This is a genomic window from Psychrobacter sp. ANT_WB68 (assembly GCF_008369115.1).
Classification (GTDB): domain Bacteria; phylum Pseudomonadota; class Gammaproteobacteria; order Pseudomonadales; family Moraxellaceae; genus Psychrobacter.
Genome location: NZ_VOAZ01000006.1, coordinates 1 through 57,671, shown reverse-complemented (window position 1 = coordinate 57,671; position 57,671 = coordinate 1). Strand labels below are relative to the sequence as shown.

52 protein-coding genes (1 of these 52 running past the window's edge) are annotated in these 57,671 nt (G+C 43.0%); 28 read left to right on the top strand and 24 right to left on the bottom strand.

The annotated features are described in order from the left end of the window. The 4 genes from FQ084_RS13015 to FQ084_RS13000 all read left to right on the top strand — a co-directional run. Positions 1-143: the final stretch of an alpha/beta fold hydrolase gene (locus FQ084_RS13015; RefSeq protein ID WP_149491050.1), read on the top strand. Its footprint begins 841 nt before the window's first position; only the last 143 of its 984 coding nucleotides appear in the window; its start codon lies beyond the left edge, outside the window; its stop codon occupies positions 141-143. A 167-nt stretch (positions 144-310) separates the two neighbouring features. Then, entirely contained in the window at positions 311-1,357 is a 1,047-nt protein-coding gene (locus FQ084_RS13010; protein ID WP_149491049.1) for a bifunctional nicotinamide-nucleotide adenylyltransferase/Nudix hydroxylase, read from the top strand. Between the two features lie 133 nt (positions 1,358-1,490). Continuing rightward, complete coding sequence (locus FQ084_RS13005; protein WP_149491048.1) at positions 1,491-2,888, top strand: nicotinate phosphoribosyltransferase; 1,398 nt, start codon at positions 1,491-1,493, stop codon at positions 2,886-2,888. Further along, on the top strand, positions 2,882-3,742 hold the full coding sequence (locus FQ084_RS13000; protein ID WP_149491047.1) for an SGNH/GDSL hydrolase family protein: 861 nt from the start codon (positions 2,882-2,884) through the stop codon (positions 3,740-3,742). The genes FQ084_RS13005 and FQ084_RS13000 overlap by 7 nt, the downstream gene beginning before the upstream one ends. 139 nt (positions 3,743-3,881) lie before the next feature. On the opposite strand, the gene FQ084_RS12995 is transcribed toward FQ084_RS13000, so the two are convergent. After that, a complete protein-coding gene (locus FQ084_RS12995) occupies positions 3,882-4,163 on the bottom strand; it encodes a type B 50S ribosomal protein L31 (protein WP_149491046.1) in 282 nt (93 codons plus the stop codon). 512 nt (positions 4,164-4,675) lie between these two features. On the opposite strand from FQ084_RS12995, the gene FQ084_RS12990 reads away from it, so the two are divergent. Beyond that, entirely contained in the window at positions 4,676-5,299 is a 624-nt protein-coding gene (locus tag FQ084_RS12990; RefSeq protein WP_149491045.1) for a YceI family protein, read from the top strand. A gap of 169 nt (positions 5,300-5,468) precedes the next feature. On the opposite strand, the gene FQ084_RS12985 is transcribed toward FQ084_RS12990, so the two are convergent. Beyond that, on the bottom strand, positions 5,469-5,903 hold the full coding sequence (locus tag FQ084_RS12985) for a hypothetical protein (protein WP_149491044.1): 435 nt from the start codon (positions 5,901-5,903) through the stop codon (positions 5,469-5,471). Positions 5,904-6,483: 580 nt separating this feature from the next. Between FQ084_RS12985 and FQ084_RS12980 the strand changes: the two genes are divergently transcribed. Then, positions 6,484-8,031 carry an FAD-dependent oxidoreductase gene (locus tag FQ084_RS12980; RefSeq protein WP_149491043.1) on the top strand — a complete coding sequence of 516 codons (1,548 nt, stop codon included), beginning with the start codon at positions 6,484-6,486 and terminating at the stop codon, positions 8,029-8,031. 108 nt (positions 8,032-8,139) lie between these two features. On the opposite strand, the gene FQ084_RS12975 is transcribed toward FQ084_RS12980, so the two are convergent. Beyond that, entirely contained in the window at positions 8,140-8,817 is a 678-nt protein-coding gene (locus tag FQ084_RS12975; RefSeq protein ID WP_149491042.1) for a TIGR00730 family Rossman fold protein, read from the bottom strand. Between the two features lie 401 nt (positions 8,818-9,218). Here FQ084_RS12975 and FQ084_RS12970 point away from each other — a divergent pair, with 401 nt between their 5' ends. Continuing rightward, entirely contained in the window at positions 9,219-10,109 is an 891-nt protein-coding gene (locus FQ084_RS12970; RefSeq protein ID WP_149491041.1) for an alpha/beta fold hydrolase, read from the top strand. 39 nt (positions 10,110-10,148) lie between these two features. On the opposite strand, the gene FQ084_RS12965 is transcribed toward FQ084_RS12970, so the two are convergent. Beyond that, positions 10,149-10,838 (bottom strand): putative quorum-sensing-regulated virulence factor, encoded by a 690-nt coding sequence (locus FQ084_RS12965; RefSeq protein ID WP_149491040.1) that lies wholly within the window; start codon positions 10,836-10,838, stop codon positions 10,149-10,151. A gap of 195 nt (positions 10,839-11,033) precedes the next feature. Between FQ084_RS12965 and FQ084_RS12960 the strand changes: the two genes are divergently transcribed. Then, complete coding sequence (locus FQ084_RS12960; RefSeq protein ID WP_149491039.1) at positions 11,034-11,642, top strand: M23 family metallopeptidase; 609 nt, start codon at positions 11,034-11,036, stop codon at positions 11,640-11,642. Positions 11,643-11,720: 78 nt separating this feature from the next. On the opposite strand, the gene dtd is transcribed toward FQ084_RS12960, so the two are convergent. Further along, entirely contained in the window at positions 11,721-12,173 is a 453-nt protein-coding gene (gene dtd, locus FQ084_RS12955; RefSeq protein WP_149491038.1) for a D-aminoacyl-tRNA deacylase, read from the bottom strand. A 129-nt stretch (positions 12,174-12,302) separates the two neighbouring features. On the opposite strand from dtd, the gene asd reads away from it, so the two are divergent. Then, the gene (gene asd / locus FQ084_RS12950) at positions 12,303-13,139 is read left to right on the top strand and encodes an archaetidylserine decarboxylase (protein ID WP_149491037.1); all 837 of its coding nucleotides are present in this window, start codon (positions 12,303-12,305) and stop codon (positions 13,137-13,139) included. A 169-nt stretch (positions 13,140-13,308) separates the two neighbouring features. Here asd and FQ084_RS12945 read toward each other — a convergent pair whose 3' ends face one another. After that, complete coding sequence (locus tag FQ084_RS12945; protein ID WP_262880795.1) at positions 13,309-13,974, bottom strand: HD domain-containing protein; 666 nt, start codon at positions 13,972-13,974, stop codon at positions 13,309-13,311. Positions 13,975-14,233: 259 nt separating this feature from the next. On the opposite strand from FQ084_RS12945, the gene FQ084_RS12940 reads away from it, so the two are divergent. Next, entirely contained in the window at positions 14,234-15,475 is a 1,242-nt protein-coding gene (locus FQ084_RS12940; RefSeq protein ID WP_188032974.1) for a CynX/NimT family MFS transporter, read from the top strand. Between the two features lie 113 nt (positions 15,476-15,588). Here FQ084_RS12940 and FQ084_RS12935 read toward each other — a convergent pair whose 3' ends face one another. From FQ084_RS12935 to fadB, 3 genes are all read right to left on the bottom strand, one after another. Then, the gene (locus FQ084_RS12935) at positions 15,589-16,164 is read right to left on the bottom strand and encodes an isochorismatase family protein (protein ID WP_149491035.1); all 576 of its coding nucleotides are present in this window, start codon (positions 16,162-16,164) and stop codon (positions 15,589-15,591) included. A gap of 262 nt (positions 16,165-16,426) precedes the next feature. Continuing rightward, complete coding sequence (fadA, locus tag FQ084_RS12930; RefSeq protein ID WP_149491034.1) at positions 16,427-17,599, bottom strand: acetyl-CoA C-acyltransferase FadA; 1,173 nt, start codon at positions 17,597-17,599, stop codon at positions 16,427-16,429. 143 nt (positions 17,600-17,742) lie between these two features. After that, positions 17,743-19,902: a fatty acid oxidation complex subunit alpha FadB gene (gene fadB, locus FQ084_RS12925; RefSeq protein WP_149491033.1), complete on the bottom strand. Its 2,160-nt coding sequence runs from the start codon at positions 19,900-19,902 to the stop codon at positions 17,743-17,745. Positions 19,903-20,673: 771 nt separating this feature from the next. Between fadB and FQ084_RS12920 the strand changes: the two genes are divergently transcribed. The 3 genes from FQ084_RS12920 (at position 20,674) to FQ084_RS12910 (ending at position 23,269) form a co-directional block, all read left to right on the top strand. Next, on the top strand, positions 20,674-21,768 hold the full coding sequence (locus tag FQ084_RS12920) for a polyprenyl synthetase family protein (RefSeq protein ID WP_149491032.1): 1,095 nt from the start codon (positions 20,674-20,676) through the stop codon (positions 21,766-21,768). 41 nt (positions 21,769-21,809) lie between these two features. Further along, on the top strand, positions 21,810-22,628 hold the full coding sequence (locus tag FQ084_RS12915) for a DUF72 domain-containing protein (protein WP_149491031.1): 819 nt from the start codon (positions 21,810-21,812) through the stop codon (positions 22,626-22,628). A 68-nt stretch (positions 22,629-22,696) separates the two neighbouring features. After that, complete coding sequence (locus tag FQ084_RS12910) at positions 22,697-23,269, top strand: hypothetical protein (protein ID WP_149491030.1); 573 nt, start codon at positions 22,697-22,699, stop codon at positions 23,267-23,269. 98 nt (positions 23,270-23,367) lie between these two features. Here the strand turns inward: FQ084_RS12910 and FQ084_RS12905 are convergent, their stop codons facing one another. Then, positions 23,368-23,997 carry a superoxide dismutase gene (locus tag FQ084_RS12905; protein ID WP_149491029.1) on the bottom strand — a complete coding sequence of 210 codons (630 nt, stop codon included), beginning with the start codon at positions 23,995-23,997 and terminating at the stop codon, positions 23,368-23,370. Positions 23,998-24,531: 534 nt separating this feature from the next. On the opposite strand from FQ084_RS12905, the gene rdgB reads away from it, so the two are divergent. The 7 genes from rdgB to FQ084_RS12875 all read left to right on the top strand — a co-directional run bounded on the left by rdgB (position 24,532) and on the right by FQ084_RS12875 (position 32,378). After that, positions 24,532-25,218, top strand: coding sequence for an RdgB/HAM1 family non-canonical purine NTP pyrophosphatase (rdgB, locus tag FQ084_RS12900; protein ID WP_149491028.1), 687 nt, complete (start codon positions 24,532-24,534; stop codon positions 25,216-25,218). Positions 25,219-25,521: 303 nt separating this feature from the next. Beyond that, the gene (locus FQ084_RS13405) at positions 25,522-25,647 is read left to right on the top strand and encodes a hypothetical protein (protein ID WP_262880794.1); all 126 of its coding nucleotides are present in this window, start codon (positions 25,522-25,524) and stop codon (positions 25,645-25,647) included. A 53-nt stretch (positions 25,648-25,700) separates the two neighbouring features. Beyond that, positions 25,701-27,044 carry a trigger factor gene (gene tig, locus FQ084_RS12895; RefSeq protein ID WP_149491027.1) on the top strand — a complete coding sequence of 448 codons (1,344 nt, stop codon included), beginning with the start codon at positions 25,701-25,703 and terminating at the stop codon, positions 27,042-27,044. A gap of 487 nt (positions 27,045-27,531) precedes the next feature. Beyond that, positions 27,532-28,209 carry an ATP-dependent Clp endopeptidase proteolytic subunit ClpP gene (clpP, locus tag FQ084_RS12890; protein WP_149491026.1) on the top strand — a complete coding sequence of 226 codons (678 nt, stop codon included), beginning with the start codon at positions 27,532-27,534 and terminating at the stop codon, positions 28,207-28,209. 153 nt (positions 28,210-28,362) lie between these two features. Continuing rightward, the gene (gene clpX / locus FQ084_RS12885; RefSeq protein WP_149491025.1) at positions 28,363-29,676 is read left to right on the top strand and encodes an ATP-dependent protease ATP-binding subunit ClpX; all 1,314 of its coding nucleotides are present in this window, start codon (positions 28,363-28,365) and stop codon (positions 29,674-29,676) included. A 222-nt stretch (positions 29,677-29,898) separates the two neighbouring features. After that, positions 29,899-30,936 (top strand): SDR family NAD(P)-dependent oxidoreductase, encoded by a 1,038-nt coding sequence (locus FQ084_RS12880; RefSeq protein WP_149491024.1) that lies wholly within the window; start codon positions 29,899-29,901, stop codon positions 30,934-30,936. 458 nt (positions 30,937-31,394) lie between these two features. Further along, positions 31,395-32,378 carry a c-type cytochrome gene (locus FQ084_RS12875; protein ID WP_149491023.1) on the top strand — a complete coding sequence of 328 codons (984 nt, stop codon included), beginning with the start codon at positions 31,395-31,397 and terminating at the stop codon, positions 32,376-32,378. Positions 32,379-32,479: 101 nt separating this feature from the next. On the opposite strand, the gene FQ084_RS12870 is transcribed toward FQ084_RS12875, so the two are convergent. The 3 genes from FQ084_RS12870 to argS form a co-directional block, all read right to left on the bottom strand. Next, complete coding sequence (locus FQ084_RS12870; RefSeq protein WP_262880793.1) at positions 32,480-33,577, bottom strand: PTS transporter subunit IIC; 1,098 nt, start codon at positions 33,575-33,577, stop codon at positions 32,480-32,482. 197 nt (positions 33,578-33,774) lie between these two features. Continuing rightward, positions 33,775-34,593, bottom strand: coding sequence for an SPOR domain-containing protein (locus FQ084_RS12865; RefSeq protein ID WP_149491022.1), 819 nt, complete (start codon positions 34,591-34,593; stop codon positions 33,775-33,777). 80 nt (positions 34,594-34,673) lie between these two features. Continuing rightward, positions 34,674-36,503, bottom strand: coding sequence for an arginine--tRNA ligase (argS, locus tag FQ084_RS12860; protein ID WP_149491021.1), 1,830 nt, complete (start codon positions 36,501-36,503; stop codon positions 34,674-34,676). Between the two features lie 415 nt (positions 36,504-36,918). Between argS and FQ084_RS12855 the strand changes: the two genes are divergently transcribed. Beyond that, a complete protein-coding gene (locus FQ084_RS12855) occupies positions 36,919-37,137 on the top strand; it encodes a DUF2788 domain-containing protein (protein WP_149491020.1) in 219 nt (72 codons plus the stop codon). Positions 37,138-37,170: 33 nt separating this feature from the next. Here the strand turns inward: FQ084_RS12855 and FQ084_RS12850 are convergent, their stop codons facing one another. The 3 genes from FQ084_RS12850 to cmoA all read right to left on the bottom strand — a co-directional run bounded on the left by FQ084_RS12850 (position 37,171) and on the right by cmoA (position 40,328). Continuing rightward, positions 37,171-38,337: a DUF1176 domain-containing protein gene (locus FQ084_RS12850; RefSeq protein WP_262880792.1), complete on the bottom strand. Its 1,167-nt coding sequence runs from the start codon at positions 38,335-38,337 to the stop codon at positions 37,171-37,173. Positions 38,338-38,387: 50 nt separating this feature from the next. Beyond that, complete coding sequence (cmoB, locus tag FQ084_RS12845) at positions 38,388-39,443, bottom strand: tRNA 5-methoxyuridine(34)/uridine 5-oxyacetic acid(34) synthase CmoB (protein ID WP_149491019.1); 1,056 nt, start codon at positions 39,441-39,443, stop codon at positions 38,388-38,390. 66 nt (positions 39,444-39,509) lie between these two features. Continuing rightward, entirely contained in the window at positions 39,510-40,328 is an 819-nt protein-coding gene (gene cmoA / locus FQ084_RS12840) for a carboxy-S-adenosyl-L-methionine synthase CmoA (protein ID WP_149491018.1), read from the bottom strand. A 270-nt stretch (positions 40,329-40,598) separates the two neighbouring features. On the opposite strand from cmoA, the gene msrA reads away from it, so the two are divergent. From msrA to FQ084_RS12825, 3 genes are all read left to right on the top strand, one after another. Continuing rightward, positions 40,599-41,120 (top strand): peptide-methionine (S)-S-oxide reductase MsrA, encoded by a 522-nt coding sequence (gene msrA / locus FQ084_RS12835; protein ID WP_149491017.1) that lies wholly within the window; start codon positions 40,599-40,601, stop codon positions 41,118-41,120. A gap of 121 nt (positions 41,121-41,241) precedes the next feature. Then, the gene (gene tmpT / locus FQ084_RS12830) at positions 41,242-41,919 is read left to right on the top strand and encodes a thiopurine S-methyltransferase (RefSeq protein ID WP_149491016.1); all 678 of its coding nucleotides are present in this window, start codon (positions 41,242-41,244) and stop codon (positions 41,917-41,919) included. Between the two features lie 210 nt (positions 41,920-42,129). Then, the gene (locus FQ084_RS12825; RefSeq protein ID WP_149491015.1) at positions 42,130-43,614 is read left to right on the top strand and encodes a lytic murein transglycosylase; all 1,485 of its coding nucleotides are present in this window, start codon (positions 42,130-42,132) and stop codon (positions 43,612-43,614) included. A 118-nt stretch (positions 43,615-43,732) separates the two neighbouring features. On the opposite strand, the gene FQ084_RS12820 is transcribed toward FQ084_RS12825, so the two are convergent. The 4 genes from FQ084_RS12820 to FQ084_RS12805 all read right to left on the bottom strand — a co-directional run bounded on the left by FQ084_RS12820 (position 43,733) and on the right by FQ084_RS12805 (position 47,473). Further along, positions 43,733-44,032, bottom strand: coding sequence for a hypothetical protein (locus FQ084_RS12820; protein ID WP_149491014.1), 300 nt, complete (start codon positions 44,030-44,032; stop codon positions 43,733-43,735). A gap of 260 nt (positions 44,033-44,292) precedes the next feature. Further along, positions 44,293-45,324: a DUF4062 domain-containing protein gene (locus FQ084_RS12815; protein ID WP_262880791.1), complete on the bottom strand. Its 1,032-nt coding sequence runs from the start codon at positions 45,322-45,324 to the stop codon at positions 44,293-44,295. A gap of 219 nt (positions 45,325-45,543) precedes the next feature. Next, positions 45,544-46,578: a glutamate racemase gene (gene murI / locus FQ084_RS12810; protein WP_410477348.1), complete on the bottom strand. Its 1,035-nt coding sequence runs from the start codon at positions 46,576-46,578 to the stop codon at positions 45,544-45,546. A gap of 157 nt (positions 46,579-46,735) precedes the next feature. After that, complete coding sequence (locus FQ084_RS12805; RefSeq protein WP_149491013.1) at positions 46,736-47,473, bottom strand: DUF1285 domain-containing protein; 738 nt, start codon at positions 47,471-47,473, stop codon at positions 46,736-46,738. 546 nt (positions 47,474-48,019) lie between these two features. Between FQ084_RS12805 and FQ084_RS12800 the strand changes: the two genes are divergently transcribed. Next, positions 48,020-49,726: an electron transfer flavoprotein-ubiquinone oxidoreductase gene (locus FQ084_RS12800; protein WP_149491067.1), complete on the top strand. Its 1,707-nt coding sequence runs from the start codon at positions 48,020-48,022 to the stop codon at positions 49,724-49,726. 137 nt (positions 49,727-49,863) lie between these two features. Here FQ084_RS12800 and FQ084_RS12795 read toward each other — a convergent pair whose 3' ends face one another. Continuing rightward, the gene (locus FQ084_RS12795; RefSeq protein WP_149491012.1) at positions 49,864-51,360 is read right to left on the bottom strand and encodes an alanine/glycine:cation symporter family protein; all 1,497 of its coding nucleotides are present in this window, start codon (positions 51,358-51,360) and stop codon (positions 49,864-49,866) included. A 1,119-nt stretch (positions 51,361-52,479) separates the two neighbouring features. Here FQ084_RS12795 and FQ084_RS12790 point away from each other — a divergent pair. The 3 genes from FQ084_RS12790 to FQ084_RS12780 all read left to right on the top strand — a co-directional run bounded on the left by FQ084_RS12790 (position 52,480) and on the right by FQ084_RS12780 (position 55,454). Beyond that, positions 52,480-52,740, top strand: coding sequence for a DUF4212 domain-containing protein (locus tag FQ084_RS12790; protein WP_011514563.1), 261 nt, complete (start codon positions 52,480-52,482; stop codon positions 52,738-52,740). A 4-nt stretch (positions 52,741-52,744) separates the two neighbouring features. Next, entirely contained in the window at positions 52,745-54,613 is a 1,869-nt protein-coding gene (locus FQ084_RS12785; RefSeq protein WP_149491011.1) for a sodium:solute symporter family protein, read from the top strand. Positions 54,614-54,908: 295 nt separating this feature from the next. Continuing rightward, entirely contained in the window at positions 54,909-55,454 is a 546-nt protein-coding gene (locus FQ084_RS12780) for a hypothetical protein (RefSeq protein WP_149491010.1), read from the top strand. An 89-nt stretch (positions 55,455-55,543) separates the two neighbouring features. Here the strand turns inward: FQ084_RS12780 and FQ084_RS12775 are convergent, their stop codons facing one another. The 3 genes from FQ084_RS12775 to FQ084_RS12765 all read right to left on the bottom strand — a co-directional run. After that, positions 55,544-56,149, bottom strand: coding sequence for a rhomboid family intramembrane serine protease (locus FQ084_RS12775; protein ID WP_149491009.1), 606 nt, complete (start codon positions 56,147-56,149; stop codon positions 55,544-55,546). A 36-nt stretch (positions 56,150-56,185) separates the two neighbouring features. Beyond that, positions 56,186-57,238 carry a 5'-nucleotidase gene (locus tag FQ084_RS12770; protein WP_149491008.1) on the bottom strand — a complete coding sequence of 351 codons (1,053 nt, stop codon included), beginning with the start codon at positions 57,236-57,238 and terminating at the stop codon, positions 56,186-56,188. Positions 57,239-57,489: 251 nt separating this feature from the next. Further along, a partial coding sequence (locus FQ084_RS12765) for a TRAP transporter large permease subunit (RefSeq protein ID WP_149491007.1) occupies positions 57,490-57,671 on the bottom strand: 182 nt, incomplete at its 5' end.

Here is a 57,671-nt window from a genome sequence, read left to right as displayed (position 1 = left end):
ATTCTACGAACGTTTTTCGCGAATACTCACTCAGTAATGGCGATTTAGACGATTATAGTCATAGTCGTATCCTGAATAGCCGCCCGGCCGCCAAAGAGATTTGGCCAACAGTCGCCGCGTGGATTGATAAGCATGCCAATTAAAAGAGTCGTATACTTCTTTGTCTGAACAAACTTGAATACAGATAAATAGCCAATGATGATACACCCTTAAACATCTTTGCACTTGTCAGCAACTCCTATGCTGTGTCAGTATTGGCGGCATTACTTTTTTTAATCAATGAAATATGAGCAGTAGGAAAGTGGCGTATATGAGTGATTCATCAGAGCAGCATTCAGATAAAAATAAACACTATCGTTATTTGGTATTTATCGGTCGTTTCCAGCCGTTTCATTGTGGTCATAAAGCAGTGGTCGATGAAGCGTTAAAACGAGCAGATAACGTCATTATGCTGATCGGTTCTGCCAATCTACCTCGCAGTCTGCGTAATCCGTTTAGCGTCGATGAACGCGCGATGATGATAAAGAATGCCTACTCGCCAGCAGAAGCAGCACGTATTCACTGCGTTGGGCTCGATGATGCACTCTATAATGACACGCGCTGGCTACAATATGTGCAAGCGGGCGTCAAATCTGTCACTGGCGACTTGCAAACTGACATTGGATTAATTGGCCATTCGAAAGACAGCTCATCATATTATTTGTCGTTATTCCCAAGCTGGGCGTCGATTTCTGTACCCAATTATCATAACTTATCCGCCACCCCTATTCGTGACAGTTATCTGATGGGCGCCACGCCAACGCCTGAGCGCACCCCTGAGTCAACCCGTAAGGTCCTTAACGATTTTAAAAAGACTGACACTTATCAAAACCTGCATGAAGAAGCTGATTTTGTCGATAAGTATAAAAGACAATGGGAATCTGCTCCTTATCCACCAACCTTTATGACCGCTGATGCGCTAGTCGTACAATCAGGGCATATTTTACTGGTTGAGCGCCGCAGTATGCCGGGACGCGGGCTGTGGGCATTACCGGGTGGTTTTTTGAATCCCAAAGAAACTTTGTTTGATGCCTGTATCCGCGAGCTACGCGAAGAAACTCGCCTTAAAGTGCCTGAACCGGTACTACGCGGCTCTTGTCACAGTCAGCATACCTTTGATGATCCTTATCGCTCGGCGCGTGGGCGTACGATTACCCAAGCCTTTTACTTTCAGCTTAAAAATGATCCAAAAGGTTTGCCAAAAGTAAAAGGCGGCGACGACGCTGCCAATGCTTTTTGGCTACCCTTGGCTGAGCTTGATGCCACCATGATGTTTGAAGACCATTATGCGATCATCACCAAAATGGTTGGCTTGTAGGTTTTTATCAGGTAACTATTCAATCTCTTATTGACAATTTTCCACGCCAGCGCCGATAGACGGCAATGGCTTAGCGCCGCAACTGTTTTTTCATTAAGGCAGCTGCGGCATCTCAAAGCAGAGGAGTTCTGTGATGTATACCAGTAATTTAAACAATTTAATCCTAAATAGTGACAGCTATAAAACCTCACATTGGGTGCAATATCCAAAAGGTAGTGAATATCTCTCAAGCTATATTGAGGCGCGTAAAGGCGATTACGATGTGGTGTTTTTCGGCTTACAAGCTTTTATCAAAGAATACCTAAGCACGTCGATTACTCATCAAGATATCGATGAAGCCGAAATGGTCATTCAAGCACATGGCTTGACCTTCAACCGTGCTGGTTGGCAGCTGTTGGTCGATAAGCATGGCGGCTATCTGCCACTACGCATTGAAGCCATTGCTGAAGGTAGCGTGGTGCCAGCATCCAATGTGGTCTGTCAGATTATCAATACGGACCCTGAGTTTTATTGGCTACCAAGCTATATCGAAACGGCACTACTGCGGGCGATTTGGTATCCGTCAACGGTCGCTAGCGTCTCGCATTATTGCAAAGGTATCATACGCCAGGCACTAGAAAAATCTGCCGACAATACCGAGTCGCTGATTTTCCGTTTGCATGATTTTGGTTCGCGCGGTGCTTCTAGCCAAGAATCTGTAGCGCTAGGTAGCCTTGCTCATTTGGTGAACTTCGCTGGTACCGACTCGATGACAGCATTGGTCGCCGCCAGTCGCTGGTATCACATGGATAAAGACATGCCAGCCTTCTCTATCCCTGCCGCTGAGCATAGCACCATGACTGCTTGGGGCCGTGATGGTGAAACCGCCGCCTTTGCCAATATGATTGAGCAGTTTGGCGGCGCAGGTAAGAGCTTTTCTGTGGTTTCTGACAGCTATGATTTATGGAATGCCATTGACAATATTTGGGGCGGCAGCCTAAAAGGCGATGTCAAAAATATGGGCGGGACTTTAGTTATCCGACCAGACAGTGGCGATCCGGCTAAAGTGGTGCGCGAAGCCTTAGAGCGTTTGGCAGTAAAATTCGGTACGACGATTAATAGTAAGGGCTATAAAGTGTTGCCTGATTATGTGCGTGTTATTCAAGGCGATGGCATCAGTCCGCAAAGCTTAAGGAAGATTATTGATGTCATATTAAAAGCAGGATTTAGCGCCGACAATGTCACCTTTGGTATGGGTGGTGGATTATTGCAGCAGGTCAATCGCGATACCATGAGCTGGGCGATGAAAGCCAGTGCCATCTCTATTAATGGCGTGTGGAAGGACATCTATAAAGATCCAGTGACTAGCCGCTCAAAACGCTCAAAAAAAGGTCGTTTGGCACTGATAAAAAATAGCAACGGTTTATTAGTAACCATAAAAGCGGCTGACTTATCTGCACCAGAGGACAACCTATTACGCGATGTATATATCGACGGAAAATTACTCATTGAAGACAACCTCACCACTATTCGGGAGCGAGCAGGATGGTAGCTACTAAAAAAATGCAGAATAAAATCGCAGCGGTTGCAAAAGACATGCTATTCGCCCCTGTTTACCTGTATCAAGGTCGCAAAATCAAGCGTGATACGGTACGCCTACCTGAGCCTAATGGCGAGAGGCACGGGCAGGTTCAGTTAAACAGCACTACAGATACTCCAAAAGAGCATACGCAGCCAATGCTAAACCTGATGATCGTTGGTGATTCGGCAGCGGCTGGAGTTGGTAGTGAGACGCAGCAAGAAGCGCTCGTTGGTAACTTGATTCCCATCTTGACGCAGCAACCTGCTATCAATACTCATTTTTCAGTATTGAACTGGTCATTACAAGCAACAACGGGGCACACCAGTTTTGATATTTTACGTAGGCTATATATTATGCCAGCGCCAAACTTACCTATCGATGTGATGATACTGAGTGTTGGGGTCAATGATACGACATCGAGTGTTTCTGTAAACAAATGGCAACAGCAAATCGAAGACATTGTTGCTATCGCCCAGCGTAAATTTGGCGTACGCGAATTGGTTTTTTTAAGTCTGCCGCCAATGGCGCAGATGCCGGCGATACCTGCACCGTTGAATAACTTTATCGGTGCCAAAGCCTCTATCCTTGATAACACCTTGCAGCAAGTCTGTGCTGCTCACGATGGTGTCACCTACATGGCGACCGACTTTGCCCGCATGATAGACGAACATTCTAATGGCACACCAATCGATATCAGAGTGATGTTTGCCAGTGATGGCTTTCACCCTAGCAGCCTCATGTACGGTTATTGGGCGCAGCAATTAGCAGAGCTGATTATACAGTTACTGAAACCTTCCCCTTCCGATGCTGAGCTTACTGACTAGAAACTATTGAGCATTTACTTCTAAAAATTTAAACAAAAAAACCGCTGAATAGTCAGCGGTTTTTTTATGTTCTTAATACTATAGCTGTGCATGTTTGAGAAAACACATGCTCAAAATAATATCACGCAATAGGTGTGAATTATTCTGCAGCGTCAGTATCAGCAGCTTTCTTACGGCCACCAAACGCACCAAAGCGTTTGTTGAAGCTTGCAACACGGCCTTCAGTAGAAGTTTTGCGTTGTTCACCAGTATAGAATGGATGCGACGCACTTGAGATATCAAGTGGGTAGTATGGATATTCTGTACCTTCGTATTCACGAGTAGCTTTGGTTTTAACGGTTGAACGAGTTAAGAAAAACACGTCAGCGTTAGTATCATGGAACAAAACTTCTTGGTAATTAGGATGGATATCTTTACGCATAATAAACTCTCTATGTCCGATGTATGTACAGGGCTTTTGATTGAAACTATGATTGAGCTATCAACCAAACAATGACATACGTAACTGAGGCACTAAGGACATCTTCCAGTCTGGCAACTGCGTCACTGGCTTATTCCAGCACCCAACACCACACCGCTGCTCACTTAGCCTTTCCCCAGCGGGAAAATCAAACCGCGATTTTAACGGTTTTTGCTGCTCGATGCAAGCAGCTTCTATGATAATACCACACCCTACGCTCGCATCGAAACCCTAACGGCATTGAGATAAAAGATGGATACCAGTATAATAACTGATTAGATAGACCATATAGTCAATAGCTAATTTTTAGACGAACTAAATAGTTATTTATTTTTTAATGTTGATATTTAAGAAGACTAAATGGTATTTATCGCTTAAAAAATTAATCCTAAAGCTTGATAAATCGATAACGCTCTAGCAAAAATAGTGCCGTAAAAATGACGGCTAAATAACCATTAAATAAGGATAAAATAATGATAAACACTGCCTTAAAAAATACTATGAAAGCGTTTGCTATCAGCTCTGCGCTTGTCATTACTACCATGGCAAGTGCAGCGTTACCAACCCAATGGCAGCTAGATGACTCACATACTCGTGTCGGATTTTCGGTTGATCATCTAGGTTTCTCAATGACGATGGGCCATTTTAACGATGTTAAAGGCGTGGTCAATTACGATATCAAAGCGCCCAATAAAACCAGCATGAACTTTACTATCGCCGCCGATAGCATTGATACCAATTGGGAAGCTCGTGATGAGCATTTAAAAAAGGATGACTTTTTTAATGTCGCCAAATATCCCACCATGACCTTTAAATCGACTTCTGTAACATTTAAAAACCCACAGCAGGCCAAAGTCACTGGTGATTTCACCATGCTTGGTCAAACCAAACCGCTAACACTAGATGTGACTTTAAATAAAATCGCCAATAGTCCGATGACAAAAGAGCCTGTCATTGGTTTCCGTGCGACTGGTATCATCGACCGCGCCGCTTATGGTATGACGATTTTTTCTGATGGTATCACTACTAAAGTGCCACTACAAATCGATGGTGAGCTGATAGAGAAAAAAGCCGCGACCACGAAAAAAACAAAATAATTCTAACGGTTTGTTATTGAAATTTTAAAAAACCTGATAAGTAATCCATTAAAAAAGCAGCCATCAGATGGCTGCTTTTTTACTTCCTCTAAAATATCTTTTCAGGTAATTCGTTTTAACGTTATCTGTTTCTAACATTCATTGGTTTTCACACTAGTTAGCTTAAGTGCTAATTAGTTTTCACGATATGCCAAACGCCAAACTTATCGTCGCCATCTTTATCGCCAACCTTTGTATCATTGGCGTAGAAATATAAAGGCTTACCATTCATTGCCCATTGATACTTACCATCTTCACGCTTGAATGCAGCAAACTGACCAGAGGGTTTTGCATTGCTTGGTGCCATAAAGATCGGCCACAAAACTTGGCAAGCTGCACCGCAATCTGATTTGTTCATTGAATCTTTGTCATACGTATAAAGCGTCATATGGTTAGTAGCATCAACCAACACGCCATTCTTACTAGTAACTGGGGCGGTGTTCTTATTGGTGGCTTGCACGTCATGCATGCCAGAATCATCATTGCCGAACATATTGTTTAGCGTCGAACAACCGCTAAGCGCTAACACGCCACTGAGCGCCGATAATACAATGATACGTTTCATAGTAACTTCCTTGTTATGGTGAGAATATATTTTTATTGAATCTTCCTTGTTGTCTGCTGGTGTGAACCGTGATACCTAAAACGGCTTAGCACTGACTACAAGTATTTTTAATATAACATAGGCATGAAAGCAGTCGTTTCTATCATTATATAAATTTACAAAAGTGCATAATTATTACAAATTAAGCGAAGTTAAATATCTCATTTATAAAAAATATTTTTCTGGTATTCACGCTTTAAGCACGTCTCGTTATAACCGGCCTTTTAGAAATATATTATCACTGTCATTCATTGACAAAACTAATGCATCTACTTACGTATTTATCCTCGTATCAATTGTAGTTTTTCGTAGAATAACGCTATAGAAATTAAGAATTACTACACAATAGCAAATATGACCATCGCGGCTTAAGATAAATATTGAACTTGGCGTCCGTTGCACGCATATCGGTAGTCTTGCCCTCGATAAAACATAGGCTATTTAAAACATAAATGCTTTAGAAACTTAGAAATGAATTATTTTACAAAGACGCCGAGCAACTCCTGATGACAGGAATGCGATTAAGGATATAACAACGACAATGACTCATTCTTTTAGTAATAATCAAGCGCCTTCCACCAAACGGGTTGGTATTCTTGGTGGTGGCACGGCTGGGGCAACCATTGCGATTCGACTCGCAGCCTTAGGGCTCGAGACCTATTTATTTGAAAAAAATACCTCGCTTATCGATGGGCCGCCGATGTGCCATTTGCATGCTGGTGGCAATCTATACCGCGAAATCCCTGACGAAGATTGCGTCGCCCTGCTCAAGCAATGTATCGATATTTTGCGCCTTTATCCTTATACCATCGATGTGCGCCCAACGGTATTTGCCGTCCCAACCCGCGATGAAGGTTTGCCTGAAGATTTGCTACCGCGCCTTGATATTTTGACCGATGCTTATCGTGAGCTTATCGACCAAGATGCCTATAATAAAGTACTTGGCGAGCCTGAAAATTATTATCAGCTCTACAGCCATGAACAATTAATCGCCTTATCTGAGCGTGAACAAGTCGCAGTACCGCGTACGGTTGACGAATGGATGATACCGGTCGCTAAGTATTTGGATTTAAATAAAGTCAAATTCCCGCTGATTGTCGTGCAAGAATACGGCTGGAACATATTCCGCTTGGCAGCTTCTGCACAATTGGCTTTAGAAGGTTATGAGCATGCACATGTCTTTACCGATACGCAAGTTAAGCAAGTCATGCCGGTTGATTGTGAGAATTGCTCAAACGCTGATCATCATGTCACTAAATGGCGTATCGACTATCAACAAGCGGCCAGCTCTGACACTGAACTTGAAAACGAAGTCAAAACTGAATCTATCGAAGTCGATTACTTAATCAACGCTTGCGGCTTTCGCACGGGCGTTATCGACGATATGGTCGGCGTCAAAGTCACGCGCATGGTCGAGTTTAAGTCCTCTTATATTACCCACTGGAATGACACCGGTGGGCAAATACCAGAGATTATCGTCTATGGCGATCGCGGTACGCCAGAAGGCATGGCGCAGCTTACGCCTTACCCCGGTGGTTACTTTCAAATACATGGTATGAGCAAATTTATCACACTATTTGACGATGGTTTGGTCGCCTCTAATAAAGACAGCGCCCAACCTGAATTGCCGTCGCAATACCTGCACTATATCGAAGATGGCTGGGATAAAGCACCGCTGCAAGCGCGCAGCCAGCAAGCGATTGACTATGTCGCTGAGTTTGTGCCGACCTTCCATAGCGCGCGTACGGTCGGTAACGCACTATATGGTGGGCAGCAAATACCCGGTCAGGATGATACCCTGCGGGTAGCGGATGTGAGCTTGTACTCTAATATCCGCTATGCACGCGCGGAAAACGTCAAAGCCTCATCAACGCTGATTGCTGCAGATCAAATCGTCGATGAATTGTCTGAGCTTGGTTTAATTGATAATAATATGCCAGAAAACAGTCAGCGTCATGCGCATGAGTGGGCGTATTTGGCAAAGAACGATAGCGTAGCGATTGATAAGGTCGCGCGTCATTTGGCACAAGAACGCGGCTTTCCATTAGCAATGGCAGGCGTAAATCATGGTATTCATGAGACGAGTTAAAATGATTTAAATGTTAATAAAGTTAAAACAAAAAAGGAGAGAAGGGCTAACGATAAGCCCTTCTCTCCTTTTTTATGTAAAAACAGTATATATTAGCGCTTAGTTCGCTTAATTACCGGCCATTTTTTCGGTATCGACCGCGCCTTCTATGGTTACCACTGTTTTTAGCATATCAATCGCTTCACTAATGCTATTACAAACGACCAGACGCTCAAGGTCTTCTTGCTTCATAAAGCCTTGGTCAGCCGTATATTTTAAATGCTCAATCATATGGTCATAGAAACCATTGATATTAAGAATAATCATCGGTTTTTCGTGCTGATATAACTGACGCCATGTGGCAATTTCCATAATTTCTTCCAGCGTGCCAAGCCCGCCCGGCAAGGTAATGAAGGCATCGGCATATTCTGCCATCACTGTTTTACGGGTGTGCATGGTATCGGTCAAATGCAGACGGGTCAGCTGCTCATGAGCAATTTCGTGCTTGAGCATAAAGGTTGGAATCACACCGACCGCTTGCGCGCCGCCTTGAATGACTTCATCTGCCACTGCGCCCATCAGCCCGATGCTCGCGCCGCCGTAGACCAAACCCATGCCATTATCAGCGAGCTCACGACCGAGCTCACGGGCTGCTTGCTCATAAACTTCATCATTACCCAAACGTGAACCACAATAAACCGCTACCAACGGCATCGTTAGCGCTGATTTATCCACCGCTTTTTCAATATTGGTAATATCTTGACTGGTAATGACTTCATAAGTGTCATTATTAATTTTCATTTGCATAAAGCTTCCTTAATTTTTATATCGATTGTTTTGATTGTATATCCAATTTTTAAATACGCAGCTTTTAAATACGTCAGGGTGAAATACTTAGCTATTAAAACATGTTTACTCATGCGTGTTGGTTTGTTGATGTGTGTTGGTTGGTCAAAAATACCTACTGATTAATTTTTTTGGTCAATATTGTGCAAAACAAGCCCCATAGGAATTGGACATAGAACCTGCTTATAGAACTTAGAAGTCATTTTCGCCTACCTTCCTACCTAAGATTTATTTTACCATAAGCGGTGTTACCACGCGGTTATCACTCAGTCATCGAACAGTATTAGTAATTCATAGCAAGAAATGAGCTACTTTGCACCAATTAAGACCATAAGACACTCATAAAAGATTAAGGTTAATCCATGGAAAATACGCAGAATCAAACGGATATTTATTCACTAAGCATCATGACTGATCGCAATCGGGCATTGGCAGCCACTGTCTATCGCCCTAAAGATGAGGTGAAAACAGCCGTCATGATCGCGCCAGCCACCGGTATCAAACGTCAGTTTTATCACAATTTTGCCACTTATTTAGCTGCCAGTGGCTTTGGTGTCCTAACCTTTGATAATGAAGGTATCGGTGAATCGCTTAACTCTGATTTATCTAAATGTGACGCCTCTTTAATCAGCTGGGGTCGCCATGATATGCCTGCCGTCCTTGATGCCTTGCAAGATGAATTTCCCGATGCGACTTACCATTTGATTGGTCATAGCGCTGGCGGTCAGCTGATAGGTTTAATGCCAAACTACCAAGCCATTGCTTCGGTATTTAATGTCGCTTGCTCATCAGGGCAAATCAAAAACATGGACATGCCTTATAAGCTCAAAGCCATAGGTTTTATGGATGCCTTTATTCCACTCACCAATTTAACCTTCGGCTATACCCCAGCAGATAAAATCGGTATGGGCGAGCCACTACCACGCAGCGTCGCTCGTCAATGGCGTGAGTGGTGTAATGGCGCAGGCTATATTGAAACCGCTTTTGGCAAAAGCATTCATACCCATTTTTATGATGAAATTGACATGCCAGCATTGTGGCTTGGCTTTAGCGATGATGAGATTGCTAATAGCAAAAACATAGATGATATGATTCGCGTCTTTAGCAAAATGCCAGTCGAAAAACGCTTTTTTGAGCCAGAAGAGTTTGGCTTAAACAGTATTGGTCATATGCGCTATTTTAGTAGTAAAACCAACGCTAAAGCCCCGCAGCTTTGGCAAATGGCAGTGGACTGGCTAGCTAAGCAGCAATAGATCTAGTTTTTTAATTTATTAAAGCGTAAATACATTTGTTTAGTCTTGCGTATTTTTTGCAATTTCTTCTGCTTTAACACGCTTGGTCAAGGCCGAATAAAGCGACGGCTGCATATTATGGATGTTACCTAGCATCCATTTTACGTAGTTGATTGGCACATCTTTAATCGGCATGCCCTTATGTTTACCAAAGGGCATTTTACTCACCGGATTGGCTTTATTGGCGATAGCATGGGCAGCAGCAAAGTCCGTCGGTGCAATTTCCAAGCGCTCGCAGCACGCCTGATAAAGCAGATAACACATGCGTGCATCACCGAGCGCATCGTGAGCGGCAATCGTCATCCTACTTGCCTCATCTTTACCTAATAACTGCTCGATACATTTGGACTGACCATAGGCACTCCACTGTGGAAATGCCACGCGCGCTAGCCGCACCGTACATATTAGTTTAGCAGAGGGACTGCCAATCACCCGCCAATCAAAACGTACATTATGCCCAATCAAATACTGCGGCAGCTCAAACGCATCTAACTCAAAGCTCTCAAGACCTGCGACATCGTCATCAGTGATGCCATGAATTCTAATGACCACTGGTGATATCGAGCGGCCACTATTAAAGTATTTCATCCACTCAAATCCCGTCGCTACATTAATAGTCGCCACTTGAATCGGACGCGGATCACGGCCTTGGTCGGTTTCGGTATCGATAATCAGCGCAGTGTCAGTCATAGAGGTTTAGCCATCGTTATTTAAACATAGGTAGCAATATAGGTTTTCTACATAGACCTAAAAAATAAGTGAATTTTAAAAACAACGTTATGTTTATGGGGATAAAAAGTAGAGATAACAATGGCATACAAAGAATACAGAGCTTCGCTTATATAATAACTATTAGCGTTCATTCAAAAAACCAAAGAGACATCGATGCGAGCAGATGGTAATAACCCGCAGCCAAACTCAAAAATAAAGCCAACCTTTTTACGCCGTATACTAAGTGTATTCATCAAGGCGGTTGTGTTATTGATGCTATTATTTGTATTTGACAGGCTCTTACCCAGTATCAGCCAACACACTCAGTCGTTTGTACTGGCAAAATGGCAACAGCTTAGCTTATTACAACAACCGCGGCCCACTGAAAACAGCCTTCCCTCGCCATTACCAACACAGCATCTAACCGATACGTGGGGCGGCGCGCGTAGCCAAGGTCGCACTCACGAGGGTATCGATATATTTGCCAAGCGAGGCACACCGATACAAGCAACGACACCAGGCATCGTCAGTAAAGTTGGCGAAAATACGTTAGGCGGTCGGGTAGTAGTCATCATTGGACCGGGCGCCGCAGGACATTATTATGCGCATCTAGAAGATTATGCCGATATTAGTCCGAACGACTGGGTCAATGCCGGCGACATCATCGGTTACGTCGGCGACAGTGGTAATGCCAAAGGTACGCCGCCGCACGTCCATTACGGGATTTATATCAATGGCAGCGCGGTCAATCCTTATCCTTTACTACAAAAACCTGATAGCTAGCTTTTTGAATTTTTAGCCTTTAAAGCTTTAGCTTGTAAAATATTACGCTTTAAAAAAAATCTTTAAAACATTACGTCTCTAAACTTCTAATAAAAAATTTAATGGTCCATCGTTGATACTTGCGACTTGCATATCAGCGCCAAACTGACCGGTCGCCACATTAGGATGCTGAATTTTGGCATAATTCACCAGTTGCTCAAATAAGGCTTGCGCGGCATCGGGTGCCATCGCACCGCCAAAGTCAGGACGCCGGCCCTTATCGGTTTTTGCCATCAAGGTAAATTGTGAGACCATTAATAAGCCACCACCTACTTGCTGGACATTTTTATCCAATTTACCAAACTTAGCAGGGTCATCATCATTATCAAAAATGCGATAAGTGAGAATTTTATCAACCATACGCTGCGCACTTTGCAGATTATCATCATGGCCCAAGCCAATATAGGCCAATAGGCCATGCTCAATCTCACCAACGCAGTGCTCATCGACAGTGACACTAGCACGGTGCACCCTTTGTATCAGCGCTCTCATTTACGGCCTTCCTTATTTATAAATAGCTTACAGTTTATGGCCATACAATAATACCTTGACCATGATAAAATACCGCCATTAACTTGCCTAATTAATTATTACATCAAACCCTATTTTGGTAGCCTCATTATGAATTTATTTGCCACCCTTCAACAATTTGTGCCGCAGCAGCAGTTGAGTAAAGTCGCTGGACGTTTGGCCGCCAGCCGCCATCCTTATGTCAAGCGCACATTTATCCGCAGTTTTGCCAAAGCTTACAATGTGAGCTTAGATGAATACGAACGCCAAAGCTTTAACGCTTATGAGAGCTTTAACGACTTTTTTACCCGTGAGCTAAAAGACGACGCCCGTATCATCGATAGCAGCGCAAACGGTATTGTCAGTCCTGCTGATGGCGTTATCTCACAGTTAGGGCAAATTCGCGACCATAAATTGCTGCAAGCCAAAGGTCGTGACTATGACGTTGGGCAATTACTGGCCAATAGCGAAGATGGCAGCTATTTTGCGGATGGTAGCTTTGCGACCGTTTATCTAGCACCTAGTAACTATCACCGCGTGCACATGCCATTTGCTGGTACGTTAACAAAAACCCGTTATGTACCGGGTACGCTATTTTCCGTCAATAATACCACGGCGGCAAACGTGCCTGATTTGTTTGCCCGTAACGAGCGTTTGGTCTGTTTATTTGATACAGAATATGGCAAAGCGGCGGTTGTGATGGTTGGGGCGATGATTGTCGCTGGTATCGAAACGGTGGCGACTGGCAAAATCAGTCGCACTGAGGACATCCAAGAAGCGGATCATCATATGAGCTTTGAGAAAGGCGATGAGCTTGGACGCTTTTATTTAGGTTCAACCGCGATTGTTATATTACCAAAAGCGGCAAAAGCCGATTGGCAAGATAACATGCAAGCCAATAGTGTGGTACAAATGGGGCAGCTATTGGGTGTGGCTAACGCTAAATAAACCATCTGTTTAATGCTACAAACATAAGCCCAATTAAGTATGAATCATTATGCTTAATTGGGCTTTTTAATGGGTTTTACAGCTCATTGACTTAACTATAAATGCTTTAGTATTTGAAAATAATAGGTTATGTGTAAATATCTGAACAGAAAATTATGGCTTTATTTATCTAAGCATCAATCAACCATCTTTGCTCGGTCGCATAGTCAATCTGTTTTACTAGCCAATCATGAATACTCGGGAAGCTGTCTTTAATAAATCCATGCGCCCTTGCTACTTGCGAGCGCGTAACGTTAGACTCAATCCACGTTTTTCCGTTGGTGTTCAGATTAAGCAAAAACGGTAATAAACGATCAATCACTCTAAGCAGCTGGGTCTCTTTACTATTACCTGTTTCCTGCTCTTCCCAAACCTCACTTAAATCAGCAATCCCATTACCACACTCGCTTTGCAACCGAGCAATTCCTGCACGCTCTTCGATGTGCGCATCATCACGGGTATTGGCGTATAAAAAAGTATCGCCCGCATCAATCTCACCCAAATCATGTACCAATGCCATCTTGAGTAATTTTTCATGATTAACATTTAGTTCAAACAACTCAGCGATTGACCAACATGCCATCGCTAAATGCCAAGAATGTTCCGCAGAGTTTTCTAGGCGATTCGTAGCCGTCACATAACTGCGCCGATTAACACGTTTAAGGGCATCAAGCTCTAATAAAAAATGAGTGACGTCATCAATATCAATATCAATATTTGAGGCGAGCTTTGAATTGGCTAATGGCTTTTGCTTGGTTGATGGCATAGCTGTTGACGACATAGCTTTTAATAACATAGCTTTCTCTAATTTAACGGGCGAATAGGTAGTACTTTATCTAGCTCTAATCTTTATGCGAAAGCGCTTATTATAGTAGACATTTTACTCGCTGGAACAATCTAGATTGTTCCAGCGAGCAATAATAGTAGGTTTCTTAATTTTTATTGTTTAAGATTCAACTAATGCTCATAATAGGACGACATGCAATGCATAATACTATGGACAAGGTTATGCATAAAGTAATGGATAACAACCTGTACAAGACAAGGATATGTCGATGCCACCCACCACTGACACTGCAACGCCTACCACCTCACCGTCTTCTAGAAAAAAACCGCCTCATAAATGGCTTATTATTGCAGGCTTCTCTCTTTTACTTGGGGTAAATCAATTTTTATGGCTGACCTTTGCGACTATTGTGATTAGCACTGAGGCACATTTTGGCGTTAATGAGTTTTTCGCCAATCTCTTAACCTTAATGTTTCCTATTATCTTTGTGCTGCTAGCCATTCACTCTGGCAAAGTGCTCGATAACATCGGCTATAAAAAAATCGTCAGCTATGCCGCGCTCCTCATGCTGATAGGCTCGACGATACGCTGGTTAGGCGCTGATAAATATTGGATAGTGTTTGCAGGGCAATTGCTTATCGCCATCGCTCAACCGTATATCACCAATGCGATTAATCAAGTAACTTCCGACTGGTTTGATAAATCGCAAATTGCCACGGTAACGGGCGTGATTATGGGTGGGATGTTTTTGGCGACCGCCCTTGGTGCTTTTGCCCCTGCCCCGTTAATCGACGCTTTTGGCTTCTCTGGGATGCTATTCATCAATGTGGTTGTCACGGCGGTGGCAGTAGTAGGTTTTTTATTAGTGGTCGCTGAAAAACCCAAACAGCAAGAGTTGGCTATCTCACTACACGAGATCGGATCGCTATTAAAAAATAAACGGCTATGGTCTATCTCGCTAGCGGTATTTATTGCGATGGGTTATTTTAATGGACTAAGTAATTGGATTGCACCTATCCTTGCACCGCGTGGTATTGACGAGGCGACGGCAGGTATCATTACTGCAATGCTGATATTCGGTGGTATTTTAGGGGCGCTACTGATTCCGCTACTATCTGACTATCTACAAAAACGCCGTATCTTCTTAATATTGGCAACATTGGTCGGTGCGAGCGCAACCTATCCCTTGCTGTATTCAACCACAGGGACGACCACGTTGCTGCTAAGTTTTATGCTGGGATTTTTCTTGCTATCAGGTTATCCATTACTGATTGCCGCGGCTGAAGATACCGTACACACCTCACAAGCGGCCAAAGCAGTTGCCATGCTGATGATGATGGGGAATTTAGGTGGTGTCACTATGGTATTGCTGATGCAGGGGGTTAAAGGGCTGACTGGCAGTTGGACACCGACCGGCTGGGTACTTATTATTGCGGTGGCTTTAGCAGGATTGTTGGTATTAAAAATACGAGACAAACCGGTTATTAGACCGACTTCGAGTGTGGTTTAAAAGCGATGAAAACTAATGTTTAAAATAAGATAGCGCCTAACTATTAAAGCACTATCTTATTTTATTAATCTTTAAAAAAACCGTTTTATAATGAATCAAGATATTCAATCAAGCTACTTAATTAAATGACTAATGGTTTTAAACGCAGGGTCTTTACTACTGCGGCATAGCTCAAAAAGAATGGTTTCAACCGTCGTAATCACGCCACCAGCACGGCGAATACGGCGAATCGCTTGCTTTTTATCATAGGGGAAACGCGAACCAACTGCATCACCAATAATGACTGGCTGCATACCATTATCAAGCAAGTCAAGTGCCGTTTGTAGTACGCAGACATGTGCCTCCACTCCAAACAACAAAACAATACTTCGATTCTGTTGAGCTAAATGATTCCATGAATCGTCATTGTCGCAGGCACTAAAAGTCACTTTTTCAAAACCTTTGGCATTATCGCCTTCTAATAGCTCACGAATTTCGGGTAAGGTTTCGCCTAAGCCTTTTTTATATTGCTCATTGAGCATAATGGGAACATCAAGCGCTTGCAGACCTTTGATTAGAGTAACTGTTTTTTTGATGATATTTTCATGGTCATAAATATGCGGCGTCAAGCGTTCTTGGATATCGATAATCATCGCTTGGGTATTTTCACGGTCAATACGGTAGGTACGATCAGTAATCATGGTGGACATAGTACACTCCTTGTACGGCTAAAGCTGACGGTTCTAAACTTATTTAAAATTGGTATCAGGCTTAAAATTATAATGATTAATTACTCTCTCATTTAGTCACAGTTTAGTGAATGCGTCAATGAAGATAAGCGATATAACAACTTATGATGTTTTAATTTTATAAATGTACTGTCATCCATAAATGCAAAAACCCCTAGCCATCATGACTAGGGGTTTTTATTAGAACGATAAATTATTTTAAAAAATTGATAATATTGCAGGATTAAACACGCTCAATAATCGTCGCGATACCTTGACCAAGACCGATACACATGGTCGCTAGACCGATTTCAGTATCTGATTGTTCCATGGCGTTAAGCAAAGTAACGGTGATACGAGCACCAGAACAGCCTAGTGGATGTCCTAGCGCAATCGCGCCACCGTTGATGTTGACAATGTCTTGCTTGTCCGTCAAGTTCAAGGCTTTTAGTACTGACAAACCTTGCGCGGCGAACGCTTCGTTTAGCTCGATGGTTTGCATATCATCGATGCTCATGCCCGCACGTTTCAGCGCTTTTTGCGTTGCAGGCACTGGACCATAGCCCATAATTGCCGCGTCACAACCAGCAACGGCCATACTACGGATACGAGCACGTGGCTTTAGACCTAGCTCTTTGGCTTTTTGCGCGCTCATAACTAGCATCGCTGATGCACCATCAGATAATGCAGATGAGGTAGCAGCAGTTACTGTACCGCCTACTGGATCAAAGGCTGGACGTAGCTTTTGCATTTGCTCCATCGTGGCATCAGGACGAATTACTTCATCGACAGTACATAGTTGCAAGCGACCTGCTTCGTCATGACCTTCGATACCAATGATTTCATTGTCAAAACGACCTTCAGTAGTCGCAGCCCATGCACGGCGATGCGACTCAAGCCCAAAGGCATCTTGCTCTTCGCGGGTTATGTTATTCATACGACCAAGCATTTCAGCAGTTAAGCCCATCATGTTTGAGGCTTTTGCATAATGCTTTGATGCTTCAGGGTTAAGATCAACGCCATGCATCATGCCGACGTGACCCATATGCTCAACACCACCGATGATGAATACATCACCTTGTCCTGTCATAATTTGGGCAGCAGCAGTATGGAGCGCCTGCATAGAAGAACCACATAGACGGTTAACGGTTTGACCGCCAGCTGTTTTAGGGATATCAGCAAGCAAGCCGATGTTACGACCGATGTTTAAGCCTTGCTCTAGGGTCTGGTTGACACAGCCCCAGATGATATCTTCAACGTCACGTGGGTCAAAGTCGTTACGCTCAACCAATGCACGGACCAATTCAGCAGACATGCTATCAGCGCGGACATGGCGGAACATACCGTTTTTAGATTTACCCATTGCTGAGCGTACGCCATCTACGATGACCACGTCTTTTGGACTTAAAATTGTCATACTATCTTCCTTTTCAATTTTTATTGTCAGTGGCAGTACCGCAATGCTCGCCTATCTAATTTAGAAGGCTATTGATAATAAATAAATTACCAGTCATCTTATCGAGCACGTGTACTGCACTTCATCCTAGTAATGACTGCCTATTACGCGGTCGCGTAAAAGGTCTCACCTGCGGCTGCCATGTCGCGAATCTTTTGCGGGGCTTCATAGGCTTTGCCAAGGTGCGCATATTTTTCACACAGTGCCAAGTAGTTATCTAGACCCATTTGGTCGATATAACGGCAAGGTCCACCGCGGAATGGTGGGAAACCAACGCCCATAATCATCGCCATATCCGCTTCTGACGGCGTGCTTACGATATTATCTTCTAGGCAACGGACGGTCTCATTACAGAAAGCCAGCATCATGCGGTCAATAATCGCTTGATCATCAAAGGTCTGTTTGTCGCTATCAGTCGTGGTTTTTAATAGCTCGTAAGTGGCTTCATCAGCAACTTTCTTTGGCTTGCCGCGTTTGTCCATTTCATACTTATAGAAACCAACGCCATTTTTCTGACCTAAGCGTTTGTTTTCATATAAAAGCTCAATCGCGCCTTTATAATCAGGCTTCATGCGGTCAGGGAAGCCTTCTGCCATGACTTCTGCACCATGAACACCGGTATCTAAACCAACCACGTCGATTAGATAAGCAGGACCCATAGGCCAGCCGAATTTTTCCATGACTTTATCGACATGAGCAAAATCAGCACCTTGCTTAAGGAGCAAATCAAAGGCGCCAAAGTATGGGAACAAGACACGGTTGACTAAGAAACCTGGGCAGTCATTGACCACGACTGGCACTTTACCCATTTTAGACGCTAGCGCAACAGTGGTCGCAATCGCTTCTTCAGATGATTTCTCACCGCGGATAACTTCAACCAATGGCATACGATGTACTGGGTTAAAGAAATGCATACCAACAAAGTTTTCTGGACGCTCAAGTGCTTCAGCTAAGAAAGTAATAGATATCGTTGATGTGTTTGAGGCTAAGATACAATCATCTTTTACCAAGCCTTCCACTTCTTTTAATACCGCACGCTTGACGTTTGGATTTTCTACGACCGCTTCGATAACAATATCGGTTTCAGCAAAGTCACCATAATTCAAAGTAGGACGGATACGGCTTAAGGTTTCACCCATTTTTGCTGGGGTCATTTTGCCGCGTTCGACCATTTTGCCAAGTAACTTGCTGGCTTCACCCATACCAAGATCTAATTGCTCAGACTTGATGTCTTTCATGATGATTGGCAAGCCTTTGCTGGCTGCTTGATAAGCGATGCCGCCGCCCATGATACCAGCGCCCAATACCGCGGCTTCATTGATTTCGTGTGCTTTTTTGCTGTGCTGCTTGGCTAATTTTTTAACCAACTGATCGTTTAAGAACAGACCAACCAAGCTTTCTGCTTGTGGCGTTTTCGCCGCTTTTGCAAAACCAGCGGCTTCTACTTCAATCGCTTTATCACGTGGTAAATTTACGTGCTTCTCAATCGTCTCAATAGCGATTGCTGGTGCTGGGTACTGCTTAGGATTGGCTTTGGCAAAGATCATACCTTTTGCGCTATTAAACGCCATCGCTTGCTCAAGCTGATTTAGCTTAACTGGATTAAGCTTCTCTTCACGCTTCGCCTGCCAATCAAGCTCACCTGAGATACATTTTTTGACTAGGTCAATCGCGGCATCTTGTAAGTCATCGGCAGCAACAGTAGCATCAACCAAGCCAAGTTTTAGCGCCTCAAGTGGTTTTTTTGGTGTGCCAGTTGCAATCAATTCAAGCGCATTGTCGATACCAATCACACGGGTACTACGAACCGTACCACCAAAACCTGGGAAAATACCCAGTTGAGTTTCTGGTAGACCAATGATGGCTTTGTCGCTCATGACACGGTATTCACAAACCAAGGTCATCTCACAACCACCGCCAAGCGCGGCGCCATTAATAGCGGCTACTTTCGGAAACGGCAAATCTTCAAAACGATTAAAGGCGTCGTTAATATTGACGACCCAATCTTTAATCTCGCTTTCTGGCTTTTTAAAAGAGCCAACGAATTCTGTGATATCCGCACCAGCGATAAACACGCCTTTACTTGACGTCACAATTAAGCCCTTAACGTCGTCGGCTTTTTCTAAAGCGCTAACAACTTCAGCAAATTGCTTATTGGTTTCCGCATCAAACTTGTTCACGCTCTCATTTTCGGCGTTGTACTGCATATTGGCGATGCCATCCTCTAGCATTGTCACCGTGATGCGATTTCCTTGATATACCATTTGAAACTCCTTGCTATATAACGAAAGCTACGTTTTAAAATTAAGTTTTAAAATTAGAATAAATAGCCAGTTATTGTTAGAAAAACGAGTAATAACACTGCCAATATACTGTCTTATAAAGTCAGCATAGAGTGAACAGTGAAGATGTCTTTATTATCCAGCGCTCATGCTTATATATTCATTTTCTATGCGTCATGTTACCGCGTTAGCACAAGTGAATATGGCGCTTCATTTATATACGATTGTTGCCGGTACTGATGCAATAAACACTAATAGTGCAAATACTAACCATACAAATACTGACTGAACATTGAGCTGATATTTGCTGAGATACGGAGGTAAAAACCCACCTTCTAAGCAGCAGACCATTTTCACGCCAATTAGTGTAGGGGATTATGCCCCTGACTGTCACAAGCTAATACCATACTCGCAAGTCACTCTTAAGTCGATACTAGCCCTTTACCTTCCTGCAAAGGTGTTTTAAGTGACTGCTTGTATACTAAGATTATATACTGACAATCCACTGTTTAAAGCTGATAAATACGGCTTATTTATCGATATGCTCTACCCCTTATCAGAACATATCCAACGGCTAAGATACATCGCCAATACGTAACGAGGGCTTGTTGCATTATTTCGCTATTTTCAACCAATCTTTTTAACATTAAACCGGCAAAAATGCGTCATTTATGATACTTGCCCCATAAGGAATATAATCTATCATGCTACACTAGCGATATTTTTATTATTCACCTGATAGATGGTTGGGTTATGACTGTTTCTTCTATACCAAGCTTTATGTCTTTCAATCGCTTTGATAACAACACCGAGCAATTTCATAGCGCCGTGCGTGCGCAACTCGCACAAGATATCGAGGTGCTGTTTGCTTATGCTGAGCTACCAAGCCCGCTGCTTGATGCCTGCCGTTATGTGATGACTGGTCAAGGTAAATTGGTACGCCCGTTATTGGTTGCCAGCGCCTTTGCCAGTGTCAATCAGAGCAATGCTAATGACGACGCTAATGTTAATGACAGCGCTAATAACAATGTTGGTAATGACGACGAAAATGCGGATAAAAGCCCTGATAAAGAAGACAAGCAAAATCACGACTTAGAATCACTATTAGAAAATGATTCAGATTATGATATGTGTCGCCGTGCTGCGTTAGCCGCGGAACTGCTGCATACCTATTCATTGGTACATGACGACTTGCCATGTATGGACGATGATGACCTGCGCCGTGGTCAGCCAACCGCGCATATCGTCTTTGAAGAGTCGACCGCACTGCTGGCAGGTGACGTATTACAGACGTTAGCTTTTGAAGTACTGACCGCCGAGATGCCAACCTTTGCGCCTTTTGATTCAGCGATTGCAAGCCAGCTCATTGCCATATTTGCGCCGCGTGCCAGACGTATGGTCTCAGGTCAAATGCTCGACCTCAATGCTGAAGCCACTACTGGCATCACGCAAAGCGATTTAGAAGCCATCCACCGTGATAAAACCGGTGCGTTAATTGAAGCGGCGATGCTTATGGGTGGTATTTGCGCTGGTGCGACAGCTCCGCAGCGTATGGCATTGCAAGAGTGTGCCCAACATATCGGTCTCGCCTTTCAGGTTCAAGACGATATTTTAGATGTCACTACCTCTACCGATACCCTAGGCAAACCTGCCGGCAGCGATGAAAAATTAGATAAGTCTACATATGTAAAATTAATGGGCGTTGAGCAGGCGACCAGCTATGCACAATCGCTGTTTAACGATGGACGCGCGGCAATCATTCGTGAATTAAGCAGTGGCGAAAAAGACAGTGCAGAAAATAATGCGCTATTGGCACTGATTGAATGGCTATGGTCGCGTAAAAAATAGCCAAGCAGTTTAATTATCAAAAATAGCAAAGGGTGGTCAACATGGATAGTGCCCCTACTCCGCGTATTTACCTTGGCACGGGCGGTTATAGCGATACCGACTTACTTGGTACGCTGTATCCCACTGGCACTAAAAAAATTGACTTTTTACGTGAGTACGCCAAGCAATATGGTGCGGTCGAGATTAACAGTACCTTTTACGCGCCTATCGGACAGAAAGCCTTTGCAGGTATGGTCAATAAAGCCTATGTCGAGGCAAATAGTGAATTGAAATTCGCCGTCAAACTGCATCAAGACTTTACTCATGCACGTAAAGGCACTGCCGAACACGCGCAAGCTTTCTTGACTGCGCTTACGCCACTTATCGAAGCCAACGCTCTCGCGCCATTACTACTACAATTCCCGCATGGTTTTGACCGTACCCGTGAGCATCGCCTATATTTGGCTAATCTCGTTAGTTGGTTCAAAGACTATCCACTCGCTATTGAGTTTCGTCATAATGGCTGGCATACCCCGCAAGTGGTCGATAGCTTTATCGAGCAAGGTCTGATTTGGTGCAGCGTTGATTATCCTAAAGTCAGCGGACTGCCACCGTCACGGCTGATATTCACTCAGCGTACTGGCTATCTGCGTATGCATGGTAATAATCTAAACTGGTGGGATGCAATGAGCGCTGCCGACCGTCATGATTATCGCTATAGTGAAGCGGAGATGAACGACTGGGCGCAAGCGATTGCCAATCAGCGGCAGCATTTTGATACGTTATATATCTTCTTTCAAAACACCGTCAATGCGCATGCGTTTTATAATATTGCGATGTTAAGAGAGGCGTTGGGTAAGTTTGGGTTTGAGATTTTATAAAGTTTACCCATAGTAATAGAGGCTTATAAAAGCCGTTATATTTTTTCCTTTATTAAATAGAGTGAACAATGTCAAAGCACCATGATAGCTATACAACTGCTTCTGCTCCAAGTGGGCTATCTTTAAATGTAGCAAAGCTAGAGAGATTCAAAAAGAACCCATCTTTCATTAAAAGAACATTTGCTAATTTTCGGTATCCACTTGATATGATGGATGAACATCTAAAACTTGGTGATAGTCGAGCAGCCATCGTATTACAAACTTATAATACACTTATTGTTGCAGCCTACACTGACGAGTTAGACTGTATTGCGTTACTGGAATTTCCAGTCAGTTTTGTAGAAGAACATGGTTTAGAAGTCGGAGATAGGCTCTTGACTGTTAATACTTATAGTAAAGGTAGAGTAATCGCTGCTGATTTGGAAAACGGATCTGATGGCTATGAGCGCTATAACAATTTCCACCCACTTATTGCTGATTTTCTATCAGATGATAAGCAAGCTATCGAGAGTAGAAAGCTGGAAATTGAAGAAAATGAATGGATAAAGACATCAAAAATGGGTCATCAAAAATTAATGATAAAAGGCATTATTCCTCGGAACGGCAGTCCTTACGAAAGTAATATAGCAAGAAAAAATTAACACATAATTTTAAAATAAAATTTTTACTAAAAAATTACCAAAAAAAAGGACGCCTCTCAGCGTCCTTCTTTATTAATCAAAACCTTAAGTTTTAAAGATTACTCTTCAACACCAGCATCTTGACCTTTATATTTAGCGTTTGCATAGTCCCAGTTCACTAGCTTATCTAGGAACGTGTCAACATAATCAGGACGACGGTTACGATAATCGATGTAGTATGCATGTTCCCATACATCACAAGTCAATACGGCTACTTGGTCATGTGCTAATGGGGTATCAGCGTTAGCTGTTTTAGCGATAGACAGTTTGCCACCAACTTTATCAGCCACTAACCATGCCCAACCTGAACCAAACTGAGTCATTGCCGCGTTTTTGAACTCTTCACGGAACTTGTCATAGCTACCGAAATCTTCTTCGATTTTAGCTTTCAAATCACCAGTAGGTTCGCCACCGCCATTGTCTGGCGTCATGCAGTTCCAATAGAAGGTGTGGTTCCACACTTGGGCTGCTTGGTTGAACATACCTTGTTTGCTGTCATCTTTAGCCGTTGCTACGATGATTTCTGATAGCGTTTTGTCTTCTAGACCAGAACCTGGTAGCAATTCGTTCAATTTATTGACATAAGCAGCATGATGCTTGTCATGATGATACTCTAGCGTCTCGGCACTGATATGTGGCTCTAGCGCGTCTTTTGCATATGGTAGTTCTGGTAAGGTAATCTTTGACATATTATTTTATCCTTGCTGTTTAGCCATTAGTATTAGGTATAGTTTAAAATGGACACTATAAATTGTTGGACTAAATTGGCTTAGTTTATTGTTAGAGAAATTTATGACTCAATAGGCTAACACAAGTTGTGCCAGACCTAAAAAGCGCTAAATTTGAAAGCCATCTTAAGCGTGCAGCACTTAATAGTTATTATATGATTAAAAACCAAAACCTTTAAATACCAAAATATGGACTTAAAAGCCACTATTATAGTCTAAAACTATTATTAACTTTAAGTTCACAAGCTATAAGATATAATTCACTGTAGCTTGTTATCTATTATAGCAAGAGTAACAACAAATATCAGTTACCAAATGTTATAAACCATCGATTCGTTATGCTAATTGGTAATTTAACTGGTGCTAGCCTAGAATATGTAGATGCAAACCACTCAATCAGCGTCAAAACTCCAACGACTACTTGCTATTTTCCATCATCGCTAAAATATAAGAATAATAGGCGACACGATAAACAACCCTTTATGGACGGATATTATGAGTCATATTAGCGTCACAGACACTCATTCACAAGCAACCTCAACCGATTCAACACCAGCTACGCTACATAAGCAATGGGTGCTCGCCAGTAACAACAAAGGCAAACTTACTGAATTTAAACGCTTATTTTCTGAGGCGAATTTGGATGTGACGATTATCCCGCAAGGTCAGCTTGATATTGACGATGCAATCGAGGATGGATTAAGCTTTATCGAAAACGCCATTATTAAAGCCCGTCATGCCAGCCGAGCAAGCGGATTACCTGCGATTGCTGATGATTCAGGCTTATGTGTGCCAGTATTGGGCAATGCACCCGGTATCTACTCTGCCCGCTATGCAGGCGAGCACGGCAACGATGCCAAAAACAACGCTAAGCTTATCGCTGACTTGCAACCTATCCGCAATGCGCAAGCTAACAAGCCTATCAACGGGTTATTTGTTTGCGTACTGGTGATGGTGCGCCATGCTAATGACCCGCTGCCGATTGTCGCCCAAGGCTTATGGCACGGCGAGATCTTAGAATCGCCGCACGGTGAGGGTGGCTTTGGTTATGACCCTCTGTTTTGGTTACCAGAGTTGCAGGCGACGGCGGCCAGTTTAAGTGCTGCGGACAAAAATAGCATCAGTCACCGCGGTCAGGCGATTGAGCAATTATTGGCGCAACTGCACTTATTACCCTTCTGAAACCCATCCTACCTTATCGTCTATTAGATACCGTTTAATACTTTGGTATTTTAATACCGATAATACGACAATATTAACCCAGCGATTTTATTTGAACTGACGATAGCAGCGCTGCCTTATATAGACAGCAAACAGATAATTTTTACTTTGATAAACAGATGGATTATACTGTTCTACTTTTAAAATTTTGTTGAAAGCCGTTATTTGTCTGTATAATTGCGCAAAAAGCGTTATTATGCGACCTATTCACGGTTAATATTGATATCAGATAGCGTCTATTAAGATAAAGCGTTTCTCATTTTTGTGTCAGCAGCGATTGTTACGGGCACGTACTGCGAAATTGCGCGCTATCCATATCCCCTATTTATTCCAACGGCAATCGGTAACACCCGCCCGTATTTTGAGGCACGGTTGTCTATTACTATTTAACCCTAAGTACTGTTCAATCAAACGTACTATTAAATCCTAAAGGTGTAATGAACATGGCTACAGATTTACAAGTTACAACCAACAAGCTATCTAACAAAGAAACTCAGCTAACGGTTAAAGTACCCGTTGAAAAAATTCAAAACAAAGTTGAAGGCCGTATTCGTCAAGTGGCGAAAACTGCCAAGATTGACGGTTTCCGTAAAGGTAACGTCCCTATGTCACATATCCGTTCACAGTACGGAGCTGGCATTCAGCAAGAAGTCATCAACGACGTGATCCGTGATACCGTTTTTGAAGCAATCAAATCTGAAGATATCCGTGCCGTTGGCATGCCTAACATCGACGACGTAAAACTAGAAGATGATTTCTTGGTTTATCAAGCGACTGTTGAAATCTTCCCAGAGATCGACGTACAAGGTATTGATGAAATCGAAGTTGAGCGTCACACGGCGACGGTTAGCGACGAAGACGTTGACACCATGATTGAAAACCTACAAAAGCAACGTGTAGAATTCGTTGAGAAAAAAGGTAAAGCAGCCAAAGACAACCAAGTAACGTTTGACTTTGAAGGCTCAATTGACGGCGAGAAATTCGAAGGCGGTTCTGCTGAAGACTTCAAACTGGTTATCGGTAGCAACCAGATGATTCCAGGCTTTGAAGATGGTATCAAAGGCATGAAAGCTGGCGAAGAGAAAGTTATCAACGTAACTTTCCCAGAAGATTACCAAGCTGAAAACTTGGCTGGTAAAGAAGCGCAGTTCAAAATCAACGTAAAACTGGTTGAAAAATCAAAACTACCTGAAATTGATGATGCGTTTCTTGAGTTATTCGGTGTTAAAGAAGGCGGCGTTGAAAAATTAAAAGAAGACGTGCGTAAAAACATGGAACGCGAAATCAAAAATGCGGCGCGTAGCCAAGTAAAACAAGCAACGTTTGACGCCCTACTAGAAAAGAACGAGTTTGACGTACCAAACGCCATGCTAGAGCAAGAAATCGATCGTCAACGCAACATGATGATGCAACGTTTTTCTCAGCAATTCGGTGCCAATGCTGATAGCTTCGATAAAGACATGCTGCCAAATGAGCTATTCGAAGAGCAAGCGCTACGTGCTGCCCGTCTTGGCATCATCGTTGCTCGTGTTATCGACACCAAAGGCTTAGAAGTTGATCAAGAGCGTGTTGAAAGCTTCATCAAAGAAGCCGCTGAAAACTACGAAGACCCAGCAGAAGTGATCGAATACTACACCAATGACAAGCAGCAGCGCGCTAACATTGAGTCTGTCGTTCTAGAAGACCAAGTGGTTGATTATTTGATTGCTCAAGGCAAAGTTACTGACAAAGAAGTCAGCTACCAAGACCTATTGGCTGCTCAGCAACAACAGCAGCAAGGTATGTAAGCTAGCAATTTGCCATTGAATGGCATTCATTGCTAATTTTGCTTCAAAAATGCCCTAACAGCTTGTTAGGGCATTTTTATTGGTGGCTTCTCAGCGAGTTTTATTGATTGTTTGTTAGTACTGCCCTTGATAAATGGGCACAGACGCCTTATTAATAGGTAGTCATTTATCATTTGTCACATTAAAAAGTTACTATTGCTGCAATAAAAAAGTTACCATTAGCTCAATTATTTTTAGCGGCTACTATTTTTGACAGCTTCTATTTCTAACAAGTAGATGTAATAAATTTTAAGCGCCATCTTGAATCACGAATATGATTGGCTACTTGCTAGCGATATTTAGAGCGTTTAATTGAACCGAATGGGTTTTATTAACAGGCAGCTTTTATTAACAGACAGCAATGTTTACAATGATAACCACCATAAAAAATTAGCCAACAACTAGCCTATACCTCTTTACTTTATGTACTTATAAACAGGACATCTTTATGACAGATTATGATCGCATCACTGCTAACCCGCATTTTGATATGTTGATGAGTGCGCACAATACTGCCCAGAGCGCACCCCAAGCGGCTTTAGTTCCAATGGTTGTTGAGCAATCAGCGCGCGGTGAACGCTCGTTTGATATTTTCTCACGCCTATTACGTGAGCGCGTTATCTTTTTGACCGGTCAAGTTGAAGACCATATGGCCAACCTTATTGTAGCGCAGCTATTATTCTTAGAAGCAGAAAACCCTGATAAAGATATCCATTTATATATCAACTCACCAGGCGGCTCAGTAAGTGCTGGTTTGGCTATTTTTGATACCATGAACTTTATCAAACCTGAAGTTTCGACCATTTGTATGGGCGGCGCTTATAGCATGGGTTCATTCTTATTAGCCGCTGGCGAAAAAGGCAAACGTTATGCCCTGGCCAACTCGCGCGTGATGATTCACCAGCCATCAGGCGGCGCGCAAGGTCAAGCGACTGATATCGAAATTAATGCGCGTGAAATTCTGAAAACTCGTGCTCGTTTGAATGAGATTTTGGCTGAGCGTACCGGTCAACCGGTTGAGAAAATTGAAAAAGACGTTGAGCGTGATTATTGGTTAGATGCTAAGGAAGCCAAAGAATACGGTTTGGTTGATGAAGTATTAGAACGTCGCCCTGCTTCTTTATAATTGCATTAATAGCAACCGCCCAACAAACTGTGAAACATCTGATGCCTAAGTGACATATATTAGGTGCACTGTGCTAGCCAAGCACCATGCACTTTCGCATTGATGTCCATAATCAGAATATTGATAAGCATTAAATTTTAGGAGTGCCTGTATATGGCAGAAGATAACACCCCGCAGTGTTCGTTTTGCGGCAAAGAAAAAAGTGAAGTAAAGCAGCTGATTGCCGCTGACGACGCCAATATTTGTAATGAATGTATTGAGCTATGTACGGACCTTATTGCTGACAGCGCCGAAGATAGTGACGACGATAGCGATATCGATACCTCTTGGGTCAATAAAAAGCTGCCAACGCCAAAAGAGCTACGTGCCAAACTTGATGAATATGTCATCGGGCAAGATGCGGCGAAAAAAGCCTTGGCAGTTGCGGTTTATAACCATTATAAACGCCTAAAAGTCAGCCAAACGTTGGCCCATGACAGCAAAAAAGCCAAAATCGGCGCTGATGATGCTATGGTTGAATTGGCAAAAAGTAATATTTTGCTAATTGGTCCAACCGGCTCTGGTAAAACCTTGTTGGCGCAAACCTTGGCGCGCTTACTCGACGTTCCCTTCGCGATGGCGGATGCCACGACCTTAACAGAAGCCGGTTATGTCGGTGAAGATGTCGAAAACATCGTCCAAAAACTATTGCAAGCTTCTGATTACGATGTCAGCAAAGCTGAGCAAGGCATTATCTATATTGATGAAATTGATAAAATCAGTAAAAAAGGTGATAACCCATCTATTACGCGTGACGTCTCAGGCGAAGGTGTGCAGCAAGCCTTGCTTAAGCTTATCGAGGGGACGGTTGCCGCTATTCCACCACACGGTGGTCGTAAACATCCACAGCAAGAGCTGATCCAAGTTGATACCAGTAATATCTTAATCATCGTTGGTGGCGCGTTTGCCGGTCTTGATAAGGTAATTCAGCAGCGTACGGAAAAAACGGGTATTGGCTTTAATGCTGATGTGAGCTCAAAAGACGATAGTAAACGTAGCTCAGAGCTACTGCAACAAGTAGAGCCAGAAGATTTGATCAAGTTTGGTCTTATCCCAGAGCTGATTGGTCGTCTTCCTGTACTGGCTGCGCTTACAGAGCTGGACGAAGATGCGTTGGTTCAAATATTAACAGAACCTAAAAATGCCTTGGTTAAGCAGTATAAATATCTGTTTGATATGGAAGGCGCTGACATTACCTTTACCAAAGAAGCGCTTGATGCCATCGCCAAAAAAGCCATGGCACGCAAAACAGGGGCTCGTGGGCTGCGCTCTATCGTAGAGAATGCGCTGCTTGAGACGATGTATGAGCTACCTTCAATGGAAAATGCTAAGACCGTACTCGTTGATGAAGCAGTGATTAACGACGGTAAAATCCCTGAAATCACCTTCTCTAAGGGTGACTCAGAACAGATAGCGATAGATGCTTAAAAGCTCTTATCTGCTTTATTAAAGCTGTAATTAAAGTAAAAGTGTCTAGTGTAAATTATGCTAGACACTTTTTTTATGTCCGCTTACTTCTCATTTTATTTCTTGCAGCTAATGTAGTAGTTAAAAATGACAGCTGCGTTTATCAATCGCTATCAGCGCTTATCATCAATCATGCTAAAGTAGAAATACCAATACTATTAATGATACAAAGGAATGTTTATCATGCTTAACACTGTTTCTGGAAATGTCTCTGCAATAGCAACCTCACTACGCCAACATCTGCCTTTTTCCTCTCATCAAGACCATGACATTAGCCCTTATTATCGTAACCACGTCGCTGCTATTACTGGCTCTGGCTCTGGTATGGGGCGCGAGCTTGCCATTCATTTGGCAAAAATGGGCTGCCATGTGGCTCTATCCGATATCAATGCTGAGCAACTGGCACAAACTAAAGACTTACTGGTCGGCTATGATATCAAAGTCACCACCACCGTACTTGATGTCTCAGACAATAAAGCCGTCGAAGCGTGGGCTGATAGCGTCATGGCTGAGCATGGCAAAGTGAATTTTATCTTTAATAATGCAGGCGTGGCGCTTTATTCAACCGTAGAAGGCAGCAGTATTAGCGAGCTTGAATGGGTCATGGATATCAATTTTTGGGGCGTGGTTTACGGCACCAAGGCATTTTTACCACTGATTAAAAACAGCGTCAAAGAAAGCGAATCGACTAAAAACAATAAAGACAGCAAAGCACGCCAGTTTAACGAGCATGGTCATATTATTAATATCTCAAGCTTATTTGGTTTGACCGCGCAGCCGTCACAATCTGCTTATAATGCTAGCAAATTTGCCGTACGTGGCTTTACCGAAAGCTTGCGTCAAGAGCTAGATATTCAGCGCTGTGGCGTCTCAGCGACCTGTATTCACCCAGGTGGTATCAAAACCAATATTGCTAACAGCGCCCGTGGTAACGACAGTATCAGCGACCTTGGCATGCGTAGCGGTCGCAAAGCCATCAGTAGCTTTAATAAATTCTTAAAATTTGACGCCAGCGCAGCCGCTTGGATTATCTTACAGGCGGCCGCGGCCAATCAGCCACGCTGTTTGATTGGCAACGATGCCAAAATGATCGATGCTGTCCAGCGCGTATTCCCAGCACGCTATAGCCAGGTATTAAATGACATCAATAAGCTCTCGCGTAAATTGAAGGGCAAAAAACGCGCAAAACCGGCTGACCGTAAAGCAGCGATTGCTCATTGATATAAAGGTAGATAAACGACGATAATTTAAACCGCTAGAAAGACATTCTTAGCAAAAAAGCGCGTAAATACTCACCTATTTACGTGCTTTTTTATTAAAAATACAGTAAGCGCTGCTAGCTCAAGCCTTAGTCATCTGTTTGCATCATTTGTCGCATTAGTGTTTGTTTTCAATTTAAAAACACTTTACGTATTTGTATTTGATACAATAATGTTACTAGCAACTTACAGATTGATTAATGGTCAGATGGTGATAGGTAGAATTCAGCGGATTAATGGAGTGAAGTACGCAGTAGCGGTAAGCGAATGATATGACGCTCACTGTGCTCTCGTTTACGAATATTACAATCTCAGTTTTGTATCTATCTTAAAAAATTCAAATAAGTTCTGCCACTATGACGACCAAATTATCATATAAATATGGATTTACATATTATTTTATACTATAAGGTTATTCCAATGAGAAGTTTCCCACGCACTAAATCCTCCTTATTAGCAACCGCTATCTTTGCCATTAGTACAATGACTATGACTGGCTGTAGTAATAGCACTGAAACTAAGGCCGTTGACCGTCTGGAAGAAGCGGAAGCATTAGCTCGCGTCAAAGCACTCGAAGCCCGTGCAGAAACCCTAAAAGGCAATATGCCAGCTGCCAACGATATGAGCGCTAGCGCAGGCAGCAGTGCTGCAGTAGTTGGTAAGCCAGCCATTAAAATGCCTGACGAATCTACGATTCCAGATGATGAGTTTGGCGCAGCGGTAAAACGCGGCCTACAACTGGCTAATCATACTTATAAAGAGCTGCCAGACAACGTCGGCAACCAGCTTAACTGTACCAGCTGTCACTTAGGTAATGGCTCAGAGGCATATGCTGCGCCTTGGAATGGTATGCCAGGCATTTATCCTGTTTATCGTTCAAGAGCAGGTCGCGTTAACACTATTCAACAGCGTATTAATGGCTGCTTTGAGCGTTCGATGAACGGCAAAGCCCTTGATATGGGTTCAGACGATATGAACGCGATGGTGTCTTATATGAGTTGGTTGTCACAAGATATGCCATTTGGGGTGTCACCTGAAGGTCGTGGCTTTGTCAAAATAGATAAAGATTTGGAGCCCAATACTGACAATGGCAAAAAATTATTTGCGGAAAAATGTAGTGTTTGTCACGGTGACAATGGCGAAGGGCAATATAATGACGATGGCACTTATATCTATCCAGCAGTTGCTGGTGATAAGTCCTTTAACGATGGCGCGGGTATGGCACGTACTTATACTGCTGCTGCCTTTATTAAAGGTAAAATGCCATTTGGACAAGGTAATACACTAACCGACCAAGAAGCCGTCGATATTGCCGCCTACTTTACCCATTTGCCCCGCCCTGTAAAAGCCAATAAAGACAAAGATTGGCCAAATGGCGACGCACCAAAAGACGTACGTCGTTAATTTAAAAAATTGAAAAATAATAGAAAACGGAAGCCCAACTATTTAAGATAGCTGGGCTTTTCAATTTTTATCGATATTTAACTTAACCTTTTACATGAACGCTAAGGTAATTTCATATCGCCATCAACCAACCAACCAAGGCGGCGCATCACATAGGCGACCACACCAGCGATGAGCGCAGGTAGGACGAACATCAATAAAACAATCGCCGTCCATAACTGAGCGCTGCTCATGATTTCTTGTGACGCCTCAATGACGCCAAACACTCCAACCAACCCTGCCGTGCCCATGCCTGCGCCAGTCGCCGTACAAGCTAGGCCAAAACCGACGGTCGCGATAGGACCAACAATGGCGCTAGCAATCACAGCAGGCAATAAAACGATAGGTTTTTTGAGGACATTAGGAATTTGTAGCATACTGGTGCCAAGTCCTTGAGATATCACGCCGCTGACACCGTTATCTTTAAAACTGGCCACTGCAAAGCCAATCATATGCGCGGCACAGCCGACGACGGCAGCCCCACCCGCTAAGCCGCCAAGCCCAATAGCGATACAGATAGCAGCGCTTGAGGTCGGTAGTGTCAATAAAATGCCAACAACAACCGCTATCACAATACCCATTAGTAATGGCTGCAATTCAGTAGCTGCTTGAATACCTTGACCAATGGCATTGACAGCAGCAACGACCGGAGGATTAAGCAGCGCACAGACAATTAGTGCCACCGTACAGACTAATAAAGGGATAAGCAAAATATCAAGCTTGGTCTTGCCAGCGACCCAAGTCCCAGCACGATAAGCAAAGACTGAGGTCAAATACGCACCAATCGGATTACCGGGCACCGCAGCGAAGGTTGCTGGGCCTGTTTCTTGCGCCATAAATAGGTTGCCTGCCATTAAAGCTTCAGAATGGGCACCGAGCATCCCTGCGACTAAGCAGCTAAGCATCACTAAAGTTGGCGCTTTAAGATAGTAAGCGATACCGACACCGATGCCCGCACCCATTAATACTGACGCCAGCTTGCCGACCGCTACCAGTGCAGGTAAAGCTAACCAACCACCGATTTGCGAGATGATAAGACCGGCAATGAGGGTAACAAACAGTCCTAACGCCATCCCGGTAAAAGCATCGATGAAATACTTTTGAAAAAAAGCACTAATCATACCGACGGTTGCAGTTTCTGAAGGAGTCACAGTCATCATGATGCTCTTATATTAAGTTTGATAAAAGATGCCAAAAAGTATACGAAAAAAAAGGGATAAAAAAAGCGCCACAGTGACGCTGTTTTTATCAATACTTTGTTATCATTACTTTGTTAGTTGATCAACAAGATCAATCAACAACAGTGATGAAAAAACCACTAAACCTTGCGTTGAATGGCATAATTTGACCGCGTTGCTTAACGACGTTGTTCGACGATAATAGAGTCAATACCGTTATTTTGCAGGCGCTGCTGGGCAGTAGCAACCGCTTGACGGTTATTCATCGGGCGCGAGATAACCTGATAGATAGGCAAACCATTACCCGTGGTATTTTTCACAACTCTAGCATCAACACCCGCCATCAGCACTTGGGCGCGGCGACGATCTGCTTCATCCGCGTCACCAAAGCTATTAATTTGTAATATATAGGTCGCTGCAGGCTTAGCTGGCTGTACGCTAGCATTTGCGGTATTGGTTTTGTTTGCACTCGCACCCGTATTACTGGCAGCTGGTGTTCCATCGTAGGTCGCATCTTCTTCAACGATGACAATATCGTCGTCATTACTGCTGGTGGCTGCGTTATTAGCATTGTTGCCACGATTCGGTTCAATAGTGGTATTTTCAGAGATGCCAAAATTACCCCCATCATTAGCAGGAGTCGTACTTTGAGGCTGATTGACGATCACATCCGGCTCGAAGTCAGTGATTTGACCTGATTGGCTACCACTGCCTTCCCCAAAATCTTCATCAGGAATCGTTGCCATCTCTTGATTGGGCAGAATATCATAGAACTCATAATCACCATTATCGGTATCGGTATCGACCCGTTGTTGTACTTGTCTATCAGGATCGGCACCGTCGTCACTGCCCGCAGGACTAAAGTTGAACAATGGTGAGAGGTATAAAAACACCCCAATCATGAGCGTCAATACCGCCCCAACAAACATCCATAATAAGCCTGACACACTACTTGTTTTGCGTTTTTCAGTGGCACCTTTTGGTTTTTTGGCTAACATGGATCTCGTTCTCCCTACTGAATATATCTGTCGTTATCGAATTATCGTCGAATGATGGCTCTCAGCCGTCTCTCTTTATACTACATGCTAGACGGCGCAGACAAGCCTAATAAGCTAAGCCCATTGCTCAATACCTGCCTGACCGCTTTAGATAAGCGTAGGCGAGCCTGCATCATATTCATCTCATCTTGGCTTGGCGTCTCACCTGACGTTAGGCTGACAGGTAAGATGCGATTGCTATCATACCAACCATGAAATAGCGCTGCCAACTCTTTCAGATAGTTGGTTAAGATGTGCGGCTCATAGCCTGTCGCTGCACGCAACAAGGTTGCAGGATACGCCGCTAACAACTTAATCAATTCTTCTTCGCTCGGCGCAATCAGCAACTGCTGCTGCTCGGCACCAATAATGTCATTCACTTGCAGCCCACTGTTTTCTAGTTTTTCTAACACACGGCAAACTCGTGCATGCGCATACTGGATATAGTAAACCAGGTTGTCTTTACTTTGAGATTTAGCAAGCTCTAAGTCAAAATCAACGTGTACTTCAGGCTTACGTGCGACATAGTAGAAACGTGCGGCATCGTTACCGACTTCATGACGCAGCTCACGTAACGTGACAAATTTTCCCGAACGTGACGACATTTGCACTTTTTCACTACCGCGCCATAAAGCGACAAACTGTACCAGCACCACATCAAGACGGTCGGCATCGATACCAAGCGCCGTCAACGCCGCTTTTACCCGTGGGACATAACCATGATGGTCGGCACCCCAGACGTTAATAACTTTGTCAAAACCGCGATCGAATTTGTTTTTATGATAAGCGATATCAGAGGCAAAATAGGTACTTTGACCATTGGCACGGCGTACCACACGGTCTTTTTCATCACCAAAATCGGTCGATTTGAACCAGATATTGCCGTCCTTTTCGTACAAATAGCCTTTTTCATCTAGGATTTGTAAGACGGGCTCAATCTCGCTATCGATGGATCTTTCACTAAACCAGCATTCATAGCGGACGCCAAAGTCATTTAAGTCGTCTTTGATATCAGCCAAAATACTGCTCAATGCGGCATTTAAGAATAGCTCGTAGCCCTCACCAAGCAAAGCTTTACTATTGGCAATCAGTCCGTCAATATGAGCTTCTTTATCGCCTGATAGCAGCACTTTTTCGCCATCAGCATTTATCTCAAACTGCGCATCTGCTGACACGTCTTTGGCAATTTCTGCAAAACTGTGGACGTAGCTATCCCCATGCTGTGTCTTTAGTGTCTGAGCAATATCACTGACATAATCGCCTTGATAGCCGTTGACTGGGAATATGACTGACTCGCCGTTGGCTTCTAGATAACGCAAATACGTACTGGTCGCTAAGATATCCATCTGTCGACCAGCATCATTGACATAATACTCACGCGTAACATCATAGCCAATGGCTTCAAGCAAGTTTGCCACGCTCATACCAAATGCGGCACCGCGGCCATGACCGACGTGCAGACTAGACGTGGGGTTAGCAGAAACAAATTCAACTTGTATTTTTTGACCCTTAAACTGCTTGCTTAAACCAAAGCGTTCTTGCAGCTTAAAGATATCGTCTAACACGGCGAATTTGGCTTCGGTATTTAAGAACACGTTGATGAAGCCGGGACCTGCGATTTCTACTTGGCAAATATCTTGATTTTCAGGCAAGGCGTTGACGATTTTTTCAGCAAGCTGGCGCGGATTGGCTTTCGCAGCTTTGGCGGCCGTTAGCGCGATATTGCTCGCAAAGTCACCATGACTGGTATCTTTTGTACGCGTAATTTGGCTATTATTTTGCCAATCAGCCGGTAGTTCGCCGTCATCTTTTAGGACTTGGATGGCACTATCAAATAGTGAGGCGAGCGTATCAATTTGGGCTTGTGACATAGGACTATAAACTCAGATAAATGAACAAAAAAATTGGTGAACTATAAGATAATACGAAAAAAATAAGAAACCTATAAATATAACAACCTTTACACGCTATTGCACTATTTGGAAAAAAAATAGCGTTAAAATTACTGCTATTATAACGGATACGCGCTGCTTAGGATTTAATGACTATTATAAGCTGCAAATAGAGGGTTATTTAAACTGATTGTAGCGTTACTGTTGCCTGACGTTAGTGAAATATTTATAGCGGCCCTATTCCGCGTTATAATCACGCCATCTATTGCCTACTTTCTCTACATATCTTGACTTTTGAAGTCTTATTCAAGCACTTATAAGTATTTTATTAAAAGCCATAAAAATAAATAATAGAGAAGGTGGTGTTTTATTATTTTATATACAGGATAAAAACATGTTTGCGATTGCTGCTAGTACGGTCACCAGTTGGGGAATGTACGTGTTACTACCCATCTTTATTGCTTTCTTATTTTTTATTATTTGGGATCTATCCAAAAAATCCGATGCAGGGCGCGCTGGCACCTTTTGGATGTTTTTAGCGCTTGGTGCTGGTTTTATTGGTTTTATCTTAAAAGTATTGATAGAAATGGCATTTACAAGGTGGTTTATTTAATTACCACTACTCACTGAGGCTTGCTATCACTTTTTATTTTATGACTTCACTGGTATAAGTTGGTAAATTCCATGCGCCACCAGCAAAGCCTCGACACATTCCTGTACTGGAATCTTCCGTTAGTGCAAAGGTTTTGCCGGTCCATACCCATGTTTTGCTATTCCAGCAATCACCTATTCCTCTATCCTTATGAATAGCGTAAATTTCACCATCAGAGTAATCACTCGCTGATGTTGTAATCAGTGTTGGCTTGCTTGGCTTAGTATGGTTTATGAGCCAATAACCTGCTCCCATATTATAGGCACCCTGCCAACAGAGGTGACTGGCCAAGGTATATTGGGCATTAACCGGTGTAAAATCCCAGCCTAACCTATCAGCGCCATACTCTTGCATTCGTCGATATTCTTCAGTTTTTGGATTAACCAACTCACAATCTCCCATAGTATCTACAGAGCCTATAAGCTGTTCAGAATCAATATCGACCCAATTGTTTATATTTGCTTGAAAGTACGCCAATTTTTTCGGGTCAAGCGCTTGCTTACCTTCTTTTAGCGCCTTGTCGTCTAGATAGCTATAGTCTTTTTTAACGATCGGTATTTTCAGCGCTTTTTTAAGTGTTTGTCGATTGGAATTTTTTTTACTGATAAATGCGAGTGGCGTACCTACGCGACCTTGTACTTCATCAAGTTTCAGCAATATCGCCGCCAATCCTTTATCGGATACTTGCCATTTATAAACCCCTGACGTGAACTGCATCTTAGTATTCTGGTTAACAAGTTTCAGCAGTTGCTGTAGTTGGGCGCGGCTTAACTGCCCTCTGCCGTCAGATGAAAGCTGCACCATACCATAAGATTTATCATTTAATGACAGCTCAACATTGTCAGTATTTTTTGATAATTGATCGCTCACCAATTTTTCTTGCTCATCGTAGTCCTGGCTACTCAAAATAAATTCTGCACTAGGCAGTTTTTCACCGGCTACAATCGTCAACAACATACTAGCTGACAGTATTTCTTCAGACACCGCACCTTCATTTGCATAACCAGCCGCGCGGCAAGTCAAGGTATTGTCACAGACCAATTGCCAGTCGTCTTTGACAAAACCCCAGCCGTCAAACGGCGTGCCATAAGCATCGGCGGCCATCGCAGGCAGTGACAACAAGCTGACAGCAATCATAATCACAGTGGTCGATATTTTCACAATCTCTTCTCCTTGTTTTTATGATCACCTACTGTCAGCCCTCATAAATACTATTTTTTTGCAATAATCGTGGCACGCATCGGTGCAGGATAGCCTTCGATGGTCTTTGTTGAGTCATTCACATCTAAGAAGTCTGCTAGCGAATGGTAGTTCATCCACTCCGTTTTACGCTGCTCATCGGTAGAGGTCACTGCCACATCGACGCAGCGCACTTCGGTAAATCCAGCCTTTTCTAGCCAGCCAATTAGCGCCGCTACAGACGGTAGAAAATACACATTATTCATCTGAGCATAGCGGTCATGCGGCACCAGTACGGTATTGGCATCGCCTTCAATCACCAAAGTTTCAAGCACCAGCTCGCCACCTTTGACCAATTGTCCTTTCAGCTGTTGTAAATGCTCAAAGGGTGACTGGCGATGATAGAGGACGCCCATACTAAATACTGTGTCGAACAGCTGACTGTTCTCAGGTAAAGCTTCCAGTGGCACCGGAATATAATGAGTGCGATAACCACCTGTGTCATGATCATCGGCGCTACCGACAAAATGACGAATCGCCATAAACTGATGATAGAACAAGCATGATGGATCAATAATAATGACTGTATCCGCGCCTGCCCCAGCCATACGCCAGCCATGATAACCAGAGCCACCGCCTACATCCAAAACACGCCGACCTTTTAACGTGCCCAAATGCGGTGCGACTCGTTGCCACTTCCAATCACTGTGCCATTCGGTATCGATGAAAATTGGCTCGGCTTGCTCACTACCTTCATTCTGGCTACTACCGATTTGAAAAGGGCCTTTACGCCATGGCATCAATTGCTTTAACAGAGCCGTCGCTTGTTTACGCTCAGAGTCACTCAACGGTGCATTGATTGTCAATATATCGCTATCTAACTGTACATTGTTGACGGTCAATTTTGGCAATCGTGCTACCGACGCTTGATAAGCAGGCGCATGAGCGTAATTGGCTTTGTCTTTTATATCATTTAGCCACGTTGGTAACTGCTTGAGCCACTCGTAAGCCATTGGATGGTGCTGCGCCAGTGTCAACAAGGTTAAATACAGTTCACGTTCGGCGTGGAGAATAGTGTCGTTAAGCATAAAAGCGGATTACCGTGTTGATCAACAGATAGTGTAAAAGGTAAGGTGTTTTAAAGAATCTAAGCGTTATTTAAACGCCACAATAGAAAAAAAGTTTAAAAACTGGAACCACGTCAGATGACGGGTAAAGCCAACCTCATTCAATCGCGCATGGTGCTCGTCTAACGTATCGGTAATGAGGACGTTCTCTAATGCATTACGTTTGCCGCTGATTTCCATCTCGGTATAACCATTGGCCCGTTTAAAGTCATAATAACGCTCAACCAACCACGCATCATACTGCTCATCAAAAGCATGAGTTTTTTCAGTCAATACCAGTATCCCACCTTCACTTAATGCGGCATAAATTTTCTCTAATACTGCCACCCTATCGGCAGCGGGCAAAAACTGGAGCGTAAGATTAAGAATGACCATATCGCATGGCTCAAGCTCAATATCACGAATATCAGCGGTGATGACTTCTATATCATGCTCAGGATAGTTATCACTCAGTAATGTGGTCGCTTCTGTGGTCATCGCCGGTGAAATATCAATCGCTTTAATCTGCAAATCTTGTGGCTCAAACTCGCCAGCTAAGGTCATACTTGCGGCACCAAGCGAGCAGCCCAAATCATAAATACGACTAACACGCTGACCATTATCGCCCTGTTGACGGTACTTACAGTGACGACGAGCAAATATCGGCAGCATCGCTAGCACCTGACCATAACCAGGAACACTGCGACGAATCATATCGGGAAAACAAGCCACCACTTGCTCATCAAAGGAAAAGCGCGCCGCTTTATCCAGTGGCGTGGTGAAAAGAGTGTCATGTTTAACGATGTCGGTTTTAATGGTGTCATTATTAATAGTAGCTGGCTTGGTTTGGCTCATGGGCTGGCTCATTTCTTGATAGTAGAACTTAGATTAAAGAATATGTCGTTAACGGTTTTTGAAACAACTGAAGATAGCAAAAGCTCATTATAACATTACTGTTTGTTACTTATTGCAGGCAACTGCCCTGCTAAGCTAAATGTGTATTGCTAGATAGGGAGTTTTTAAATAAATGGTTTTTTTAGACCAAATTTATTTTATATTGGACGCCTTTATACTAAAGGCTATCTAATAATACCCCTATTAAGCTCATATCTTATAGTTAAAATAATAGGAACAATTATGCAAACCATTATATTAGGCGGTGGCTGTTTTTGGTGCACCGAATCGGTCTTTCTATCCGTAAAAGGTGTACAGTCTGTGGTATCAGGCTATATGGGCGGCGATGCTGTCTCTGCCAATTACGAAGCCGTCTGCGGCGGTGATACAGGGCACGTCGAAGTCATTAAAGTCGAGTTTGATGAGTCTGTTGTGCCATTAGAAGTCATTTTAGATGTCTTTTTTGCGACGCACGATCCCACCACAATGGACCGCCAAGGTAATGATGTTGGTAGCCAATATCGTAGCGTGGTTTTTTATACCGATGAAGCGCAAAAACCAACCGTCGACCGTACGATTAATAAACTGCGCGATATGGGGCTCAATGTAGTCACAGAGGTTCATCCTGCCGTTGAGTTTTATCAAGCCGAAGAAACCCATCAAGACTTTTTTAACCGCAATCCTGGTCAAGCTTATTGCAACTTTGCGATACCGCCAAAACTTGCCAAACTGCGCAAAGAATTTAGTGAGTATATGGTGAACTAAACGATTACCATTATCCTTATACGCTATAAAAGCCAAGGGTTGAGACGCTTGGCTTTTTTATTGTGTTTAGCGCTATGATACTAATTGACATTTAAGGCATTAACATTCTAGGAATGATGATATGGATTCTGAATTTTGGCAACAGCGTTGGCAAGAAGGACGTATTGGCTTTCATCAATCTGAGGTCAATCCTCAGCTCATCAAATACTTTTTTGCTTTATCGCTACCCATTGGCAGCCGAGTATTGGTGCATTTATGCGGTAAATCGGTTGATATGCTGTGGCTGGCTCGCGCAGGCTATGATGTCATCGGTATTGAACTGGTTGATTCAGCCGTACAAGCATTTTTTACAGAGCAAAATATTACCCCTACGATTGCTGAATTTACTAGTACTACGAATGACTCAACGATAAAACGCTATCAAGGTCAGCTTGCTGGTCAAACCATTACCTTATGGGCGGCGGATATTTTTGCACTGAGCACGACAGATATTGTCGATATCGATGCCGTTTATGATAGGGCCGCATTGATAGCCTTGCCAGCAGACATGCGCCCTAGCTATAGCGCGCAAATAGGTAAACTTAGCAATAACGCGCCACAACTATTAATCACCCTTAACTACGATCAAATTAAAAAAGACGGCCCGCCTTTTTCGATTAGTCAGGAACAATTGAAGCAATATTATAATACTGAGTATGAAATCGTTGAGCTTGCAAGCCAGTCATCAACCCTTAATGCTGCATCTGAGTTAGCGGTAATTGAGCATACTTGGTTACTCAGGCATTCATCGATTCATTAATAATTTATATAAAGAATGAGAAATTTTTATGAGGCTATCCTTAGCATTCTAGCCAAACCCTCTCCGAACCTCACGCTCACGTCAATTTATAGTAACTGAGTGCTTCGATACCTTTTCTTTACTATTGAGATTGGTTACTCTAAGTCATACTAGCTTTACTTTACTTGTTTCAATTCTAAATGACAATTTTGACGTTTATAGGATATTCTCATGCGTTTGCCTTCACTCTCCACTTTATCGCTACTTAGCATCGCTGTTGGTCTCAGCCTTGCCAGTACTGCCCAAGCCGCAAAACCGCCAGCGCCAGACTTATCCAATAGCCAGTTTCAACAATGCTTAGATGGTCTAAAGAACTCTAGCAAATTTCGCGGTGTCGATAGCTATACTTTTAATAACTATCGTCCTAGCCAGCCTGACCCAAGCGTTATTCAGTCACTAAACTATCAGCCAGAATTCCAAAAAGACGTCTGGGATTATCTGTCGTCACTGGTCGATAAGGAACGTGTCGAAGATGGCATCCGTGCTAAACGCCAATGGGCAGATACTTTGCGTAAAATTGAATCGCGTTATGGCGTCAAAGCTGAGCACGTATTAGGGGTTTGGGGTGTAGAATCTAACTTTGGGCAAACATTGGGGAAAAAGCCTTTGTTTGAATCTTTAGCAACGCTGTCTTGTTTTGATCGTCGTCAAAGCTACTTCCAAGGCGAATACGCCAATGCGCTAAAAATCGTGCAAAATGGTGATATCGCACCTAGTGATATGACGGGTTCATGGGCAGGTGCGTTTGGGCAAACGCAATTTATGCCAAGCACCTTTTTAGAATTGGCCGTTGATTTTGATGGTGATGGTCGTCGTGATCTGGTCAACAGTGTTCCTGATGCGCTCGCCTCTACTGCCAACTTTTTAGACAAACGTGGCTACCGTTCTGGCGAGCCATGGGGTTATGAAGTCAAACTCCCTAATGGATTTTGGGGTGCATCGAACCGTAAAGACAAAAAATCTATCAGTCATTGGCGCAATCAAGGGCTGACATTGGCGAACGGCAGCCCTCTGCCTTCTGCTTTAGATAGTGCGGGTCTATTGTTGCCCGCAGGTCCTGACGGTCCAGCATTTTTAGTTGGTAAAAACTTCGATACTTTTTACTCATATAATGCGTCAGAAAATTACGCCTTAGCGATTGCGCATTTATCAGACTTAATCACGCGCGAGGATAGTAACAAAACCGACTTCGTCACAGCGTGGCCGACAGATGATCCTGGTATCAGCCGCCAACAATCAAAAGAGATTCAGCAAGCATTATTGAACGCAGGCTATGATATTGGAGAAGTAGACGGCATCATCGGTGATAACACTCGTATCGCTATTCAACAGTATCAATCTAGCCGCGGTATCCTACCAGCAGATGGACGCGCAGGACAGAAGTTTTACCGCGCAATCGTTGGCAATACAGCTGCTACTGGCAATCAATATGGGCAACCAGCAAATAGTCGTCCTTTAAATCCTGCCCCTGCAGACCGTATGGGACAATTGATTCAACAACAAACCAGCAACCCTACTTCTAATGCTTACTCAGTACAACCATCTGCCCAACCAACCGCTATACCATCAACATCGTCATCTAGCAATACGCGCTATCGCCGTGTGACCAATCCTGATGGCACGGTGAAACTCGTGCGTGTGGATGAAGGTTCGTAATTGGGTATTCATCCAAACGATTGATCATTGAACGAGAAAGCCACGCAAATTAGCGTGGCTTTTTTATCAAATCAATTTAATCCTTTAGCAGTAGACAGTCATTATTAAACCATCCCTCTTAAACAATCGGTGGCGGGTTTGGTTTACCATTGTCGCCGTCCCAGTTCTCACGCGCTTTATCGTCTAGATCATCAGGAGTTTTTGGCTTCCATTTACCATTCTCTTTCCATGTGGCATCGCCCCAGTCTGCATCTTCTTCTTTTCTATCCAAATCTTTATAAGCTTGAGTAGGATCGATGCCGCGACGCTTCATATCGGCTACTTGCTCTTCTAAGGTATGAAACTGATTGGCTTCGTGCATGGTTTCTTCCAAACTCGTTAGTTCTGTTTTTAGTGCATCGTTTTTAGAATTGCTCATTTCTATTCTCCCTAGTTGTTCAATGTTGTTATGTGCTTATCATCTTCATTATCACGGGTATTTAATAGCTTCACAACCGTTGGGACGTATGCTTTGTATTACAAAACGTAGCCATGAGTGAAGCGAGCACTATCTAAAAAGCTCAATACAATATTTAAAACGTAAGAGGTAGCCATTACTAATGGCTTTTGGAGGTTAACCCGAATGGTTATAAATTGGATAAGCTATTTATCAATAATAAGATGGACAGTTTGAGCTCACTAACTCAGGGGCAAAGACGGCTGCCTGTCTATTTGCGGCTTTTTATCCGCCAATAAGCTTTTTGCATAAAAGGTAAGCTTCCAGAGCTCTTGGGTGACTCGCGTACCATAGGTGGTTAATTGTATCCAATTAGCCGCTACCAATTGACGCTGCAATTGATTTAAATCATCTTGAGAAATCTGACAGCGTGCCACAGCATGAACATTTGGCATGTCTTTTTTGATATCCGGCTCAGCTCTAGTGGCGATTAAGCGATTGATGGCGCTCTGTAGACCATAGCTCGAAAAGGTAGCGGGAATTTTCATCAAGCTAACTAATACCTCTTGCCACGACAATATCATAGGTCGGGTCACATCGCTTAAATTACCCCCTTCATAGGCTTGCGCTTTATATTGAATCTCAAAAGTATCTGTCAGTATGATGGGTTTACTGACACTATCAACGGCAAGATGATTGAGAATAGCAGGGTGTTCTTGTGCTTGCTTAAGCACTCTATTGGTCGAAAAGGTCGCAACCGTTTCTTCGGTAACTACAGATTTGTTAGCTTTTATGAGCTCGTCGCTGACTCTTATCCAGCCATCCCCTACCTTATGATTGGCAACCATTTTATAATAGGCTTGAATGAGCAGCTGCTCAATATCATTTTCCGTATCATAATAATAAATCTTATCGGCTTTCTTGGTCACCATATTGGTGAATTCTTGCAGCTGCCGACTGATATTGACTTCGTTATGGTGGTTTTTCACTAATATCAATAAAGGTTTGAGCTTGGCTTTGGCATTGAGATAGCTTAAATGCATTTGACTAACGCCAGTATTTTGCGCCGTACCATAGCTGTCACCGATAATCATCAGCGCATAATCACAGGCATCAATACACTGGCGACCATATAGCGACGCTTTCGGTAATTTGCTAGAAACGTCATAGGTTAAAAAGGCGCGTGCTTGAAAAAACATCGCCACACTGTCTAAAACCAACAGCTGGTCGTTGTCAGCACATATGACGTGAATATGATAGCGACGGTTTGGCACAATCACCTCTAAACTTAGGTAGTGATATAAGGGATAGTCAGATAAGTTGCTAATGGAATTAGAATCAAGTTAAATATTCTGTTTGGCAAATACTAGCCTAGCACAATATTACTGGAATACGTTCAATTTATTGCTAATTCCACTAATATATTGCGGGATTATAACAGCTACATCACTATTGAGCATTTAAAAACTCATATTAGAATAAAACAAAGAAGCTTAAGGCGAAAGGTAATATTGTATACGAGTCTGCTTACCCAGCAAATGCTGTATCACGATACCCAGTTTCTCATCATATTTGGTCGCATAAAAAATCAATGGCGGCGATATAGCGACACTTGTTCCTGTATCGTTTAAAGCCTCATTAACTGAAACCTCGGCTGGCAATGCTAACAACTGGTTCGCTAGCAACAGTTGCTTGACGCGCTCAGCGATTGCTTGCCCCGAGTCGACAATTTCTATCGCTAATTGCTGCGCTGCAATCTCTTGGCGTAGAAAAGCTTTAAAAAATGGATAATGGGTGCAGCCCAATACCAACTGGTCGATGCCATCTTGGTCAAATAAATGTAACTGCTGGCGCAAATCCTGAGCGGTTTTGCTGTCTTCTGGCATACCCGATTCGACCCAAGGGACCAATTTTGGGTCAAAATACTTGGTTACTTTTGTGGCATTGGGGCGAGCGATACTAGTGATAACATCATTCAGTAAGGCGCCATTTAAGGTCGCCTTCGTTGCCAATACCGCGACATGACCCGTTTTACTGGCGAAGACCGCAGGTTTTACAGCAGGTACCAAACCGACAATAGGCAAATGCGGATAATAGCGTCTTGCCGTCTCTAACGCATGAGCCGAGGCGCTATTACAGGCGATAACGATAAGCTTGCAGCCTTGTTGGTACAGCCACTCTACCGCTGTCAGCGTCAAGTTTTTAATATCTTCACTACTACGATTGCCATATGGCACATGTAAGGTATCAGCATAATAAACATAACGCTCATGCGGTAATTGTTGAGCCAAATGTAGATAAACTGATAGCCCTCCAACGCCGGAATCAAACAAGCCTATTGGAGCACTGCGATCTTTATTAGCGACCTTATTCATCACATCATTATTTAACTTAACTTCTTTTATCTTAATTTCTTCTAAGTTATCATTACTCAATGTCTCTGAACGTGTCTCAGCCTGATTGGAGGCACTAGCACTATTACTGATGGTAATGCTAGGATCTGCATTTACGGCAATGTTCATTTTCATCTTACCGCCGTTTTCATAGATATATTGTCATGCGAATACGATTTATCATATTCATTCGGGCACAGCTAGGGTCGTTAATAGATAGCATTGATATCGATAAGCCATTAGTGGCTTACGATGACGAACAACTTCTGCCATGATTGATTAATGATTACTCTTAATTGGATGGCATCGATAATGCATAAGATTGACCGCCGCTTTGCAGCGTTAGTATCGTCTCACCATCACGCTCTGTCAATTCCCCAATTTCCGTTAAGTGATAAAAGGCATTACGTCCAATAAGCGCGCTCAAGCCATTTCGCACTAACATATAAGGGCGGATTTGCATATCGCTTGCTGAGCGTTTTGTTTCTTCGCTTTTACTCATGTGGTTTATGCGATTGTTATCAATATTGTCGGCACTGTCTTCAGGCATATAAGCATGCAAACTAATAGGATGCTCATCATCTAAACGCACCACATCACCAGTGGTGGTGGTAAATTCTAGCCAGCGCTTATTATCTTCATTAACGATACCGACATCATTAATCAATAACGGCGCATCTTCTACTTGAATACGCAGCTTTTGCACAGGGGTCTTTAGAAAGTACTCCACCATGCCTTCATTTTCCTCTTTCCATAAAATGGTCGCAAATAAACTGACTAATGACTGCCGGGTCATATGCACACCTTCGTGCCACCACTCACCATTGGCTTTAATAGTCAAATCCATATCGTCGACTTGCTCAGGATGCCATTTCTCCAATGGAGGGATGGCGCGCCCTTCACGTATGCTGGCAGCGGACTTAAAATACTGATTAAGTGCATCCATACTATTTAACTCGGAACCTATGTCATTTGGGGCTTGCAGGGTATTTTTATTAAGGGTGTCCACACTTTTATTATTATCATTCATCATACAATCCTTTATTTAGTAATCAAAGTTTGGCAAATCTGTTATTACTATAAATTTTAGTTTCGGGTATGATGAAAGCCTCTCGTCATTGTCCCCCTACTTATTCAATCTTACCTTAACATTGATATCTAGAAATGCGTATCGTGTTTGTAGGACTTTTCTTTTATAATGAGTAACGATTTTTTATTTAAAATGATTCAGTGGGTGTTGTATTAATGACACATTTTACGTTGTAGGTTGATATTTTTTATATCAGATATTTTTAATCTTAACGTCGTCAATTGATGCCGCAAAGACAGTTTTATCGGGCAGCCATATGTCTGAGTAACGTTAGCGCCGCAAGCCTTATTATTCAATTGTTAAGCTAATGATGCCCTGAGATAAGCCACTAAAAGTTTAGGAGTAGGTATGCAAGAGCAAGACAATCAAACGCCAGTCGTTGATAGTGACATCGTGAAGAGCAATGTTGTGAATAGCAACACCGTGAATACTGATACACCAATAGCAGAAACGGCAAACGCAGAAGCTGCTGTGCTAGACGCTCCTATGGTAGATAAGACCCCTGAGCCAGTCGTAGAACCTGTCGCTGCAGAGCCTGAAATCGAGCGTGAGTCAATGGAGTTTGACGTCATCATCGTTGGTGGTGGACCTGCTGGTCTGTCCGCGGCTATTCGTTTGCGTCAGCTTGCTATTGCAGCGGGTAACGATGAATTTATGGTCTGTGTGGTCGAAAAAGGCTCAGAGTTTGGTGCGCACACTTTATCTGGCGCTGTTATCGAGCCGCGTGCTTTAGATGAGCTGATACCAGATTGGAAAGAAAAAGGCGCGCCTTTAAACGTGCCTGCCATTGAAGACCGCGTTTATATGCTCGGTTCTGCCACCAAAGCAACCAAACTTCCTGATGCTATCGTACCTGCCAGCATGCATAATGAAGGCAACTATATCGTCTCATTAGGCAACGTCGTTCGTTGGTTGGCTGAGCAAGCAGAAGAACTAGAAGTCATGATGTTCCCAGGCTTCCCTGCTGATGAAATATTATATAACGATGACGGTTCGGTAAGAGGCGTATTAACCGGCGATATGGGCGTGGCAGCCAATGGCGAAGCCAAACCTAGTTTTGAGCCAGGTTATGAGCTACTTGGTAAATATACCATCTTTGCCGAAGGTTGCCGCGGTCATTTGGGCAAGCGCCTTATCAGTCGTTTTGATCTTGATAAAGACTCAGATCCTCAGCATTATGGTATCGGCCTAAAAGAGCTATGGGAAGTAACCCCAGAGAAACACGAGCAAGGTGTGGTCATGCACGGTTCGGGCTGGCCATTGACTGATACAGGCTCTTCTGGTGGTTGGTGGTTATATTTCGATGAAAACAACCAAGTCAGCTTTGGTATGGTCATTGATTTGTCTTACTCAAACCCTTATATGTCGCCATTTGATGAAATGCAGCGCCTAAAACTGCATCCACTCATTCGCAACGTCTTAGAAGGTGGCAAACGCCTCTCTTATGGCGCTCGTGCTTTGACCAAAGGCGGCTTAAACTCATTACCAAAATTCACTTTCCCAGGTGGCGTCTTGGTCGGTGATGATGCAGGCTTCTTAAACCCTGCCAAAATCAAAGGTACGCATACCTCAATGAAATCAGGTATGTTAGCTGCTGAAGCGATTTTTGAGGCGCTACAAGCCGGTCGTGAGCATGATGACGTGGTCGCTTATAGCACTATGTATAAAGAATCGTGGTTATATCAAGATAACTATGAAGCGCGTAACTTTGCTCCTGCAATGCACCGTATGGGTCAATGGATGGGCGGTGCTTTTACCTTTTTAGAGCAAAATCTACTAAAAGGTAAGATGCCACTGACTATCCATGATAATAAGAGAGATTATGATCAGCTAGAGCGTGCCGCTCATGCTTATCAGCCAACTTATCCTAAGCCTGACGGTAAACTGGTATTTGATAAGCTATCATCAGTATTCATCTCTAATACTAACCATGCTGAAGATCAGCCAACGCATCTGAAACTGACCGATCCCACGGTTCCTGTTTCTATCAACTTACCACTATATGCTGAGCCTGCGCGTCTATATTGTCCAGCTGGTGTTTATGAAGTGGTTAAAGATGCCGAAGGCGCTAAGTTTGTTATCAATGCGCAAAACTGTGTGCATTGTAAAACCTGTGACATTAAAGATCCGTCGCAGAATATCACGTGGGTCACGCCAGAAGGCGGCGGCGGTCCTAACTATCCAAACATGTAAATCATGTTTGAGATAATGATTGCTAGCAGTCAATACTCACTCTTCAATTTTCAATAAAAAAACCGTCCTTATTTAGGACGGTTTTTTTATTCAGGCATTTAATGATAAAGACTGCTCTGTTTGCTTAGTCAACCTGTTTAGTCAGTCCATGCATCACGATTGGCTTCATCCTTAAGCTTCACAAAATTATCGGGATCGAATTTTATTTGTGCACCGGTTTTGCCTTCTTTAATTTGTCGTTCATAATCACGCAATATTCGCAGGGCAACTGGTGACAATATTAAAATTGCCACTAAGTTGACCAATGCCATTAGACCCATTGATAAGTCAGCAAAGTTCCAAATAGCAGGGAGGCTGGCAATAGCGCCGACAAACACCATGCCCAAAACCATAAATCGGAAAATCATGATCATGACTTTGGCATTTTTTTCACCAGATATAAACTCTAGATTGGACTCACCATAACTATAGTTGGCGATGATAGAAGTAAAGGAGAAAAAGAAAATAGCAATCGCGACGAAAATTACACCCATATCGCCCACATACTGTGACAGTGCTAACTGGGTTAATTGAATACCCTCTTGTTCGACACTCGGGTCGACCACGCCAGAGAGAATAATAATGGCAGCGGTTGCCGTACAGATAACCAAAGTATCCATAAACACACCCAGCATTTGCATAAAACCTTGCACGGCGGGATGGTCAGGATGGCTTTTTGCCGTCGCAGCCGCATTAGGCGCTGAGCCCATACCTGCTTCATTGGAAAACAGACCACGTTTGATACCGTTAATCATTGCCTGTGCAATACCATAGCCAATCACACCGCCCGCCGCTTGCTCAAAGCCAAAGGCTGATTTTACAATCAAAGCAACTGCCGCTGGAAACTCGCTAAAATTGGTGATAATAATATAGAGCGCCAATAAGATATAAAGAATCGCCATGACGGGCACAATTTTACCCGCGATACGTGCTACCGAACGCAGACCGCCAAATACCACTGGCGCTACTAACACCACCAATACTAAGCCTGTCATCCACGTTGGGACACCAAAGGCTTCATTGGTCGCTTGCGCGATGGTATTTGACTGTACGCCATTGAATGCCAAACCAAAAGCAACCAACAAACAAAGCGAGAAAAATATTGCCAGCCAGCGCTTACCCAAGCCTTTTTCGATATAGTAAGCCGGTCCACCGCGATAGACATTGTCATTATGCGGTACTTTGTAGGCTTGTGCTAAGGTTGACTCGATGAAACTGGTCGACATGCCCACTATCGCCGTCATCCACATCCAAAAAACTGCCCCTGGTCCCCCGAGATAGATAGCAATCGCTACTCCTGCCAGATTACCCGTACCGACACGCGCTGCAAGCGAGGTCATCAATGCCTCAAATGAGCTGATACCACCATCTTTACGACCCTGATTTGAGACCCGTAATAATTGCCACATATGACCAAAATGACGAAACTGAATAAATCGCGTAGCGATGGTGAAATAAAGGCCAGCACCAATTAGGACAAACATCAGCAGCCCATACCACGGATTGCTGGCAATCAACCAATCATTATTACCCCAAATGATACTCACACCATAGTTGACGATGCTATTAAACCAACCTGCTATGCTTTCGTTCATACTATATTTCCCTGACTGACTTTCTATATTTTTAACATATGTTATTAATTAATGTGACTGTCTACCCTCTTATGACGCTTTATTCTCTCCTGCCCTATCTAACAGTACTGGATAGCTAAGCAATAAAGTGGCAATAAAATCACCCATATCATGCTGGCGTATTTTAACTGACTGGCGATTATTTAACTGTTTCAATCCTTTATTTAGAACTTTTAATATCTATAAACTTTTGATGAGTAAAAAACTTTAAATAAAAAATCTATTGTTATAAATAAATAATAATGAAAAACTTTTAAGACTGATTAATAGTGATGGCATTATGACTATCCTTATATAACGCTTATTTATTACAAAAAAACTTGACGACATAACATGCGCTTATGGGTCCTTGATTATTATTTTTAAAATAAATGCCATTTTTGACTTCTAGCTATTAATATAGTTAGAAGAGCAAATCCTTAACGTTAATAAGGTGTTAGTAGGCTATTCTGTTAAAGACGGGAGATTTATTAATCTTTTACTAACATAAGTTAGCTATAGTTTCTATGGAACGAATATTTAGTTACATAAAGTAAATAAAATTTATTTATTGTTAATTAAGTCAATATTGTATATATTCCTAATAAGTTTATAAAAAACGCTTGCAATACTTACTGGAATGAATAAGTTTTGAAGTATTGAAGCCATATTATCGGGAAGATGATATGAATGATGAGACAGAGGATTGTCAGCCAATACCGACCTTCCTACTTAAATCTCACTGTTTATATCCGCTTAATTTAATAAAAACCTCTTTATCTCTGTTAATAGATAACGAAAGGATAAATTTTTAACCGGTTAATATTGATTTTATCCTGCAAGTTTTATGGTGTCATACCGAGCAACTTAACATCAGTGTATGTATCGCTAGCATTGAAAAAATTTGCTCATATGTTGATAATTTTGGGTTACTTATTCTGATTGATCATTCTGCTTTAGCCGTTCGTCTACCGTTTTTATGGTTGTAAGATGGACTGAGTGTCACACTGCTTTTGGTAGTAGCACAAACACTAAAGCAAAATGACTTGTCAGACTCAAATCAGTGACCTTGTTTTTATGTTAGGCAAAAGGAGTTGTCCTATGGAGAACCACAACGATTCATCAGGTTATTGGCGCGCCAATCTCCGTCTCATTAAAGTCAGCCTTGTCATTTGGGCGTTAGTCTCTTATGGTTTTGGCATCTTACTACGTCCATTATTGTCAGGTATTAGAATAGGTGGTACCGATATCAGCTTTTGGTTTGCACAACAAGGGGCTCTTATCGTCTTTATCGCCTTAATCTTCTTCTATGCATGGCGCATGAATAAACTCGATAAACAATATGGTGTAGACGAGGAATAGTCCTATGAGTCAATTTACGATTAATATTATTTTTGTAGGTCTATCCTTCGCTTTATACTTCGGTATTGCATGGTGGGCACGTGCAGGTTCGACCAGTGAATTCTATGTAGCTGGCGGCGGTGTACATCCAGTAATGAATGGTATGGCAACAGCTGCTGACTGGATGAGTGCAGCGTCATTTATCTCGATGGCAGGTATTATTGCCACTGGCGGTTATGCTGCTTCAACGTACTTGATGGGCTGGACAGGTGGTTATGTACTACTCGCCATGCTCCTAGCACCTTACCTACGTAAATTTGGTAAGTTCACGGTTCCTGACTTTATCGGTGACCGCTTTTATTCTAAAACCGCTGCTATGATTGCGGTTGTTTGTTTGATTATTGCATCAACCACTTATGTTATCGGTCAGATGACCGGTGCTGGTGTGGCATTCTCACGCTTCTTAGAAGTTGATAACACCACTGGTCTGATTATTGCGGCGGTTGTTGTATTCTTCTACGCCGTACTTGGTGGTATGAAAGGGATTACTTACACGCAGGTTGCGCAGTATGTGGTTCTAATGATTGCCTATACGATTCCTGCGGTCTTTATCTCACTTGAGCTGACGGGCAACCCGATTCCAGGTCTTGGTTTGTTCTCAAACCATATTGAAGCAGGTATTCCTATCCTAACCAAGCTTGATCAAATCGTCGTCGACTTAGGCTTTACCGCTTATACCGCTGATGTGCCGAACAAGCTAAACATGGTGTTGTTTACGTTATCACTGATGATTGGTACAGCAGGTTTACCGCACGTTATCATTCGCTTCTTCACCGTTCCTAAAGTTGCTGACGCCCGTTGGACAGCTGGTTGGACATTGGTATTTATCTCGCTATTATATTTTACTGCTCCAGCAGTAGGTGCAATGGCTCGTTTAAACTTAATCGACACCATTTATCCACAGGGTGTTGACGCGCCTGCTATCGAATATGATCAGCGTCCAGACTGGATGAGAACATGGGAAGAAACTGGTCTTATTAAGTATAACGATCTAAATAACGATGGTCGCATTCAGTTATACAGTGATAGCGGACTTGGTGCAGCAGAGCTAGCATTTGCTGCCGCAAACGCTGACGGTGGTGATGTCGCTGCTGCAACGGCTGCAGTTGACAAAGCAAAAACTGAGCATGCTTTAGAGCGTGATGGTATCTTTGTTGATAGAGGTTGGGCAGGTAATGAGTTAGATGTGAACGCTGATATCTTAGTATTGGCTAACCCAGAAATTGCACAGCTACCAGGTTGGGTTATCGGTCTTATCGCCGCAGGTGGTTTGGCAGCAGCGCTATCTACGGCAGCTGGTCTACTACTCGCTATCTCTTCAGCGATCAGTCATGACTTGATCAAGCGTAACCTAAATCCAAATATCACAGATGCAGGTGAGCTAAAAGTAGCACGTATCACGATGGGTATTGCGATTGTGGTTGCTACCTACTTAGGTATTAATCCACCAGGATTTGCCGCACAGGTCGTTGCTTTAGCCTTTGGTATCGCGGGTGCCTCACTGTTCCCAGCATTGATGATGGGTATTTTCTCTAAGCGTATTAACAACCTTGGCGCTATCGCTGGTATGTTAACGGGTTTGATTAGTATCTTAGTTTATATCTTCGTCTTTAAAGGCTGGTTCTTCATCACAGGTACTGCAAACTTCCCTGATACTGAAGAATACTGGTTATTTGGTATCTCGCCATTATCATTTGGCGCGGTTGGTGCATTGCTTAACTTTATCGTAGCATTTGCAGTGTCTTATGCAACTGCTCCACCACCAGCACATATCCAAGAGCTCGTTGAAAGTGTACGTTCTCCACGTGGGGCTGGCGGCGCAATCGACCACTAAGCGATAAGCTATCAAGTGAAGTACATGCTCTTTTACAACAATATATCACTCACAGGCAGCAGCTGCTTGTGAGTGATTTTTTTATCCAACTCTTGTTATAACAAACCTTTTTATAAGCAGTATCGTTATAAATTCATTTCTAACAAATGATTATTTTATTCATTCCTCTTTAAAGCAAAAATGATGAGAAAAGTTACCATAAGTGCCATAATAAATGCGCTTAAAAAAGTCGAACACGTGGTTTTATTTTTAATAATTGGTATGAAATGCGCTGATTGCGTTAAGGAAAAGTCTTATGCTCTTTGAGTTTATCGCTACCATAGCGGCCGGATTTGGCTTAGCTGGAATAGCCCTTGTCATAACTCACCTCAGCAAACTCGCAGGTAAGAAGGCACCAAGATGGCTTATTCCATTATTTGGCGCTATCGGCATCTTTGGCTTTCAAATAAGCCAAGAATACAGCTGGTTCGGTCAACAGCTTGCACAGCTCCCTGAGGGCGTTCATGTCGTTAAGAAAGTTGAAGAGAGTACTTGGTTTCGCCCTTGGTCGTATATTAAACCACAGACGTTACGCTTTATAGCTGCTGATAGCGGACATGCTCGTGCTAACGCCGATAACCCAGAGGTTTATTTGGTCAATTTATATTTGTTTGAGAGACGTAGAAGTGTTCAGCAAGTACCGCAAGTCATCGACTGTGCTGCTCCTGCTCGTGCAGATTATGCACTACAAGAAAAAGGCAGTAAGCTGAGCATTGATGAGCATGTTAAACAGACCACCCAGTGGCGACCTTTAGAAAAGAATGACCCGCTATATATCAATGTTTGTATCAATAAAAAATAACTCAGTCATTAAGCTGGCTATAAGCTGATTTTAAATATCTCTATAGGTTATTGAACAGGCTCTATAAAAAAACTTACCGAAAAATAAAGTTAATAACGATTATTTATTCTTGTATAGGCGTGTTTAGAATTGGCACCCAACAACAAGCCGGCGCATAGACCACCAAAATGCGCCGCAAATGAGATACCTTGCTGTGGTATCAAGCCTTGTTTAATAGTAAGCCAATATCCGGTTCCCATCACGATACAAGCAAGCAAGTAGCCCCAACGCCTAGCGAACACTGCCCCACCTATCATATAACCGAGCATCGCAAAACACAGTCCTGAGGCGCCGATATGAATCGTCAGTGGCGAGGCTATTAGCCAAGTCATCATGCCTGAGGCGACAATCAACTTAATCACAGTACGATAAGCATTATTCTCAAATAAGCCAAACAAGAACAAAATCTGCATCAGTGTCAGCGAATTTCCCAATAGATGTGAAAAATTACCATGCATCGTCCATGACGCAAACACCCCTATCATACTGCCAATATCCAATGCTCGTGGTACGATACCAAAAATATTCCATAGACCAAAAAACAATGTGTCATTGAGAAAAAACATAACCCACATTGGCAGTAGAACAAAAGCATATAGACCGATCACTTGCTTGATACGGGTCATCACGAACGTCATCACTTGATGCCACTTCATCTGCTGTTATATCCTCTTGATCTGATTAAACACATATTAGTGACTTGCAGACAACATCGTGTTTTCTACTGGTTTAAAAGATAGTGATGACGCATCTTTATCAGCAGTGAGAACACTATTGGTGTGTAATAGCGAGGTTGAATGATAAGGTACCAGCGCCGTCGGTACAAAATCACGAGCCGCATCAATATGTTTAACCGAATCATCAAAGAAAATATGCGGCGCAAATGTCTTAAGTACTGAAGTCTTTTCAAGGCCTCCCAAAAAAAATGCCATATCAAGATCTACACCCCAGTCACGCAATGTCTTGATAGCTCGCAGATCAGCAGGAGCATTGCGTGCCGTCACTAAAGCTATTTTCATCGGACAAGATTCCAAACTTGCAGGCAGACGCTCTTGCATTTTGGACAGCTTAATCAACAGTTCTGCATACGGACCTTTTTCTATCGGTAAATCACGCATTTGGGCTTCGCGGTCATGAAAAGCCTGCAAGCCTTTTTGCTTATAAAGCAGCTCGCCTGAATCATCAAATAATACCGCATCACCGTCAAAAGCGATACGCAATTGATTGGTATCAAGCTCGTAAGTATTGACGGGGGTGGCATCCAATATCGCACAGGCACAGATATTAGCATCAGCAACTTGTTGCGCGTCCTCACGGTTGGTGGTCAAAAACAAATCCACATTGAAATCTTTAATATAGGGTGCTACAGGGCTTCCTGATATAAAGGCTGAGCGAGAAATGGTTAAGTCATGTTCTCGAATCGCATTGAGCACTTGAATTCCGGTATCGGGGCTGCTTTTTGAGACGATAACCACCTCTACTAAAGGCGCCTCGACAGCGGCATCTTTGCTGCCACAGTCGTGACAATGATGGTTTAAATTCAACAATGCTTTAATCAGCGGATAACCTGCGCCAATGGTTAGCGGGTCATTTTCACGCTCCGCCATATAATCTCGGAACTCTTTCACGGCATCATTAGGACGCTTTTCTAATAGCGACACGAGATAATTCTCAGACTCTGATAAATCAAACAAAGCGGTGGCCGATATGGCAACAATTAGGGTGTTCGTAAAATCAATGGCCATGGTTTTTCTACTTAACGATTTTTTAGAAATAAGGGGATAGTTTGAAGATTACTATAGCCATCACTACCTATAATAACGAGACGCGTTATGTTAACGTCCCAATTTTCACACTCCCTATTCCCATAATAACGTATAAAAAAAGCCATAGTATCATCATGATAATATGGCTATAAAATCAAACTACTATTTTTATTTTTTGACGTAGGCAAACTTAAATAGAAGCCTTTATCTAACATCTTGTGCTATCGATACTAATTCAACAACACCAAAGATATCGCCGGAAAGGCTACTAAAATCACTAAGCGTACCAAGTCAGAGACAATAAAGGGCATCACTCCCTTGAACATATCGGACAGCTTAATATGCGGTGCCATCGCCTTAATGACAAAGATATTCATCCCCATCGGTGGCGTGATTAAACCAAGCTCTACCG

Bases quoted from the DNA above. Each gene is read 5' to 3' on its own strand.
- FQ084_RS13010 (WP_149491049.1), top strand. From the start codon at position 311: ATGAGTGATTCATCAGAGCAGCATTCAGATAAAAATAAACACTATCGT.
- FQ084_RS13005 (WP_149491048.1), top strand. From the start codon at position 1,491: ATGTATACCAGTAATTTAAACAATTTAATCCTAAATAGTGACAGCTAT.
- FQ084_RS13000 (WP_149491047.1), top strand. From the start codon at position 2,882: ATGGTAGCTACTAAAAAAATGCAGAATAAAATCGCAGCGGTTGCAAAA.
- FQ084_RS12995 (WP_149491046.1), bottom strand. From the start codon at position 4,163: ATGCGTAAAGATATCCATCCTAATTACCAAGAAGTTTTGTTCCATGAT.
- FQ084_RS12990 (WP_149491045.1), top strand. From the start codon at position 4,676: ATGATAAACACTGCCTTAAAAAATACTATGAAAGCGTTTGCTATCAGC.
- FQ084_RS12985 (WP_149491044.1), bottom strand. From the start codon at position 5,903: ATGAAACGTATCATTGTATTATCGGCGCTCAGTGGCGTGTTAGCGCTT.
- FQ084_RS12980 (WP_149491043.1), top strand. From the start codon at position 6,484: ATGACTCATTCTTTTAGTAATAATCAAGCGCCTTCCACCAAACGGGTT.
- FQ084_RS12975 (WP_149491042.1), bottom strand. From the start codon at position 8,817: ATGCAAATGAAAATTAATAATGACACTTATGAAGTCATTACCAGTCAA.
- FQ084_RS12970 (WP_149491041.1), top strand. From the start codon at position 9,219: ATGGAAAATACGCAGAATCAAACGGATATTTATTCACTAAGCATCATG.
- FQ084_RS12965 (WP_149491040.1), bottom strand. From the start codon at position 10,838: ATGACTGACACTGCGCTGATTATCGATACCGAAACCGACCAAGGCCGT.
- FQ084_RS12960 (WP_149491039.1), top strand. From the start codon at position 11,034: ATGCGAGCAGATGGTAATAACCCGCAGCCAAACTCAAAAATAAAGCCA.
- dtd (WP_149491038.1), bottom strand. From the start codon at position 12,173: ATGAGAGCGCTGATACAAAGGGTGCACCGTGCTAGTGTCACTGTCGAT.
- asd (WP_149491037.1), top strand. From the start codon at position 12,303: ATGAATTTATTTGCCACCCTTCAACAATTTGTGCCGCAGCAGCAGTTG.
- FQ084_RS12945 (WP_262880795.1), bottom strand. From the start codon at position 13,974: ATGTTATTAAAAGCTATGTCGTCAACAGCTATGCCATCAACCAAGCAA.
- FQ084_RS12940 (WP_188032974.1), top strand. From the start codon at position 14,234: ATGCCACCCACCACTGACACTGCAACGCCTACCACCTCACCGTCTTCT.
- FQ084_RS12935 (WP_149491035.1), bottom strand. From the start codon at position 16,164: ATGTCCACCATGATTACTGATCGTACCTACCGTATTGACCGTGAAAAT.
- fadA (WP_149491034.1), bottom strand. From the start codon at position 17,599: ATGACAATTTTAAGTCCAAAAGACGTGGTCATCGTAGATGGCGTACGC.
- fadB (WP_149491033.1), bottom strand. From the start codon at position 19,902: ATGGTATATCAAGGAAATCGCATCACGGTGACAATGCTAGAGGATGGC.
- FQ084_RS12920 (WP_149491032.1), top strand. From the start codon at position 20,674: ATGACTGTTTCTTCTATACCAAGCTTTATGTCTTTCAATCGCTTTGAT.
- FQ084_RS12915 (WP_149491031.1), top strand. From the start codon at position 21,810: ATGGATAGTGCCCCTACTCCGCGTATTTACCTTGGCACGGGCGGTTAT.
- FQ084_RS12910 (WP_149491030.1), top strand. From the start codon at position 22,697: ATGTCAAAGCACCATGATAGCTATACAACTGCTTCTGCTCCAAGTGGG.
- FQ084_RS12905 (WP_149491029.1), bottom strand. From the start codon at position 23,997: ATGTCAAAGATTACCTTACCAGAACTACCATATGCAAAAGACGCGCTA.
- rdgB (WP_149491028.1), top strand. From the start codon at position 24,532: ATGAGTCATATTAGCGTCACAGACACTCATTCACAAGCAACCTCAACC.
- tig (WP_149491027.1), top strand. From the start codon at position 25,701: ATGGCTACAGATTTACAAGTTACAACCAACAAGCTATCTAACAAAGAA.
- clpP (WP_149491026.1), top strand. From the start codon at position 27,532: ATGACAGATTATGATCGCATCACTGCTAACCCGCATTTTGATATGTTG.
- clpX (WP_149491025.1), top strand. From the start codon at position 28,363: ATGGCAGAAGATAACACCCCGCAGTGTTCGTTTTGCGGCAAAGAAAAA.
- FQ084_RS12880 (WP_149491024.1), top strand. From the start codon at position 29,899: ATGCTTAACACTGTTTCTGGAAATGTCTCTGCAATAGCAACCTCACTA.
- FQ084_RS12875 (WP_149491023.1), top strand. From the start codon at position 31,395: ATGAGAAGTTTCCCACGCACTAAATCCTCCTTATTAGCAACCGCTATC.
- FQ084_RS12870 (WP_262880793.1), bottom strand. From the start codon at position 33,577: ATGATGACTGTGACTCCTTCAGAAACTGCAACCGTCGGTATGATTAGT.
- FQ084_RS12865 (WP_149491022.1), bottom strand. From the start codon at position 34,593: ATGTTAGCCAAAAAACCAAAAGGTGCCACTGAAAAACGCAAAACAAGT.
- argS (WP_149491021.1), bottom strand. From the start codon at position 36,503: ATGTCACAAGCCCAAATTGATACGCTCGCCTCACTATTTGATAGTGCC.
- FQ084_RS12855 (WP_149491020.1), top strand. From the start codon at position 36,919: ATGTTTGCGATTGCTGCTAGTACGGTCACCAGTTGGGGAATGTACGTG.
- cmoB (WP_149491019.1), bottom strand. From the start codon at position 39,443: ATGCTTAACGACACTATTCTCCACGCCGAACGTGAACTGTATTTAACC.
- cmoA (WP_149491018.1), bottom strand. From the start codon at position 40,328: ATGAGCCAGCCCATGAGCCAAACCAAGCCAGCTACTATTAATAATGAC.
- msrA (WP_149491017.1), top strand. From the start codon at position 40,599: ATGCAAACCATTATATTAGGCGGTGGCTGTTTTTGGTGCACCGAATCG.
- tmpT (WP_149491016.1), top strand. From the start codon at position 41,242: ATGGATTCTGAATTTTGGCAACAGCGTTGGCAAGAAGGACGTATTGGC.
- FQ084_RS12825 (WP_149491015.1), top strand. From the start codon at position 42,130: ATGCGTTTGCCTTCACTCTCCACTTTATCGCTACTTAGCATCGCTGTT.
- FQ084_RS12820 (WP_149491014.1), bottom strand. From the start codon at position 44,032: ATGAGCAATTCTAAAAACGATGCACTAAAAACAGAACTAACGAGTTTG.
- murI (WP_410477348.1), bottom strand. From the start codon at position 46,578: ATGAAAATGAACATTGCCGTAAATGCAGATCCTAGCATTACCATCAGT.
- FQ084_RS12805 (WP_149491013.1), bottom strand. From the start codon at position 47,473: ATGAATGATAATAATAAAAGTGTGGACACCCTTAATAAAAATACCCTG.
- FQ084_RS12800 (WP_149491067.1), top strand. From the start codon at position 48,020: ATGGTAGATAAGACCCCTGAGCCAGTCGTAGAACCTGTCGCTGCAGAG.
- FQ084_RS12795 (WP_149491012.1), bottom strand. From the start codon at position 51,360: ATGAACGAAAGCATAGCAGGTTGGTTTAATAGCATCGTCAACTATGGT.
- FQ084_RS12790 (WP_011514563.1), top strand. From the start codon at position 52,480: ATGGAGAACCACAACGATTCATCAGGTTATTGGCGCGCCAATCTCCGT.
- FQ084_RS12785 (WP_149491011.1), top strand. From the start codon at position 52,745: ATGAGTCAATTTACGATTAATATTATTTTTGTAGGTCTATCCTTCGCT.
- FQ084_RS12780 (WP_149491010.1), top strand. From the start codon at position 54,909: ATGCTCTTTGAGTTTATCGCTACCATAGCGGCCGGATTTGGCTTAGCT.
- FQ084_RS12775 (WP_149491009.1), bottom strand. From the start codon at position 56,149: ATGAAGTGGCATCAAGTGATGACGTTCGTGATGACCCGTATCAAGCAA.
- FQ084_RS12770 (WP_149491008.1), bottom strand. From the start codon at position 57,238: ATGGCCATTGATTTTACGAACACCCTAATTGTTGCCATATCGGCCACC.